Annotated in this window: 44 protein-coding genes and 2 riboswitches (2 of these 46 cut by a window edge); of the genes, 27 read left to right on the top strand and 17 right to left on the bottom strand. The window is 73.9% G+C overall.

Annotated features, from left to right (window positions below):
• On the top strand, positions 1 to 966 hold the 3' portion of the coding sequence (locus tag ACZ4W5_RS01890) for an APC family permease (RefSeq protein WP_465652099.1). 708 nt of this gene lie to the left of the window's left edge; only the last 966 of its 1674 coding nucleotides appear in the window; its start codon lies beyond the left edge, outside the window; it ends in the stop codon at positions 964 to 966.
• Positions 967 to 1073: 107 nt separating this feature from the next.
• Here ACZ4W5_RS01890 and ACZ4W5_RS01885 read toward each other — a convergent pair whose 3' ends face one another.
• Positions 1074 to 2057 carry a class I SAM-dependent methyltransferase gene (locus ACZ4W5_RS01885; protein ID WP_465652097.1) on the bottom strand — a complete coding sequence of 328 codons (984 nt, stop codon included), beginning with the start codon at positions 2055 to 2057 and terminating at the stop codon, positions 1074 to 1076.
• A gap of 414 nt (positions 2058 to 2471) precedes the next feature.
• Between ACZ4W5_RS01885 and ACZ4W5_RS01880 the strand changes: the two genes are divergently transcribed.
• Positions 2472 to 3002, top strand: coding sequence for a DUF6624 domain-containing protein (locus ACZ4W5_RS01880; RefSeq protein WP_465652095.1), 531 nt, complete (start codon positions 2472 to 2474; stop codon positions 3000 to 3002).
• Positions 3003 to 3117: 115 nt separating this feature from the next.
• Positions 3118 to 4548, top strand: coding sequence for an aldehyde dehydrogenase family protein (locus tag ACZ4W5_RS01875; RefSeq protein ID WP_465652094.1), 1431 nt, complete (start codon positions 3118 to 3120; stop codon positions 4546 to 4548).
• 70 nt (positions 4549 to 4618) lie between these two features.
• Here ACZ4W5_RS01875 and ACZ4W5_RS01870 read toward each other — a convergent pair whose 3' ends face one another.
• Positions 4619 to 6130, bottom strand: a complete 1512-nt coding sequence (locus ACZ4W5_RS01870; protein ID WP_465652092.1) for a glycine hydroxymethyltransferase — start codon at positions 6128 to 6130, stop codon at positions 4619 to 4621.
• Between the two features lie 20 nt (positions 6131 to 6150).
• A riboswitch (ZMP/ZTP riboswitch) is annotated at positions 6151 to 6245 on the bottom strand.
• Between the two features lie 306 nt (positions 6246 to 6551).
• Here ACZ4W5_RS01870 and ACZ4W5_RS01865 point away from each other — a divergent pair.
• The 5 genes from ACZ4W5_RS01865 (at position 6552) to ACZ4W5_RS01845 (ending at position 13109) form a co-directional block, all read left to right on the top strand.
• Positions 6552 to 7523: an ABC transporter permease gene (locus tag ACZ4W5_RS01865; protein WP_465652090.1), complete on the top strand. Its 972-nt coding sequence runs from the start codon at positions 6552 to 6554 to the stop codon at positions 7521 to 7523.
• A 113-nt stretch (positions 7524 to 7636) separates the two neighbouring features.
• The gene (locus ACZ4W5_RS01860) at positions 7637 to 9391 is read left to right on the top strand and encodes an ABC transporter substrate-binding protein (RefSeq protein ID WP_465652088.1); all 1755 of its coding nucleotides are present in this window, start codon (positions 7637 to 7639) and stop codon (positions 9389 to 9391) included.
• Positions 9392 to 9532: 141 nt separating this feature from the next.
• On the top strand, positions 9533 to 10525 hold the full coding sequence (locus tag ACZ4W5_RS01855) for an ABC transporter permease (protein ID WP_465652086.1): 993 nt from the start codon (positions 9533 to 9535) through the stop codon (positions 10523 to 10525).
• Positions 10526 to 10572: 47 nt separating this feature from the next.
• Entirely contained in the window at positions 10573 to 12306 is a 1734-nt protein-coding gene (locus ACZ4W5_RS01850) for a dipeptide ABC transporter ATP-binding protein (RefSeq protein WP_465652084.1), read from the top strand.
• A 239-nt stretch (positions 12307 to 12545) separates the two neighbouring features.
• A complete protein-coding gene (locus tag ACZ4W5_RS01845) occupies positions 12546 to 13109 on the top strand; it encodes an EF-hand domain-containing protein (protein ID WP_360238831.1) in 564 nt (187 codons plus the stop codon).
• Positions 13110 to 13302: 193 nt separating this feature from the next.
• Here the strand turns inward: ACZ4W5_RS01845 and ACZ4W5_RS01840 are convergent, their stop codons facing one another.
• Complete coding sequence (locus ACZ4W5_RS01840; RefSeq protein ID WP_465652081.1) at positions 13303 to 14361, bottom strand: EamA family transporter; 1059 nt, start codon at positions 14359 to 14361, stop codon at positions 13303 to 13305.
• A 135-nt stretch (positions 14362 to 14496) separates the two neighbouring features.
• Between ACZ4W5_RS01840 and ACZ4W5_RS01835 the strand changes: the two genes are divergently transcribed.
• The 6 genes from ACZ4W5_RS01835 to ACZ4W5_RS01810 all read left to right on the top strand — a co-directional run bounded on the left by ACZ4W5_RS01835 (position 14497) and on the right by ACZ4W5_RS01810 (position 19074).
• Positions 14497 to 14940 carry a gamma-glutamylcyclotransferase family protein gene (locus ACZ4W5_RS01835; protein WP_465652079.1) on the top strand — a complete coding sequence of 148 codons (444 nt, stop codon included), beginning with the start codon at positions 14497 to 14499 and terminating at the stop codon, positions 14938 to 14940.
• Positions 14941 to 15140: 200 nt separating this feature from the next.
• Positions 15141 to 16382 (top strand): precorrin-6y C5,15-methyltransferase (decarboxylating) subunit CbiE, encoded by a 1242-nt coding sequence (gene cbiE, locus ACZ4W5_RS01830; RefSeq protein WP_465652077.1) that lies wholly within the window; start codon positions 15141 to 15143, stop codon positions 16380 to 16382.
• Entirely contained in the window at positions 16379 to 17140 is a 762-nt protein-coding gene (gene cobM, locus ACZ4W5_RS01825; RefSeq protein WP_465652075.1) for a precorrin-4 C(11)-methyltransferase, read from the top strand. The genes cbiE and cobM overlap by 4 nt, the downstream gene beginning before the upstream one ends.
• Positions 17137 to 17916, top strand: coding sequence for a cobalt-precorrin-6A reductase (locus ACZ4W5_RS01820; RefSeq protein ID WP_465652073.1), 780 nt, complete (start codon positions 17137 to 17139; stop codon positions 17914 to 17916). The genes cobM and ACZ4W5_RS01820 overlap by 4 nt, the downstream gene beginning before the upstream one ends.
• Positions 17917 to 17973: 57 nt before the next feature.
• Positions 17974 to 18477: a DinB family protein gene (locus tag ACZ4W5_RS01815; RefSeq protein ID WP_465652071.1), complete on the top strand. Its 504-nt coding sequence runs from the start codon at positions 17974 to 17976 to the stop codon at positions 18475 to 18477.
• A gap of 90 nt (positions 18478 to 18567) precedes the next feature.
• Positions 18568 to 19074, top strand: a complete 507-nt coding sequence (locus ACZ4W5_RS01810; protein WP_465652069.1) for a protein-tyrosine phosphatase family protein — start codon at positions 18568 to 18570, stop codon at positions 19072 to 19074.
• A 25-nt stretch (positions 19075 to 19099) separates the two neighbouring features.
• Here the strand turns inward: ACZ4W5_RS01810 and ACZ4W5_RS01805 are convergent, their stop codons facing one another.
• Positions 19100 to 20629, bottom strand: coding sequence for a UDP-N-acetylglucosamine 1-carboxyvinyltransferase (locus ACZ4W5_RS01805; RefSeq protein WP_360238844.1), 1530 nt, complete (start codon positions 20627 to 20629; stop codon positions 19100 to 19102).
• Between the two features lie 193 nt (positions 20630 to 20822).
• Positions 20823 to 22055, bottom strand: coding sequence for a cobalt-precorrin-5B (C(1))-methyltransferase (locus ACZ4W5_RS01800; RefSeq protein WP_465652068.1), 1233 nt, complete (start codon positions 22053 to 22055; stop codon positions 20823 to 20825).
• 302 nt (positions 22056 to 22357) lie between these two features.
• Between ACZ4W5_RS01800 and ACZ4W5_RS01795 the strand changes: the two genes are divergently transcribed.
• The gene (locus ACZ4W5_RS01795) at positions 22358 to 24097 is read left to right on the top strand and encodes a TIGR03767 family metallophosphoesterase (RefSeq protein ID WP_465652067.1); all 1740 of its coding nucleotides are present in this window, start codon (positions 22358 to 22360) and stop codon (positions 24095 to 24097) included.
• A 158-nt stretch (positions 24098 to 24255) separates the two neighbouring features.
• On the opposite strand, the gene ACZ4W5_RS01790 is transcribed toward ACZ4W5_RS01795, so the two are convergent.
• From ACZ4W5_RS01790 to ACZ4W5_RS01780, 3 genes are read right to left on the bottom strand one after another with little or no spacing between them, the layout of a single operon-like run.
• Positions 24256 to 25794, bottom strand: a complete 1539-nt coding sequence (locus tag ACZ4W5_RS01790) for a precorrin-2 C(20)-methyltransferase (RefSeq protein WP_360238850.1) — start codon at positions 25792 to 25794, stop codon at positions 24256 to 24258.
• Positions 25791 to 26417, bottom strand: a complete 627-nt coding sequence (locus ACZ4W5_RS01785; protein WP_360238852.1) for a precorrin-8X methylmutase — start codon at positions 26415 to 26417, stop codon at positions 25791 to 25793. Before ACZ4W5_RS01785 ends, ACZ4W5_RS01790 begins: the two co-directional genes overlap by 4 nt.
• Positions 26414 to 27715 carry a hypothetical protein gene (locus ACZ4W5_RS01780; protein ID WP_465652065.1) on the bottom strand — a complete coding sequence of 434 codons (1302 nt, stop codon included), beginning with the start codon at positions 27713 to 27715 and terminating at the stop codon, positions 26414 to 26416. Before ACZ4W5_RS01780 ends, ACZ4W5_RS01785 begins: the two co-directional genes overlap by 4 nt.
• Before the next feature lie 259 nt (positions 27716 to 27974).
• A riboswitch (cobalamin riboswitch) is annotated at positions 27975 to 28060 on the top strand.
• Between the two features lie 157 nt (positions 28061 to 28217).
• Here ACZ4W5_RS01780 and cobN point away from each other — a divergent pair.
• The gene (cobN, locus tag ACZ4W5_RS01775; RefSeq protein ID WP_465652064.1) at positions 28218 to 31856 is read left to right on the top strand and encodes a cobaltochelatase subunit CobN; all 3639 of its coding nucleotides are present in this window, start codon (positions 28218 to 28220) and stop codon (positions 31854 to 31856) included.
• 228 nt (positions 31857 to 32084) lie between these two features.
• Entirely contained in the window at positions 32085 to 33686 is a 1602-nt protein-coding gene (gene lnt / locus ACZ4W5_RS01770) for an apolipoprotein N-acyltransferase (protein ID WP_465652063.1), read from the top strand.
• Here lnt and ACZ4W5_RS01765 read toward each other — a convergent pair.
• From ACZ4W5_RS01765 to gdhA, 4 genes are all read right to left on the bottom strand, one after another.
• Complete coding sequence (locus ACZ4W5_RS01765) at positions 33662 to 34423, bottom strand: VOC family protein (RefSeq protein ID WP_360229525.1); 762 nt, start codon at positions 34421 to 34423, stop codon at positions 33662 to 33664. The two genes, lnt and ACZ4W5_RS01765, sit on opposite strands and share 25 nt — an antisense overlap.
• Before the next feature lie 140 nt (positions 34424 to 34563).
• Positions 34564 to 35472, bottom strand: a complete 909-nt coding sequence (locus ACZ4W5_RS01760) for an NADP-dependent oxidoreductase (RefSeq protein ID WP_465652062.1) — start codon at positions 35470 to 35472, stop codon at positions 34564 to 34566.
• 216 nt (positions 35473 to 35688) lie between these two features.
• Positions 35689 to 36570 carry an AraC family transcriptional regulator gene (locus tag ACZ4W5_RS01755; protein WP_465652060.1) on the bottom strand — a complete coding sequence of 294 codons (882 nt, stop codon included), beginning with the start codon at positions 36568 to 36570 and terminating at the stop codon, positions 35689 to 35691.
• Positions 36571 to 36748: 178 nt separating this feature from the next.
• Entirely contained in the window at positions 36749 to 38155 is a 1407-nt protein-coding gene (gene gdhA / locus ACZ4W5_RS01750; RefSeq protein WP_465652058.1) for an NADP-specific glutamate dehydrogenase, read from the bottom strand.
• Positions 38156 to 38455: 300 nt separating this feature from the next.
• Between gdhA and ACZ4W5_RS01745 the strand changes: the two genes are divergently transcribed.
• Complete coding sequence (locus ACZ4W5_RS01745) at positions 38456 to 39085, top strand: GTP cyclohydrolase II (protein ID WP_465652057.1); 630 nt, start codon at positions 38456 to 38458, stop codon at positions 39083 to 39085.
• Positions 39086 to 39169: 84 nt separating this feature from the next.
• On the opposite strand, the gene ACZ4W5_RS01740 is transcribed toward ACZ4W5_RS01745, so the two are convergent.
• The 4 genes from ACZ4W5_RS01740 to ACZ4W5_RS01725 all read right to left on the bottom strand — a co-directional run bounded on the left by ACZ4W5_RS01740 (position 39170) and on the right by ACZ4W5_RS01725 (position 45862).
• Entirely contained in the window at positions 39170 to 42379 is a 3210-nt protein-coding gene (locus ACZ4W5_RS01740) for a protein kinase domain-containing protein (RefSeq protein WP_465652055.1), read from the bottom strand.
• Between the two features lie 377 nt (positions 42380 to 42756).
• On the bottom strand, positions 42757 to 44877 hold the full coding sequence (locus tag ACZ4W5_RS01735; RefSeq protein WP_465652053.1) for a putative bifunctional diguanylate cyclase/phosphodiesterase: 2121 nt from the start codon (positions 44875 to 44877) through the stop codon (positions 42757 to 42759).
• A complete protein-coding gene (locus ACZ4W5_RS01730; RefSeq protein WP_465652051.1) occupies positions 44874 to 45059 on the bottom strand; it encodes a hypothetical protein in 186 nt (61 codons plus the stop codon). The genes ACZ4W5_RS01735 and ACZ4W5_RS01730 overlap by 4 nt, the downstream gene beginning before the upstream one ends.
• Positions 45056 to 45862 carry an SAM-dependent methyltransferase gene (locus ACZ4W5_RS01725; protein WP_360229539.1) on the bottom strand — a complete coding sequence of 269 codons (807 nt, stop codon included), beginning with the start codon at positions 45860 to 45862 and terminating at the stop codon, positions 45056 to 45058. The genes ACZ4W5_RS01730 and ACZ4W5_RS01725 overlap by 4 nt, the downstream gene beginning before the upstream one ends.
• Before the next feature lie 158 nt (positions 45863 to 46020).
• Here ACZ4W5_RS01725 and ACZ4W5_RS01720 point away from each other — a divergent pair, with 158 nt between their 5' ends.
• The 8 genes from ACZ4W5_RS01720 to ACZ4W5_RS01685 all read left to right on the top strand — a co-directional run bounded on the left by ACZ4W5_RS01720 (position 46021) and on the right by ACZ4W5_RS01685 (position 55657).
• On the top strand, positions 46021 to 46518 hold the full coding sequence (locus ACZ4W5_RS01720; protein ID WP_465652048.1) for an SRPBCC family protein: 498 nt from the start codon (positions 46021 to 46023) through the stop codon (positions 46516 to 46518).
• A complete protein-coding gene (locus ACZ4W5_RS01715; RefSeq protein ID WP_465652047.1) occupies positions 46515 to 47777 on the top strand; it encodes an aminotransferase class I/II-fold pyridoxal phosphate-dependent enzyme in 1263 nt (420 codons plus the stop codon). Before ACZ4W5_RS01720 ends, ACZ4W5_RS01715 begins: the two co-directional genes overlap by 4 nt.
• Before the next feature lie 253 nt (positions 47778 to 48030).
• Positions 48031 to 49335: an ergothioneine biosynthesis glutamate--cysteine ligase EgtA gene (gene egtA / locus ACZ4W5_RS01710; protein ID WP_465652045.1), complete on the top strand. Its 1305-nt coding sequence runs from the start codon at positions 48031 to 48033 to the stop codon at positions 49333 to 49335.
• Entirely contained in the window at positions 49332 to 50816 is a 1485-nt protein-coding gene (gene egtB, locus ACZ4W5_RS01705; RefSeq protein WP_465652043.1) for an ergothioneine biosynthesis protein EgtB, read from the top strand. Before egtA ends, egtB begins: the two co-directional genes overlap by 4 nt.
• Positions 50816 to 51565, top strand: a complete 750-nt coding sequence (gene egtC / locus ACZ4W5_RS01700; RefSeq protein WP_465652041.1) for an ergothioneine biosynthesis protein EgtC — start codon at positions 50816 to 50818, stop codon at positions 51563 to 51565. Before egtB ends, egtC begins: the two co-directional genes overlap by 1 nt.
• Positions 51566 to 51611: 46 nt before the next feature.
• Complete coding sequence (egtD, locus tag ACZ4W5_RS01695; RefSeq protein ID WP_402488353.1) at positions 51612 to 52583, top strand: L-histidine N(alpha)-methyltransferase; 972 nt, start codon at positions 51612 to 51614, stop codon at positions 52581 to 52583.
• A 147-nt stretch (positions 52584 to 52730) separates the two neighbouring features.
• A complete protein-coding gene (locus tag ACZ4W5_RS01690; RefSeq protein WP_360229553.1) occupies positions 52731 to 54155 on the top strand; it encodes a sugar porter family MFS transporter in 1425 nt (474 codons plus the stop codon).
• A 371-nt stretch (positions 54156 to 54526) separates the two neighbouring features.
• Positions 54527 to 55657, top strand: a complete 1131-nt coding sequence (locus ACZ4W5_RS01685; protein WP_465652208.1) for a nitric oxide synthase oxygenase — start codon at positions 54527 to 54529, stop codon at positions 55655 to 55657.
• 127 nt (positions 55658 to 55784) lie between these two features.
• On the opposite strand, the gene ACZ4W5_RS01680 is transcribed toward ACZ4W5_RS01685, so the two are convergent.
• On the bottom strand, positions 55785 to 56435 hold the full coding sequence (locus tag ACZ4W5_RS01680; RefSeq protein ID WP_465652039.1) for a TetR/AcrR family transcriptional regulator: 651 nt from the start codon (positions 56433 to 56435) through the stop codon (positions 55785 to 55787).
• Between the two features lie 129 nt (positions 56436 to 56564).
• Here ACZ4W5_RS01680 and ACZ4W5_RS01675 point away from each other — a divergent pair, with 129 nt between their 5' ends.
• Positions 56565 to 57671: the 5' portion of an acyl-CoA dehydrogenase family protein gene (locus ACZ4W5_RS01675; protein ID WP_465652206.1), read on the top strand. 57 nt of this gene lie beyond the right edge of the window; 1107 of the gene's 1164 nt are visible here — the first part of the coding sequence; its start codon is at positions 56565 to 56567; its stop codon lies beyond the right edge, outside the window.

The raw sequence follows: 57671 nt of genomic DNA, 5'->3' as shown, positions 1-57671 counted from the left end.
CGCAACCCCGGCAAGTCGCTGCCCAAGGCCGTCATCGGCTCGATCCTGATCGCCCTGGTGATCTACGTCGCGCTGCAGGTGGCGTTCATCGGCGCCATCCCGGCCGCGGACCTGTCGAACGGCTGGAGCAGCCTCTCCTACACCTCGCCGCTCGCGGACCTCGCGATCGCCTGGGGCATCAACTGGCTCGCACTGCTGCTGTACGCGGACGCCTTCGTCTCGCCGTCCGGCACCGGCATGATCTACGCCGCCACCACCTCGCGCATGATCCACGGCGTGCAGGAGAACGGCCACCTGCCGAAGCTCTTCGGCAAGGTCGACGCCAAGACCGGCATCCCGCGCCCGGCGCTGCTGCTGAACCTGGTGGTCGCCTTCCTGTTCCTCGCGGTCTTCCGCGGCTGGGGCTCGCTGGCCGAGATCGTCTCCGTCGCCACCGTGATCTCGTACATCACCGGCCCGGTCGCCGTGATGGCGCTGCGCCGGCTCGCGCCGGACCTCCAGCGCCCGGTGAAGCTCAAGGCCATGCCGGTGATCGCGCCGATCGCGATGGTCTTCGGCTCGCTGGTGCTCTACTGGGCCCGCTGGCCGCTCACCGGCAAGGTCATCCTGCTGATGGCCGCCGGTCTGCCGATCTGGGCCTGGTACGAGCTGCGCAAGCCCTTCGAGCAGTTGAAGCCGCACCTCAAGGCGGGCGCCTGGATGGTCGCCTACCTGTTCGTGATGGCCGGGGTCTCCTGGGCCGGCAGCTCCGACTTCGGCGGGCACGGCTACCTGCCGGAGGGCTGGGACCTGCTGATCGTGGCCGCGATCGGCCTGGCGTTCTACTACTGGGGCGTTGCGAGCGCCTGGGCCAACCCCTCGCTGGCCGAGGTGCGCCGCGAGCTGGCGGCCGAGGCTGAGGCGGAGGCTGAGGCGTCCGCCGGGGCTGCGGGCAACGCCGGGGACGCGGAGCCTTCGCGGGTCTGAGCGGGTACACAGCTGGGAAGGGCCGGTCGGGTTTCCGACCGGCCCTTCGGCGTCTCCGGGGTGGGGGTGCTGCGGCCAGTGGTGGCGGGGGGCCGGAGCGACTCCGGTCAGCGGCTCCGCGCACGGCTCCGGGCGCGGCGGATCGCCGAGGTGACCAGCGGGGGCAGCAGGTCCTTGGCGGCGCGCTTGGCGACGTTGACCGGGCGGCGCGCCTCGGCGGCGCGGGCGCGGCGGGCGGCGAGCTCCAGCGCGGCCTCGTCCCGGGCCGTCCGGTCCGCGTCCCCGGGCACCGGCGCCCCGATCCCCGGGGGCCGGTGCCGGGAGGGGCGGAACGGCTGGATGCCCTCCGAGCTGCCGGTCATCCGCAGCACCTGCCGGTGGTTGAGGGTCTCGGTGCTGAGCTCGCAGCCGACCGCGAGGCCGACCCGGTCGAGCAGGTCGCGCTGGAACGGCTCCGGGTCGCCCCAGGTGCCGTAGAACTTGCACTCGGTGAGCAGGATCGGCCGGAGTCCGTGGTTGAACACGGCCTCCCAGGTCGCCGCCGCGACGCCGGGGGTGTGCTGGGCCCGGTAGTCGTCCAGGGCCACGACGCCCTCGTCCCGCAGCGCGGTCCGGGCCACCTGGAGGTCGCCCACCACGTGCTCGTACAGGTGCGAGGCGTCGATGTGGACGAAGCGGTAGGCCCCCGCCGGGACCCGTCCGCCCGCGAGCGCCGAGGTCGGGGCCTGGACGATGTCCGGCAGCCGGTCGTGGAAGGACAGGTAGTTGGCCTCGAAGGCCGACCGGGTCAGCGTCTTCCGGTAGGAGTGTTCCATCTCGCCGGAGTTCTCCTCGTCCGGCGCGTCCGAGTCGAACAGGTCACAGACAGTGAACGTCTCGCCGGGTCGGAGGTGCTCCCCGATCACGATCGCGCTGCGGCCGAGGTAGGCGCCCATCTCCATGAGGTCGCCGGTGACGCCCAGCCGCGCCTGGCGCCCGAGGAACCACTCGAAGGAGTGCCGGTCGTGGTCCCAGAACCATCCCGGAACGTCGTCCAGCACGGCCGGTCCGCCGGGCTGCTGCGGTTCGCCCTTCAACGCGGTGTCGGTCACGGGATGCTCCTTAGCAGTACGGATGACCTGCGGGTCCTGAGCCGGCACCTCGGCGCGGTGACGGCCGGCCCGGCCCCGGGCCCGAACCGGACCACCGCTCGTGCGCGGGGCGCTCCCCATCGACAGTAGGCCCCCGCCGCGGAGTCCGCCGCAAACCGGAAGCGGGGGCTCCGTCCGGGTGCTCCGTCCGGGGCGTCCACCCGCTCACCCGTCCGCTCATCCGTCCCGCTCACCCATCTGCTCGGCCGTCCCGCGGCCGGAGCTGAACACGGCCCGGCGGGTGGCGTACGTCCATTCTGTCCCGAACGGCCACCCCGTGTCACCGGCCCTGCGGATGATCTTCGTCGCATCTGCCGCGCCTACCGTGGAGCGGGCGGCCCGGACGGCGGGCCCGGACGCGGGGAGCGGATCGGTATGACGACGGAACAGCAGGACCTGACTTGTACTCAGAACTCTTCCATCGCCGCCGAGTTGGTGGCGATGATGGCCGAGGACAACGCGGCCGCGCGGCTGGCGCACAGCCCCGACCTGGCCGAACAGGCCCTCTGGCGGCGGCTCACCGCCCGGCACGGGGACCGGCTCTCGGAGATCGTGGCGGAGCACGGCTGGCCCACCGAACGGGCCGTCGGCGCCGAGGCCGCCCGGGCCGCCTGGCTGCTCGCCCAGCACGCGGACCGCCAACTGGACGTCCAGCGGCGGGCGGTGGAGCTGATGGCCGAGGCGGTCGCGGAGGGCGCCGCAAGCGCCCGTGACCTGGCCTTCCTCCAGGACCGACTGGCCGTCAACGAGGGCCGGGAGCAGCGGTACGGGACCCAGATCGGTGCGGTGGTGGACGGCCGGCAGGTGCCCTGGCCGTGCGAGGACCCGGAGCGGCTGGACGAACGCCGGGCGCAGGTCGGGATCGAGGCGTTCGACGAGTACACCGCACGGTTCGCCCCCGAGTGACCGGCCGGTCAGCTCGGCGGGATTGGCTCTTGCGCGCGGCTGTCCGGCCGCCTTGACTGACCTTCCGACTCGCACAGTCGGCCGAAGAGCGGCTGACCAGCTGAAAGGATGATCCGTGCAGCAGGAGTACGCGGAGTACGGCGACCAGTACATCGACGGCGCCTGGCGGCCCTCCCGGGACTCCGGCACGATCCCCGTGCTCAACCCAGCCACCGAGCAGGTGCTCGCCACCGTGCCGGCCGGCGCTGCGGCCGACGTTGACGCCGCAGTTACCGCGGCCCGCCGGGCGGCCCGGGGCTGGGCCGCCACCACCCGCGAGGAGCGGCTGGCGCTGCTCACCCGGCTGCGGGACGGACTGGCCGACGCCCAGGCGGAGATCACCTCGACCGTGGTCGCCGAACTGGGCGCCCCGGTCGGCTTCGCGGGAGCCGTGCACGCCGGGCTGCCGCTGACCGTGGCGACCTCCTACCTGAGCCTGCTGGCCGGGTACTCCTTCGAGGAGCGGATCGGCAACTCGGTGGTGTTCGCCGAGCCGGCCGGGGTGGTCGCGGCGATCACGCCGTGGAACTACCCGCTGCACCAGATCGTCGCCAAGGTCGTCCCGGCGCTGGCGGCCGGCTGCCCGGTGGTCCTCAAGCCGGCCGAGGACACCCCGCTGGTGGCCCGGGTGTTCGCCCGGCTGGTGGACGAAGCCGGCTTCCCGGCCGGGGTGTTCAACCTGGTGACCGGCACCGGGGCGGTCGCGGGCGCGGCGCTCGCCGCCCATCCGGAGGTGGACGTGGTGTCCTTCACCGGCTCCACCGCCGTCGGCCGGCAGGTCGCCGAGGCGGCCGGGCGCGGGCTCAAGCGGGTCGCCCTGGAGCTGGGCGGCAAGTCCGCCAACGTGGTGCTGCCGGGCGCCGACCTGGCCCGGGCGGTGAACGTGAACGTCGCCAACGTCTTCGCCAACTCCGGCCAGACGTGCAGCGCCTGGACCCGGCTGCTGGTGCACGTGGACCAGTACGAGGAGGCGCTCGCGCTCGCCGCCAAGGCCGCCGAGAAGTACGTCCCGGGCGACCCGGCCGACCCGCGGACCCGGATCGGCCCGCTGGTCAACGCCCGGCAGCTGGAGCGGGTGCGCGGCTACCTGGAGGGCGCGCTCGCCCAGGGCGCCCGGCTGGTGGCCGGCGGCCCGGAGCCGCTGGCCGAACTCCCCACCGGCCACTACGTCCGGCCGACCGTCCTCGCCGACGTCACCCCGGAGATGACGGTGGCCCAGGAGGAGGTCTTCGGGCCCGTCCTGGCGGTCCTCCCCTACCGCGACGAGGACCACGCGGTCGAGATCGCCAACGGCACGGCCTACGGGCTGGCCGGCGGCGTCTGGGCGGCGAACACCGACACCGCCGCCGCCTTCGCCCGCCGCCTGGACACCGGACAGGTGGACCTCAACGGCGGCCGGTTCAACCCGCTGGCGCCGTTCGGCGGCTACAAGGACTCCGGGCTCGGCCGCGAGCTGGGTCGGCACGGGCTGGAGGAGTTCCTGCAGTACAAGTCGCTCCAGTACTAGGGGGTTTGACCGCCGGGCCGCCGAACTTCCCTTCGGCGGCCCGGAGTCACGACCGGCGCTGCCGGTCCGGTCAGACCAGGTCGACGCCCGGGTAGAGGGGGAACGGGGCCAGCAGGTCGGCGGCGCGCTTGGCGACACCGTCGCGGAGGGCCTCGTCGAGCGCGTAGTTCGCCTTGGACGGGGCGCCGTTGGCCGCGGTGGTGGGGGTGGTGCCGCGCAGGACGGTGTCGATCAGGGCCGCGATCTCGTCCATCTCGGCGGCGCCCAGGCCGCGGGTGGTCAGCGCCGGGGTGCCCAGCCGCACGCCCGAGGTGTACCAGGCGCCGTTCGGGTCCTGCGGGACGGAGTTGCGGTTGGTGACGATGCCCGAGTCCAGCAGCGCCGCCTCGGCCTGACGGCCCGTCAGGCCGTAGCCGGAGACGTCGGCGAGCACCAGGTGGTTGTCGGTGCCGCCGGTGACCAGCTTGCCGCCGCGGCGCAGCAGGCCCTCGGCGAGCGCCCGGGCGTTGTCGACCACGGCCTGGGCGTAGGACCGGAACTCGGGGCGGCGGGCCTCGGCGAGGGCGACGGCCTTGGCGGCCATCACGTGCGAGAGCGGGCCGCCGAGCACCAGCGGGCAGCCGCGGTCGACGTGTTCGGCCAGCTCGGCGGTGCTGAGCACCATGCCGCCGCGCGGGCCGCGCAGGGACTTGTGGGTGGTCGTGGTGACGATGTGGGCGTGCGGCACCGGGTCGTGGTCGCCGGTCAGCACCTTGCCCGCGACCAGGCCGGCGAAGTGCGCCATGTCGACCATGAGGGTCGCGCCGACCTCGTCCGCGATCTCGCGCATCCGGCGGAAGTCCACCAGGCGCGGGTAGGCGGAGTAGCCGGCCACCAGGATCAGCGGGCGGAACTCGCGGGCGGTCTCGCGCAGCGCGTCGTAGTCGATCAGGCCGGTGACCGGGTCGGTCCCGTAGCTGCGCTGCTCGAACATCTTGCCGGAGATGTTGGGCCGGAAGCCGTGGGTGAGGTGGCCGCCGGTGTCCAGCGACATGCCGAGCATCCGCTGGTTGCCGAGCTCCTGGCGCAGCTCGGCCCAGTCCTGCTCGGTGAGGTCGTTGACGTTGCGTACCTTGGCCCGCTCCAGGGCCGGGCTCTCGACCCGCTGGGAGAGCACCGCCCAGAAGGCGGTGAGGTTGGCGTCGATGCCCGAGTGCGGCTGGACGTAGGCGTGTTCGGCGCCGAACAGCTCGCGGGCGTGCTCGGCGGCGATCGCCTCGACGGTGTCGACGTTGCGGCAGCCGGCGTAGAAGCGGCGGCCGACGGTGCCCTCGGCGTACTTGTCGCTGAGCCAGTTGCCCATGGCGAGCAGGACGGCCGGGGAGGCGTAGTTCTCGCTGGCGATCAGCTTGAGCGAGGCGCGCTGGTCCTCCAGCTCCCGGCCGATGGCGGCGGCGATCCGGGGCTCCACGCCGGCCACCACGTCCAGGGCGCTGCGGAAGGAGGTGTCGGCGGCGGGGCTCGCGGTGGTGTGCGGCTGGGCGGGGGTCGGCTGGGGCTGCGACTGCGCGGGGGTCCGGTCGGACTCGGGGTGCTGGGCCATGGCGGTCTCCTGGTGGGGATGCGGGCGGCCCAGGCGCTCGGCAACGACGTGAGGATCCACGGGACCGCTTCCCGATGGTCGATTCCATCCCTACGCGCCAGTCGCGGTCCTCCGGGATCGTACCAATACCCCGGGGACTGTGGCGGAGGTCTCAGAATGCGGAACGGGCGGTCCGCTTCGATGCGGTATGTCCGTTCTCCCGCAACGGCCGTGTTGCGGGGAAATGAAGCCGCCACAATTCCCGAAACAGTCCGGAAGGAATTGCCGCGACGTGCCTTCCGGTGATTTGCGGAAGGCCGGACGCATCCGATCTGATGTCGCTCGAACGGCCGCCGGGAAACCCCCGGGAGCCGGTTCGGAAATGCCCACCAGCGCACCCTCACCCATGGGGCGGCGGAGAAATTCGGGGAGTACGCCTCTCATGGCAGCGGTCGAGAAAGTCGCAGTTACCGGCCCGACCCCCGGGCCCGCCGCACCGAGCCTGCTGCGCCGGGTGCTGCGCGACCGGGTCGGCGCCGCCGCCTGCGCCGTCGTCCTGTTGTTCCTGCTGCTCGCCCTGGCCGCGCCGCTGGTCGCCGCCCTGTACGGGAAGAACCCGGTCGAGCACTACGGCCAGAACACTCCGGGCCTGCTCAGCGACGGCGGCCTGCCCGTACTGCCGAACGGCGGGATATCCGGCGAGTTCTGGTTCGGCCTGGAGCCCGGCCTCGGCCGGGACGTGCTGACCCAGCTGCTGTACGGCATCCGCACCTCGCTGCTGATCGCCTTCGCCGCGGCCGCCGTGACCACCACGCTCGGCGTGCTGGCCGGGGTCGCGGTCGGCTACCTCGGCGGGATCGCGGACCGGCTGTTCGGGTTCCTCGCCAATGTGCTGCTGGCCTTTCCGACCCTGCTCCTGCTGCTCGCGCTCAGCCCGGTGATCCAGTCCCGACTGGTCGATCCGGGCGCCGCGGAACCGGAGTGGATGCAGTTCCTGGTGCTGATCCTGGTCTTCTCCGCGTTCGGCTGGATTCCGCTCGCACTTTCCCTCCGGGCCACCGTCCGCTCGCTCCGGGAAAGGGATTTCGTGCAGTCCGCCCGGGCGCAGGGTGCGAGCCGCTTCCACATCGTCGTCCACGAACTGCTGCCGAACGTCCGCTCCCAGCTGATCGTGCACGCCACCATGGCCGTACCGACCTTCGTCGCCTCCGAGGCCGCGCTGTCCTTCCTCGGCGTCGGCGTCACCGAGCCCGTCCCCGACTGGGGGCGGATGATCTCGCGCGGCTCGGAGGTCTTCCAGGCCGACCCGACGTACCTGGTCTTCCCGGGCGCGGCCCTGCTGGTGTTCGTGCTCGCCTTCAACCTGCTCGGCGACGCCGTCCGGGACGCCCTGGACCCGCGCCGCGCCCGCTGAGCCCCTCCGCTTCCCCCGCTCCTTCCGCTTCCCCCTTCCTTGCGTCCCCCTCCCCTGATCAACCATCCGAGCCCGCCCCGATCCGAACGAGTCGGGGCAAGGAGAGATTCGTCATGCGCTGGACCAAACCGTCGCTCGCCGTCATCGCCACCGCCCTGCTGGCGACCTCCTGCTCGGCCGGCGCGGGCAGCACCGGCTCCGCCGCAGGCGGGGCCCCGGCCAAGGAGACCTCGCCACTGACCGCCGCGCTCGGTACCGAGAAGGACAGCGCGGGCCCCGCCCCGGCCGTCCCCGGCGCCCGCCCGGGCGGCACGGTCAACGTGTACAACAGCGTCGAGTTCCGCCACCTGGACCCGCAGAAGGTCTACGCGGGCGCCGGGTACAACGCCTCGCTGCTCTGGGGCCGCCAGCTGACGCAGTACCAGGTCGTCGACGGCAAGGCCAAGCTGGTCGGCGACCTGGCCACCGACACCGGCACCCCGACCGACGGCGGGCGCACCTGGACGTACCGGCTCAAGGAGGGCGTGGCCTGGGAGGACGGCAAGCCGATCACCGCCCAGGACGTCAAGTACGGGATCGAGCGCACCTTCGGCAAGGGCTACGAGGTCGGCCCGCCGTACTGGCCGCAGTGGCTCACCGGCGAGGCCAGCTACGAAGCCGCGCGCGCCAAGTACGCCGGACCGCAGGCCGGCGACCTGGACGCGATCCAGACCCCGGACGAGCGCACCCTGGTCCTCCACTTCCCGCAGCCGCAGGCCGACGTGCCGTACATGGCCGCGCAGTCCTCCTCCTCGCCGGTGCGCCGGGACAAGGACACCGGGACGGACTACGACCGGCTGCCGTTCGCCACCGGCCCGTACCGGATCGTCGAGCACGTCCAGAACACCCGCATGGTGCTGGAGCGCAACCCGGCCTGGAAGGCGGACACCGACCCGATCCGCAACCAGTACCCGGACAGGTTCGTGTTCACGTACGGCAAGGAGGCGCTCAACGGCAACCAGCAGATCCTCTCCGGGCGGGACGGCGGCGCCAACGCCACCACCGCCTCCGACGAGCTCTCCCCCGAGCTGTACCAGACCACCGACACCGACCCCAAGGCCAAGGACCTGGTCGTCTCCGGCCGCCGGGGCGCCTTCGTCACCCAGCTGGTGATCAACAACGAGCGGGTGCCGGACATCGAGGTGCGCAGGGCGCTCAACCTCGCCTACCCGCGCCAGCAGGCCCGGCAGATACAGGGCGGCTCCCGGACCGGCGAGCTGGCCACCACGCTCAGCTCGCCCGCGCTGATCGACTGGCAGAAGTACGACCTCGACCCGGCCCGGCCCGCGGGCGACCCGGAGGCCGCCAAGGCCGCGCTCGCCAAGGCCGGGCAGGCACCGACGAGCCTGACCTACGCGTACAAGAACACCCCGGACGGGCAGCGCGTCGCCCAGGTGCTGGTGGACGGCTTCGGCAAGGCGGGCATCACCGTGGTGCCCAAGCCGATCGACCCCAAGGCCTTCCTGGACGAGGTGCACCGGGCGGACTCCCCGTACGACCTGTTCGAGGAGACCAGCTCCGTCGACTGGCCCACCCCGTCCACGCTGATCCCGTTCTCCTTCGACGGCCGGGCCGGCAGCGACATCAACTCCGCGCGCTACCGCAACCCTGCGGTCGACAAGGAGATCGACCGGATCAACCAGATCGGCGAGCCGCGCGCCAAGGCCAAGGAGCTGTACGCGCTGGAGCAGACCGTGATGAAGGACCTGCCGGTGCTGCCGCTCACCTACCCGACGGTCAACCAGCTGCGCGGCAGCAACGTCGGCGGGGCGGTCATCCACCCGATCTACGGGGCGGTCGGGCTGACTTGGCTGTACCTGAAGTCCTGAGGGGCTGAGGACTGAGGGCCTGAGGTCCGTTCCCGCTGCCCGCTGCCCGCTGCCCGCTGCCCGCTGCCCGCGGGAACGGACCTCCCCGCCCTGCACGTCCCGCTCCCGTCCTGCTCCCGTCCCGTCGACCCCGGATCGGCCATGCTCTCCTTCGCCCTGCGGCGGACCCTCCAGGCGCTCGGCGTCCTGCTCGCGGTCTCCGCCGCCGCCTTCGCCCTCTTCTACGCCGCGCCCGCCGACCCCGCCCGGGCCGCCTGCGGCCCGCGCTGCGACAGCGGACAGATCGCGGCGGTGCGCCAGAGCATGGGCCTGGACCAGCCGCTGCTCGCCCAGTACACCGACTACCTGGTCGGTGTGGTCGCCGGGCGGGACGTCAACGACGTGGACGGCTCGGTCATCCAGTGTGCGGCCCCCTGCCTCGGCTACTCCTACCGGCTGCACCAGCCCGTCTCCGAGGCGCTGGCCGAGCACCTGCCGGTCACCTTCTCGCTGACCGCCGGGGCGCTCGCCGTCCTGCTGGTCCTCGGCCTCGGCACCGGGTTCGTCTCCGCGCTGCGGCACGGCCGCCGCACCGACCGGCTGCTGTCCGGCTTCACCCTGGTCGGCGCGAGCGTGCAGATCTACTTCCTCGGCTACCTCGCGCAGTGGGCGCTGGTGTACTCGACGGGCCTGCTGCCGCTGCCCTCCTACACCCCGCCGGGCGAGGACCCGGCGGCCTGGGCGGGCGGGATGCTGCTCCCCTGGCTCGTCCTCGGCTTCGTCAACTCGGCCGTGTTCGCCCGGCTCTCGCGCTCCCAGCTGCTGGAGACCATGAACGAGGAGTACGTCCGCACCGCCCGCGGCAAGGGGCTGGGGCGGCTGCGCGCCCACCTCAAGTACACCTCGCGCGGGGCCGCCGGGCCGCTGGTGCAGTTGCTCGGACTGGAGGCCGGGGTGCTGCTCGGCGGGGCGGTGATCACCGAGACGGTGTTCGGGCTGAACGGGGTCGGCCGGTTCGCCGCCCAGGCGGTGTCCGGGCAGGACCTGCCGGCCGTGGTCGGCGCGGTGCTGCTGGCCGCCTGCTTCGTGGTGCTGTTCGTCGCGCTGGCGGACCTGGCGGTGGCCTGGCTCGACCCGCGCATCCGGCTGGGCTGAGAGGAACCGCAACGATGAAGTCTCCCGAATCCCAAGGTGGTCATGCGGTGAACGCCGAACCGGTGCTCAGTGTGCGGGACTTGACGGTCGAGTTCGCCGATCCGCGCGGCGGCGCCCCGGTGACCGCCGTCCGGGGCCTGTCCTTCGACCTCGCGGCGGGTGAAGTCCTCGGCCTGGTCGGCGAGTCGGGCTCCGGGAAGTCCACCGTCGGACTGGCCCTGCTCGGCCTGCACGACCCGCGGACCACCACCGTCACCGGCTCGATCCGGCTGGACGGAACGGAGTTGGTGGGCGCCGGGGAGTCCGTACTGCGCGGCGTCCGGGGCGGCCGGGCCGCACTGGTCTTCCAGGACGCGCTCACCTCGCTCAGCCCCTTCCACGGCGTCGGCGCCCAACTCGCCGAGAGGTACCGGCTGCACCACCCGGAGGCCGGGCGGACCGAGGCCCGCCGACAGGCCGCCGCGATGCTCGAGCGGGTCGGCATCCCCGCCGCCCGGCTGCGCGACTATCCGCACCAGTTCTCCGGCGGGATGCGGCAGCGGGTGATGATCGCGATGGCGCTGATGAACGACCCCAAGCTGCTGGTCGCGGACGAGCCCACCACCGCACTGGACGCCCGGGTCCAGCGCCAGGTCCTCGACCTGCTGGGCGAATTGCAGCGCGAGCACGGCACGGCGGTGCTGCTGGTCAGCCACGACCTCGGCGTGGTCGCCGGGACGACGGACCGCACCCTGGTGCTGCGCGACGGCGCCGAGGTCGAGTCCGCGCCGACCGACGAGCTGCTCGCCGCGCCGCGCCGCCCGTACACCCGCGCCCTGGTGGGTGCGGCGTTGCGGCTGGACTCGGTACCGGGCAGCGCGCTTCCGACGGTCGACGATCCGTCGCCCACACGGAAGTTCGCGCCCAGGCCGACGGCGGCCGGGCGCCCTGGGCATCCTGAGCGCCTCGGGCGCACCGGGCGCACCGGGCGCACCGGGCGCACCGGGCGCACCGAGCGCCCTGGGCGGTGGTTGGTGGAGGTGGAGGAGCTCTCCGTGCACTTCCCCGGGCGGCGGCGCCTGCCCTCGCTCCGGGCCGAGCCGGTCCGGGCGGTGGAGGGGGTGAGCCTGCGGATCGCACCGGGCGAGACGCTCGGGCTGGTCGGCGAGTCCGGCTCCGGCAAGTCCACCACCTCCCGGGTGCTGGCCGGGCTGCAACGCCCCACCGGCGGACGGGTCCGCTACGACGGCCAGGACGTCACCCGACCGGACCGGGAGCTGCGCCGCCGGCTCAGCCGGGAGATCCAGCTGGTCTTCCAGGACCCGTACGCCTCGCTCAACCCGCGCCGCACCGTCGCCCAGACCCTCGACACCCCGCTGCGGCTGCACACCCCGCTGGACCCGGCGCAGCGGCGCGAGCGCGCGGCCGAGCTGCTGGAGCAGGTCGGGCTGCCCGCCGGGCACCTGGACCGCTACCCGCACGAGTTCTCCGGCGGGCAGCGGCAGCGGATCGGCATCGCCCGGGCCCTGGCGCCCGAACCGCGGCTGATCATCGCGGACGAGCCGGTCTCGGCGCTCGACGTGTCGGTGCAGGCGCAGGTGCTCAACCTGCTGATGGAGCTGCGGGAGCGGCTCGGCGTCGCCTTCCTGTTCGTCTCGCACGACCTCGCGGTGGTGCGGCACTTCTGCGACCGGGTGGCGGTGATGCACCGGGGGCGGCTGGTGGAGTCGACCGACCGGGAGCGGCTGTTCGAGGCGCCGCACACCGAGTACACCCGGGAGTTGCTGGCGGCGGCGCACTGAGCGGCGCGGCGGGTGCGGGGGTGGCGGGGCAGGGGTGGCGGCGCGGCGGCCGGAGTCGTACGTCTGGGCCGACCACCAGGGGGCTGAGCGCCGGAGGGCTGAGCAGCCGCCCGGGCGCCGTCGTTCGAGTTTCGTTCTGCTGCGCGAGCGCGGCTCCAGGCGTTAGCGTGCTGGCGACGTGACGTCGCTCAACGCGCCGCGGACGTGGAGCCGCAGCGCCGGCCACCGAAGGGGGCACATTGTCGGACGACCTGCTCATCGCGAAGATCAATCACGGTTTCGACCACCTCGACGCCGACGGGGACGGTCTGCTCACCGAGCGGGACCACGTGCTGATGGGCCACTCGGTGGCCCGCTCGCTCGGCCACCAGGAGGGTTCGGAGGCGGAGGCCGTGATCGTCCGCGCCTACCTGACGGTCTGGCACGACCTGCACCTCGTCGGAAAGCCCGCCGGCACGGAGGCCATCACCCGCGAGCAGTTCGTCGCCTCGACCGGCGCACTCGCCGACGACCCGCAGGCCGCCCGGGAGATCCTCGGCGCCCTGGCCGAGGCCTTCCTCACCGTCGCCGACGCCGACCGCAGCGGCACCGTGGACGCCGGCGAGTTCTTCGTGTTCCAGCGCGGCCACTTCGCCGGGCTCTGCCGTGACGACGCGGACGAGGCCTTCCGCCACCTCGACCTCGACGGGGACGGGACGCTGTCGGCCGCCGAGTTCACCAGCGCGATCGTCGAGTACTGGACCAGCCGCGACCCGGAGGCACCGGGCAACTGGTGGACGGGGAAGCCGCCCGCCGCGCTCTGACCGCGCGGGCGCGGCACCGGCCTGTACGGGATGCGGGCGCGGGCACCGGCCTGTACGGGATGCGGGCGCGGGCACCGGCCTGTACGGGATGCGGGCGCGGGCACCGGCCTGTACGGGATGCGGGCGCGGGCGCGGATACGGGCGGATCGTCCGGGTCAGCCGGTCGGGACGATCTGCCCGGCCACGGTGCCGATCAGCGCCGACCGGCCTTCGACGGACCCCGGCTGACGCTCACCACCAGACAGACCCCGGCCACCACGATCGCCCCGCCCACCAGGGTCGGCGCGGTCAGCGGCTCGGCCAGAATCAGCCAGCCCAGCAGCACCGCGACCACCGGGTTCACGTACGCGTAGGTGCCCACCAGGGTCAGCGGGGCCGAGCGCAGCAGCCAGGCGTACGCGGTGAAGGCGAGCAGCGAGCCGAACAGCACCAGGTAGGCGAGGGCCAGCCAGGACCGGCCGGAGACGGCCCCCGGGTCGAACCCGTGCTGCTCGCCGCGGGCCAGCCCGACCAGCAGGTCGCAGAGGCCGCCGGCCAGCATCTGGTAGGCGCTCGCCGCGAGCACGTTGCCCGGCATCGAGATCTTCTTGCTCGCGAAGGAGCCGGCTGCCCAGCACAGCGTGGCGCTGATGATCAGTACCACACCCAGCGGTTCGATCGAGCCGCCGATCGCGGGGGCGGACAGCACGCCGAGGCCCACCAGGCCGAGCAGCACGCCGGCCAGCTCGGCGCGCTTCGGGCGCTCCCCGCCGCCGAAGGCCGTCAGCACGACCATCCAGAGCGGCACCGCGGCCACCAGCAGGGCGGTCAGTCCGGAGGGGACGGAGGTCTCGCCGAGCACCACCAGGCCGTTGCCGCCGGTCAGCAGCAGCAGGCCGACCAGGGCCGCGGAGGCCAGCTGGCGACGGCTCACCCGCAGGCCGGCCGGGCCCTGGCGGATCAGCAGGAAGCCGACCAGCAGCAGTCCGGCGGTGAGGAAGCGGGCAGCGGCCGAGAAGAAGGAGGGCATCGTCTCGACCACGATCCGGATCCCGAGGTAGGTCGAGCCCCAGACCACGTAGACCACGGCGAGGGCCGCCCAGACCGCGCCGGAGAGCCGGGCGGCGGGCGCGGGGGCGGGGGCTGCGGCGGTGGCGGCGGCAGGCACAGCGGCAGGCGCGGTGACGGGGGCGGCGGCGGGCACGGCGGCGGTGGGACCGGGCGGGGTGCTGCCGGGGGTCGCTGCCGGTGACGGGGAGGCGGGCGATGTCATGTGTGTCCCCCTAGGACGGTGCTGGCCGAATATCCGATATGACAGCGCATCGGCGGCCCGGAGCGCCAGTGGGTTCCACGGATCGGTCGGCTGCACGTACCGTGGGCGCTCCCCCCAGCGAGGAGGTCGAACCCCGTGTCCGCGCCCGAGCAGGCCCCACCGGCGGAAGCGGCCCTGCCGTTCTTCGTGTACGGCACCCTGCGCAGCGGCGGCCGCAACCACGCCGTCCACCTGGCCGGACGCTGCGCCGCGATCCGCCCGGCGGTACTGGAGGGCGCCGCCCTGCACGAGGGCCCGGGGTTCCCGTACGCGGTGCCGGACCCGGCGCCCGGGCGCCGGGTCGTCGGCGAACTGGTCACCGTACGCCCTGGCGCTTACCCCGGGGCGCTCGCGGCCCTGGACCGACTGGAGGAGTGCCGGGCGGACGGTACGGGGCTGTACGTACGGCGCCGGCTGGTGGTCCGGACGGCGGCGGGCGAACCGTGCGAGGCCTGGGTGTACCTCGCCGGACCGGCGGCCGAGGCACGGTTGCGGGCCCGGCCCGCCCTGATCCCCTCGGGGGACTGGGCCGACCGGTGAGAGCCGGCAGGTGACAGGTAACAGGTGACAGCGTTCAACTTTCAGATTTCAGATTTCAGATGTTGAAATCTGAAATCTGAAATCTGAAATCTGAAAGTTGAACGCTGAAAGTTGAAACCTGTCAGCCCACCGGGCTGCCGCCCGCAGAGCGCCAGGTAGGCTGCCCCGGCCAGCAGGAACGAACCACGAGGAGCCACCCGGTGCCCGAGCTGCCCCCTCCGATCACCGTCGTCGGGATCGGGGCCGACGGCTGGCCCGGCCTCGCCGCCGGATCCCGGGCCGCCCTGCAGTCCGCCGAGGTGGTCATCGGCGGCACCCGGCAGCTGGAACTGCTCCCCCGCGACGCCGTCCCCGCCGAGCGCCTCGCCTGGCCGTCCCCGCTGCGCCCGGCCGTCCCGGGGCTGCTCGCCGAGCACGCCGGGCGCCGCATCGCCGTACTGGCCAGCGGCGACCCGATGTTTTTCGGGATCGGCCGCACCCTCGCCGAGACCGTCGGAGCCGAGCGGCTGCGCGTCCTGCCGCACCCCTCCTCCGTCTCCTACGCCTGCGCCCGGCTCGGCTGGCCGCTGGAGGCGACCGAGGTGGTCAGCCTGGTCGGCCGGCCGTCGGCCACCCTCGCCCTCGCCCTCCACCCCGGCCGCCGGCTGCTGGTGCTCAGCGCCGACGCCGGCACCCCCGCCTCCGTCGCCGCCCTGCTCACCGAGCACGGCTTCGGCACCGCCCGGCTGCGCGTGCTGGAGCAACTCGGCGACGACGCCCGCGAGCGGGAGCTCGACGGTCGCGCCGACGACTGGCCGCACCCGCCCGGCGACCCGCTGAACCTGATCGCCGTCGAACTCGGCGAGGGCCCGCGCAGGTCGCTCGTCCCCGGTCTGCCCGACGAGGCGTACGAGAGCGACGGCCAGCTCACCAAGCGGCACGTCCGCGCCGCCACCCTGGCCACCCTCGCCCCCTCCCCCGGCGAACTGCTCTGGGACGTCGGCGGCGGCTCCGGCTCGATCGCCGTCGAGTGGCTGCGCGCCCACCGGGACTGCCAGGCCGTCAGCATCGAGCGCGACCCCGTCCGGGCCGAACGGATCGCCCGCAACGCCGCCGCGCTGGGCGTGCCCCGGCTCCGGGTGGTGACCGGCCGCGCCCCCGATGCACTCGTCGAACTCCCCGCCCCCGACGCCGTGTTCATCGGCGGCGGCCTCACCGCCCCCGGTCTGCTGGACAGTTGCTGGGCCGCACTGCGCCCCGGCGGACGGCTGGTCGCCAACACCGTGACGCTGGAGTCCGAGGCACTGCTCACCGAGTGGTACCGGCGCCACGGCGGAGAGTTGGTCAAACTGGCCGTCGCCCACGCCGTCCCGGTCGGCGGTTTCACCGGGTGGCGGCAGGCCATGCCGGTCACCCAGTGGTCCGCCGTCAAGCCCAACACCCCCCAGGAGGACGCCTCGTGACCGTCTACTTCATCGGAGCCGGCCCGGGCGCCGCCGACCTGGTCACCCTGCGCGGCCAGCGCCTCCTGGCCCGCGCCGAGGTCTGCCTCTACGCCGGCAGCCTCGTCCCGCGCGAGCTGCTGGACGAGTGCCCGCCCGGCGCCCGGCTGGTCGACACCGCCCAGCTCAACCTGGACCAGATCGTCGCCGAGCTGGTCGCCGCGCACGAGGCCGGCCGGGACGTGGCCCGGCTGCACTCCGGAGACCCCTCCGTCTTCTCCGCCGTCGCCGAGCAGATGCGCCGGCTGGACGCGGCCGGGGTGCCCTACGAGGTGGTCCCCGGCGTTCCCGCCTTCGCCGCCGCCGCGGCCGCGTTGAAGCGGGAGTTGACGGTGCCGACCGTCGGCCAGACCGTCATCCTCACCCGGATCGCCAAGCGCGCCACCCCGATGCCGGAGGGTGAGGACCTCGCCACCCTCGGCCGCAGCGGCGCCCTGCTGGTGCTGCACCTGGCCGCCGGCTACGTGGACGACGTGGTCGAGCAGTTGCTCCCGCACTACGGCGCCGACTGCCCGGCCGCCGTGGTCGCGATGGCCAGCCGCCCCGACGAGCTGGTGCTGCGCGGCACGCTGGCCGACATCGCCGGGCAGGTCAAGGCGGCGGGCGTGGTGCGCACCGCCGTCATCCTGGTCGGCCGCACCCTCGCCGCCGAGCAGTTCCGCGACAGCCACCTCTACTCGGCGGACCGCGAGCGGCCGCACGAGCCCTGCGGCGCATGAGTCGACCGGACCGGGCGTCCGCGCCCCTCCACCGACCGACCCACGTACTGGTCCTCGGCGGGACGACGGAGGGGCGGGCGCTGGCCGCCGCACTGGACGGCCGGCCGGGCCTGCGGGTCACCAGTTCGCTGGCCGGGCGGGTCGCCCGACCCCGGCTGCCCGTCGGCGAGGTGCGGATCGGCGGCTTCGGCGGACCGGACGGGCTGGCCGACTGGCTGCGGACCGAGGCGGTGGACGCCGTGGTCGACGCCACCCACCCGTTCGCCGCCGGGATGTCGCACAACGCCGCGCTCGCGGCCGCCGCCACCGGCGTCCCGCTGCTGGTGCTGCGCCGCCCCGGTTTCGCGCCCGTCGCCGGGGACCGCTGGCACCTCGTCCCCTCCCTCACGGCCGCCGCCGCGCTGCTGCCCGGCCTCGGCCGCCGGGTCTTCCTCAGCTCCGGCCGCCAGGGCATCGCCGCCTTCGCCCACCTGGACGGGCTGCACTTCCTGGCCCGCTCGGTGGACCCGCCGGAGCCGCCGCTGCCGCCCTCGCTCGAAGTCCTGCTGGACCGCGGCCCGTTCACCCTCGACGGCGAGCGGGCGCTGCTGCGCGAGCACCGGATCGACGTGGTGGTCACCAAGGACAGCGGCGGCGCCGCGACCGCGCCCAAGCTGACCGCCGCCCGTGAACTCGGGCTGCCCGTGGTCGTGGTGGAACGCCCGCCGGTTCCGGCGGGCCTGCCGGTGGCACCGGACGTGGCGGGCGCGGTGCGCTGGCTGGAGCGGTCGGCCTGACACGTCCACCCAGTGGAATGGTCAGCGGCGCCGCCGACCGCCCGGCACGATGGCGCGATGGCCGATGATCAGCGCACCACCACCCTGCGGACCGCCGACGAGCGGGCCACCCTGGCGAGCTTCCTCGACCACCAGCGCGACACCCTGGCGATGAAGTGCGCCGGGCTGAGCCCCGAACAACTCCGCACCCGGGTACTGGAACCCTCCGGGCTCTCCCTCCTCGGCCTGGTCCGCCACCTCGCCGAGGTGGAGCGCAGTTGGTTCCGCAACGTCCTCGCCGACGAGGCCGTTCCGGGCTTCTGGAAGAACCCCGACGGCAGCTTCGCCGAGTGGGAAACCGAGACCGCCGACCCGGAGGAGGCCTTCGCGATCTGGCGCCGCGAGTGCGCGCACGCGCGGGAACTCGTCGCCGCCGCGGAGTCGTTGGACGTCCAGGGCCGCTACGGCGAGGAGGTGTTCTCGCTGCGCTGGATCCTCACCCACATGATCGAGGAGTACGCCCGCCACAACGGCCACGCCGACCTCCTGCGCGAGCACCTCGACGGCAGCACGGGCGAGTAGCCGCACGGGCGAGGAGGCACGCGGGCGAGGAGGCACGCGGGCGAGGAGACGTAATGGGGCCGACGCGTCGCCGGGCCGGAAGGAGCAGGAATGCGGACCCGCCAGAAGGACCGCGACGTCCACGGGCCGCAGGAGCCCTGGAACGAGATCGTCCCCGGGCTCTGGATGGGCGGACACTACTGCACCCCGCCCGGCGGTGAGCTCCAACCCGTCGTCGCCGGACGGCAGTTCGACCTGGTCGTCAGCCTCTTCACGCTCCCCGGCCACGGCCCGGCCCCGGGGGTCGAGCACGTCGTCCGGGAGGTGCCCGACCGGCCGCTCTCCCCCGGTCAGCTGCTCGCCGTCCAGGAGGCCGCGGAACTCACCGCCGCCGCCGTACGCGGGGGCCGCCGGACGCTGGTGCGCTGCCACTCGGGCTACAACCGCTCGGGCCTGGTGGTCGCCCAGGCGATGGTCGGCCTCGGGCACGAGCCGGACGGTGCGGTCCGGCTGATCCGGGAGCGGCGCTCGCCCTGGGCGCTGAACAACCAGGTGTTCGTGGAGTACCTGAACACCGGGTTGGACGTGGCAATCCTGCTGGCCGGCCTCAGCAGCTGAGGCTGGCCAGGGAGATGACGGTCCGTCAGATGTCGCGGAAGGTCTCGATCTGGGCGCCGATGGAGTTGAGGCGCTCGGCGAGGTCCTCGTAACCGCGGTTGATGACGTAGACGTTGCGCAGCACCGAGGTGCCCTGCGCGGCGAGCATCGCGAGCAGGATGACCACGGCCGGGCGCAGTGCGGGCGGGCACATCATCTCGGCGGCGCGCCAGCGGGTCGGGCCCTGGACCAGGACGCGGTGCGGGTCGAGCAGCTTGACGTCCGCGCCGAGCCGGGTCAGCTCGGTGAGGTAGATCGCGCGGTTGTCGTAGACCCAGTCGTGGATCATCGTGGTGCCGTGCGCGGCCGCGGCGATGGCGGCGAAGAACGGCACGTTGTCGATGTTGATGCCGGGGAACGGCATCGGGTGGATGGTGTCGATCGGCGCGGTCAGCTTGGAGGGGCGCACGGTGAGGTCGACGAGCCGGGTGTGGCCGTTGTGGGCCCGGTACTCCGGGGTCCGGTCGTAGTCGAGGCCCATGCCCTCCAGCACCGCGAGCTCGATCTCCAGGAACTCGATCGGCACCCGGCGGATCGTCAGCTCGGAGGAGGTGACGACGGCGGCGGCGAGCAGGCTCATCGCCTCCACCGGGTCCTCGGCCGGGGTGTAGTCGACGTCACAGCTGATCTCGGGGACGCCGTGGACGGTGAGGGTGGTGGTACCGATGCCCTCGATCTTCACGCCCAGCTTCTCCAGGAAGAAGCAGAGGTCCTGGACCATGTAGTTGGGCGAGGCGTTGCGGATGACGCTCACGCCGTCGTGCCGCGCGGCGGCCAGCAGGGCGTTCTCGGTGACGGTGTCCCCGCGCTCGGTCAGCACGATCGGGCGGTCCAGCGGGGTACCCGGCTCGACCGAGGCGTGGTAGGCGCCACCGGTGGTGGCGACCTCCAGGCCGAAGCGCCGCAGCGCCGTCAGGTGCGGCTGGACGGTGCGGGTGCCGAGGTCGCAGCCGCCCGCGTACGGGATGGCGAAGCGCTGGGCGCGGTGCATCAGCGGGCCGAGGAACATCAGCACGCTGCGGGTGCGGCGGGCCGCCTCGACGTCCATCGCGGCGAGGTCGAGCTCGGCCGGCGGGGTGAGTTCGAGGTCGCGGCCGTCGTTCAGCCAGCGGCTCTTGACGCCGATGCTGGTGAGCACCTCGAGGATGCGGTAGACCTCCTCGATCCGGGCGACGCTGCGGATCGTGGTGCGGCCGGTGGTCAGCAGCGAGGCGCAGAGGATCGCGACGCAGGCGTTCTTGCTGCTACGGACCTCGATCGCGCCGGAGAGGCGGGTGCCGCCGGTGACCCGCAGGTGCATCGGGCCGGAGTAGCCGAGGGAGACGATCTCGCTGTTGAGGGCATCGCCGATGCGCGCGATCATCTCAAGGCTGACGTTCTGCTTGCCCTGTTCGATGCGGTTGACCGCGCTCTGGCTGGTGCCGAGTGCCTCGCCGAGCTGCGCCTGGGACCAGCCGCGATGCTGGCGCGCGGTACGGATGAGGGTGCCGATACGGGTGAGGTAGTCGCCTGTCACTCGGCAGACCATATCTCATGGTTGAGATGGCACCAGAATCAAGAGTGGGCGCGGCGCCACTTTTGTCCGTTTCTCACCCCGTATGACTCCTGGATCTTCACATCACCACACGATAGTTCTGAGCTTCCGCTGTACGGGTGAGGCGGCCAACTGGGCGCCGTTCAGGGGCCAACCGCTGTGGACCAGGCGCCGTTCAGGGGCCGAGCGGCTCCGCCCGGCCGACGACGGCGCCGGCGCGGTCGATGCAGATGACGTCCACCGCGACCGGTGAGCCGCGCAGCACCCCGAGGGCCGTCGCCCGGGCCGCCTCGGCGACCAGGTCCCCCAGCGGCACCCCGGCCGCCCGGCACAACTGCACCGCCTCCAGGCCGGTGTTGGCCGCCGCCACCGCCGCGGCCAGGTCCTCGTCCGCCCCGCCCTGCCGGGCCAGTTCGGCCAGGTAGCCCTTGTCCACCTGGGAGCGCGCCGAGTGCAGGTCGAGGTGCCCGTGGGCGAGCTTGGACAGCTTGGCGAAGCCGCCCGCGATGGTCAGCCGCGGCACCGGGTGGCGCTTGAGGTACTTGAGGACGGCCCCGGCGAAGTCGCCCATGTCCAGCAGGGCGTCCTCGGGCAGTCCGTGCACCGCGACCGCGACCTTCTCCGAGGTCGAACCGGTGCAGCCCGCCACGTGGGTGCGCCCGGCCGCCCGGGCCACGTCCACGCCGCGACGGATCGAGTCGATCCAGGCCGAGCAGGAGTAGGGGACGACGATCCCGGTGGTGCCGAGGATGGACAGCCCGCCGAGGATGCCGAGCCGGGGATTCCAGGTCGAGCGGGCGATCTCCTCGCCGTGGTCGACGGAGATCTCCACCACCACGTCCCCGCCACCGCCGTGCGCCGCCGCCACCTCGGCCACCGCCTCGCGGATCATCTGCCGGGGCACCGGGTTGATCGCGGGCTCACCGACCGCCAGCGGCAGGCCGGCCTTGGTGACGGTGCCGACCCCGGGGCCGGCCCGGAACACCACGCCGGCGCCCGGCTCGCCGAACCTTACGGTCGCGCGGATCAGGGCGCCGTGGGTCACGTCGGGGTCGTCGCCGGCGTCCTTGACCACTCCGGCCGTGGCGGCAACCGTCCGCTGGGGGGCCACGGTCGGGCGGTCGGCGGAGGTCGGGCCGGCGTCGGACGGGTCGACGGCGGAGGTCGGGCCGGCGTCGGCGGGCCGCTCGGCGGGGAGGACAAGCTCCTCGACCGCGAGGGCGAAGGCCGGCTGCTGGCCCTTGGGGAGGGTGATGGTCACCGGGTCCGGGAACTCGCCGGTGAGCAGCGCCGTGTACGCGGCCTTGGTGGCGGCGGTGGCGCAGGCACCCGTCGTCCAGCCGTGCCGCAGACCGCTGCTCCTCAGCTGGCCGGCTCGGCCTCCCGCCTCGGCTCCCGCTGCGGCCACCTGCGCCTCGCTTCCGTGTTCCGTTCACGCCCGCCCCGACCACCTCGGTCGCACCCGCCGATTCTCCCCCATCCGAACCACCACACGGAGCCCGGGGCCGGGGCGTCCGGCCGAGGACGGCGCCCGGCCCGGGGCCGGAGCGGGGAGCCCCCGCCGTTCTCGAACTGTTCTTCGCACGGGTCTCGCTCCGTGCAACTACCAGCGAGTAATCTGTCGCTCCGTTATTTAGCGGGTTCATGACGTGGTCCGGCGACTGGGGCACCCGGCCGGGCCGCCAGTATGTGGGGGTTTCTGTGGCAGGCATGAGACGTCGTACGTTCCTGACCGGCACCTCGGTGGCCGCCGCCTGGTCGGCCCTGTCGCTGGGCGGCGCCCAGCTCGCCACGGCCGCGGGCCGGGACCGGGCGCTGGCGACCACGGCCGCGCGGGCCGTCAACGTCACCGGAACCACCCTGGAGCAGGTGGCCACCCCGACCGGGGCCGGCTCCTACAAGCGACTGGCGGCCGGACCGGGTTGGCCGCTGGTGGTGCGCGGGGAGCTCGCGGCCCCCGGCGGCGGGCGGGACGACCGCCGCACCGGGCTGGCCAGCTTCGTCCAGTTCAGCGACCTGCACCTGGTGGACACCGAGTCCCCGGTGCGCTTCGAGTTCCTGGCCAAGTTCAACGACAGCGCCTACCGGCCGCAGGAGGCCCTGAACGCCCGTGGCGTCTCGGCCCTGGTCGAGCGGGTCAACTCGCTGGCCGGCGGCCCCTACACCGGAATGCCGTTCAGCCTGGTGATGGCCACCGGTGACAACACCGACAACCACGAGTTGGCCGAGCTGGACTGGTACCTCACGGTCATGGGCGGCGGGCGGATGGCCCAGAACACCGGCGACCCGACCCGCTACGAGGGCGTGCAGAACTCCGGCAACTCGGCCTTCTGGAACCCCGAACTCTCCTACGCCGACGTCTACAAGGCGAAGGGCTTCCCGCAGGTGCCCGGCTTCCTGTCCGCCGCCGGCCGGCCCTTCGACGCGCCGGGCCTCAAGACCCCCTGGTACACCACCGTCGGCAACCACGACGACAGCATCGAGGGCTCGCTGCCCGACTTCGGGCTGCTGAACGACCTCTACACGGGCGGGCTCAAGCTCGAGGGCTGCGACGACGCGACCGCCGCCCAGCTGATGGACTCGCTGCGGCGCGACCCGGCGGGCGCCGTCCTGCTGCTCGGCAAGCTGCTCGCGAACGGCGAGGCGGTGCGCCGCATCACCCCGGACGAGCGCCGCCACCCGTTCACCCTCAAGCAGTTCGCCAAGGCCCACCTCGACCCGGCCGTCACCGGCGCCGGACCGTACGGGCACGGCTTCACCTCGGACATGGTGAGCAGCGGCAAGCTCTACTACACCTTCCGGATCTCGGAGAAGGTCCTCGGCATCAGCCTGGACACCACCAACCAGGCCGGATTCGCCGACGGTTCGCTCGGCACCGCTCAACTGCGCTGGCTGGAGCAGCAGTTGAAGAACCACAGCGGGCACTGGTACGACACCAACGGGAACCGGGTGAACGGTGGCAGCACCGACGACGTGATCCTGGTGTTCAGCCACCACACCAGCGGCTCGATGGGCAACCTGCTGCCCGACCCGCGCAACATCTTCGAGAAGCGGCACGACGGCAACGAGTTGGTCGCCCTGCTGCAGCGCTACCCGAACGTGGTCGCCTGGGTGAACGGGCACACCCACATGAACAAGATCACCGCGCACGGCCACGCGGTGCCGGAGCGGGCGTTCTGGGAGATCAACACCGCCTCGCACATCGACTACCCGCAGCACGGGCGGATCATCGAGATCGCGGACAACGGCGACGGCACCCTGTCGCTGTTCACCACGCTGATCGAGTCCTCCGCGCCGTACGCGACGGACTTCGGCAGCACCTCGGACACCAACCTGGCCGCGCTGTACCGGGAGCTCTCGTACAACGACCCCAACGGCCGGGTCTCCGCGCTGCTGGGCGCCGGGGAGGACCACAACACCGAGCTGCTGATCACCAAGCCGACCCGGTGACGGCCGCGGCGGGAACAAGGCCGACGGCTCACGAGCAACGACAAACGCTGACGACCAACGGCTGACGACCAACGGCTGACGACTGACGGCTGACAGAAAACAGGGAACAGATAACAGCTGACAGATTTCATTATCTGTCAGCTGTTATCTGTCATCCGTTACACGTCCTCCGGGTACCGCCGGGGCGTCCAGACGACCTCGACCCCGCCACCCCGCTCGACCGCCCGGGTCTGCGAGGAGCCGATCAGCAGGATGGTCCGCATGTCGACCAGCGCCGGGTCCAGCTCGCCCAGCCGGACGATCCGGATCCGCTCGGTCGGCCCGCCGACGTCGCGGGCCATCACCACCGGGGTCTCCGGCGCGCGGTACTCCAGCAGCAGGTCCCGGGTCAGGCCGACCTGGGTGGTGCGGGACTTCGAGCCCGGGTTGTACAGCGCCAGCACCAGGTCCGCCTCGGCGGCGGCGCGCAGCCGCTTGGCCACCACGTCCCAGGGCTTGAGCCGGTCCGAGAGCGACACCACCGCGTAGTCGTGCCCGAGCGGGGCGCCCGCCCGGGAGGCGGCCGCGTGGGCGGCGGTCATCCCGGGGACGATCCGCACCGGTACGTCCCGGTAGTCCGCCTCGCAGGCGACCTCCAGCACGGCGGTGGCCATCGCGAACACCCCCGGGTCGCCCGAGGACACCACGCAGACCCGGTGCCCGCGCCGGGCGAGGTCCAGGGCGAACTCGGCGCGCTCCGACTCGACCTTGTTGTCCGAACCGTGCCGCCGCTGCCCCGGCCGCTCGGGCACCCGGTCCAGGTAGGTGGTGTAGCCGACCAGGTCGGTGGCCTCGGCCAGCGCACCGCGCGCCTCGGCGGTGAGCCAGAGCGGCCCGGCCGGCCCGGTGCCGACCACGGTCACGCTGCCGACGCCCTCCGCGAGCCGGACGACCGGCTCCAGCGGCGCGACCTTGCTCGGCAGCACCGCCACCGAGAAGTAGGGGACGCTCTCCCCCTCGACCTCGGCGAGCGGGGCGATCCGCTCCCCGTCCATGAAGGCGCGCTCCACGTACTGGGCGTCCTCCAGCCGGCCGGCCCGCTCCAGCGCCCGCCGGACGGCCGGGAAGGTGCGGCCCAGCTTCATGATCACCGCGGAGTCGGCGGCGGCGATCCGCGCCGTGAGCTCCTCCTCGGGCAGCGTGCCGGGGATGACGGTGAGGGTCTCCTCGGCCTCGGTCAGCGGCTGCCCGAGCCGGGCGGCGGCCGCGCTGACCGAGGTCACGCCGGGCACCACCTCGGTCGGGTAGCGGTGCGCGAGGCGCTTGTGCATGTGCTGGTAGGAGCCGTAGAACAGCGGGTCGCCCTCGGCGAGGACGACGACGTCGCGCCCGGCGTCCAGGTGGGCGGCCAGCCGGGCGGCGGCCTCCTCGTAGAACTCGTCCAACGCGCCCCGGTAGCCGCCGGGGTGGTCGGTGGTCTCCACGGTGAGCGGGTAGACCAGCTTCTCCTCGATCTGACCACCCGTCAGATAGCGCTCGGCGATCGAGCGCGCGATGGAGCGGCCGTGCCGGGCGCTGTGGTACGCCACCACGTCGGCCTTGCCGATGAGTTCGGCCGCGCGGACGGTCACCAGCGAGGGATCGCCCGGGCCGAGCCCGACGCCGTACAGTCGACCGGTGCCCTCGGGCCCGGCGGTGGCGATCTGACGGTCCGTCACTCTTCTTCGCTCGCAATCGCGTTGATGGCGGCTGCGGCGATCGCGCTGCCGCCGCGTCGGCCGCGCACCACCAAGTGCTCCAGGCCGGAGTGGTGTTCGGCCAGCGCCTGCTTGGACTCGGCGGCGCCGATGAAGCCGACCGGCACGCCGATCACCGCGGCCGGGCGCGGTGCGCCGGCCTCGATCATCTCCAGCAGCCGGAACAGCGAGGTCGGCGCATTGCCCACGGCGACCACCGCGCCCTCCAGCCGGGGCAGCCACAGCTCCATGGCCGCCGCGCTGCGGGTGTTGCCCATGGCGCGGGCCAGTTCGGGCACCGAGGGGTCGGTGAGGGTGCAGATCACCTCGTTGTCGGCGGGCAGCCGCTTACGGGTCACCCCGCTCGCCACCATGTTGACGTCGCACAGGATCGGCGCACCGGCGTGCAGCGCCGCGCGCGCCGAGGCGACCACGCCGGGCGAGTACACCAGGTCCTCGACCAGGTCGGTCATCCCGCAGGCGTGGATCATCCGCACCGCGACCTGGGAGACGTCCGCCGGGAGGGCGGCCAGATCGGCCTCCGCACGGATGGTGGCAAAGGACTGGCGGTAGATGGACGCGCCGTCCTTCTCGTACTCGATCACTTCGTGGTCCTCCTGGCCTCGGCGACCGCCTCGGCCATCTCCTCGTTCGTCACGTCCACCGGAACGCCCGCGGGGGTGCCCGCGGTCGTGGCCGGCCCGTTCACCGTCACCCGGTAGCCGTGCCCCGTGGCGAGCACGTCCACCCACTGCCCGGCCGGGTGGCCGCAGCGCCGCTCGCAGCCCGACCAGTGGACGGGCAGTGCGCCGCCCCCGGCCTCCGACGCTCCGGCCTCCGACGCCGCGCGCTCCAACGCCCGGGCCGCGTCGGCCCGTACGTCGGCCAGCGACTTGGCGCAGCCCGGCAACCCGGTGCAGGCGGTGGCCCGCTCCCAGGCCGAGCCGGGCTCGGTCCGCAACCCCGCGGCCGCCAGTGCGGGCAGCCGGTCGGCGGGTGCGCCGGGCAGCACTGCGCCCCGCCAGGGGGTCAGCCGCAGTTCGCCGGTCGAGGCGGCGACCAGCGCCCGCCACTGGCCGGCGTCGGCCCGCCCGAAGCGCATGCCGACCGAGAGCCCGCCGGGCAGCGCACCGACCGCGGGCAACACACCGACCGCGGGCAACACACCGACCGGGACGGCGGCGGCCCCGGCGAACGCGGGCAGCGGCACCGTGCCGGGCGGCAGCAGTTCGGGCACCTCGCGCAGGTGCCAGGCCTTGCGGCCGCCGCTGCGCAGCGCGTCCAGGAAGGCACGGGCCGCGTCCAGCACGGCCGTCACCTCCCGCCCGGCCTCGACCGGCCGCCCGTGGGAGGCCCGCCCGAGCCGCAGCAGCGCCGGGCCGTCCGGGGCTGCGATCAATGTCACATCGGCGTCGAGCGCGGCGACGTCGCCCCGCCCGTCGTCCAGCGCGAACAAGAACTTGCCGGAGAGCCCGGCCGCCCAGTCGCTCGCGCACAGCCGCGCGTCCAGCTCCCGCACCCAGGCCTGCACATCGGCGTTCCCGGCCGCGTCCAGCCCGGCCAGCGGCGAGGCGACGATGTTGCGCACCCGCTCGTGGGTGTCCGAGGGCAGCAGTCCGACGGCGCGCAGCCGGTCGGCGAGTTCGGCCCCGCAGTCCGCGGCCAGGCCGCGGAGTTGGACGTTGCCGCGCGAGGTGGTCTCCAACTCCCCGTCGCCCAGGGCCTCCGCGGCCTCGACCAGGGCCAGCGCCTGACGGTCCGTCAGCAGTCCGCCGGGCAGTCGGACCCGGGCGAGGCCGCCGTCGTCGGCGGTGTGCAGGCGAAGGGCCCCGGGGCAGGCGTCGGCGCGCCCCCGGTCGGGCACGGCGGCGCCCGGCGCGGTGGCGTCGGGTGTCGGTGGCATGGCGGCGAGCATACAGATGATCCGATCGCTTGCCTCCGTCCGCTGCGTCACACCGGCGGCTCACCGGGCGGCACGGCCGAAGCACACCGAACCGGCCGCCCGGCGCCGGTGAGCGCCGTGCGCCCGTCCGTGCGCCGGGCGGCGGACAGCCCGTGCCCCGGGCCCGGCGAAGCCGCCCCTCCCCCCAGGTCAGCCGCACCCCGTACGATGCTGGCGGGCGGTCCCCAGCGGGCCGCCCGACGCCAGCGACGGCGCAGGGGAGGAAACCGGTGCAAGCCCGGTGCGGTCCCGCCACTGTGACCGCGGTTCACCGGGAGACCGGTCGGCCGCGGGAGCCAGGAACTCCCGCCGTCCTCCACCGGCCCGGGGCGCGGACCCCGAGGAAGGCAGAAATGCACCAGCGCTGTCGCATGCCCGCGCCCGTTCCACCGGCCACCACCGCGGCCGACCCGGCCACCACCGAGGCCATCCTGGCCACCGAAGAGGCCGGGAGGGCCTTCGCATGATCCTGCTGCTGTCGACGTCCGACACCGACCTGCTCAGCGCCCGGGCCGCGACCGGACCGGTCCCGTACCGGCTCGGCAACCCGGCCCGGCTGACGCCCGAGGACCTGCCCGCACTGCTGGAGGGCACCGACCTGGTCGTGGTCCGCCTGCTCGGCGGTCGCCGCGCCTGGCAGGAGGGCCTGGACGCGCTGCTGGCCGGCCCCCGCCCGGTGGTCGTGCTGACCGGTGAACAGGCCCCCGACGCCCAGCTGATGGAGCTCTCCACCGTCCCGGCCGGCATCGCCGCCGAGGCGCACGCCTACCTGGCCCACGGCGGCGCGGCCAACCTGGCCGAGCTCGGCGCCTTCCTCTCCGACACCGTGCTGCTCACCGGCCACGGCTTCGCCCCGCCCGCCTCCGCCCCGGCCTGGGGCCCGCTGGAGCGCGAAGCCCGTACGGAGAACGGCCCGACCGTCGCGGTGCTCTACTACCGCGCCCACCACATGAGCGGCAACACCGCCTTCGTGGAGACCCTCTGCCGGGCGATCGAGGACCAGGGCGCCCGGGCGAGGGCCTACTACTGCGCCTCGCTGCGCGGCGCCGAGCCCGAGCTGCTGGCCGCGCTCGGCGAGGCCGACGCGATCGTCACCACCGTGCTCGCCGCCGGCGGCACCCGCCCGGCCGACGCCCAGGCCGGCGGGGACGAGGAGGCCTGGGACGCCGGAGCGCTGGCCGCCCTCGACCGCCCGATCCTCCAGGCGCTCTGCCTCACCTGGTCGCGCGCCCAGTGGGAGGCCAGCGACGACGGCCTGTCCCCGCTGGACACCGCCACCCAGATCGCCGTGCCCGAGTTCGACGGCCGGCTGATCAGCGTCCCGTTCTCCTTCAAGGAGCTGGACGAGGACGGCCTGACGGTCTACGCCGCCGACCCGGAGCGTGCCGCCCGCGTCGCCGGCACCGCCGTCAAGCACGCCCGGCTGCGGCACGTCCCGGCCGCCGAGCGCCGCCTCGCGCTGGTGCTGTCCGCCTACCCGACCAAGCACTCCCGGGTCGGCAACGCCGTCGGCCTGGACACCCCGGCCAGCGCGATGCGCCTGCTGGAGCGGCTGCGCGCGGACGGCATGGACCTCGGCTCCGCCCTGCCCGGCTTCAACGCCCCCACCGACGGCGGCGAGGAGGACGGCCACGAGGGCGACGCCCTGATCCACGCCCTGATCGCGGCCGGCGGCTACGACCAGGACTGGCTCACCGAGGACCAGCTGGCCCGCAACCCCGTCCGCATCCCGGCCGCCGACTACCGCCGCTGGTACGCCACCCTCCCCGGCGCCCTGCGCGAGCAGGTCGAGCAGCACTGGGGCCCGGCCCCCGGCGAGCTGTACGTGGACCGCTCGCAGAACCCGGACGGCGACATCGTGCTCGCCGCGATCCGCTCCGGGAACCTGCTGGTGCTCATCCAGCCGCCGCGCGGCTTCGGCGAGAACCCGGTCGCGATCTACCACGACCCGGACCTCCCGCCGAGCCACCACTACCTGGCCGCCTACCGCTGGATCGAGGCCGCCCAGGAGGACGGCGGCTTCGGCGCCCACGCCGTCATCCACCTCGGCAAGCACGGCAACCTGGAGTGGCTGCCCGGCAAGACCGCCGCGCTGTCCGCCGAATGCGGCCCGGACGCCGTCCTCGGCGACCTCCCGCTGATCTACCCCTTCCTGGTCAACGACCCGGGCGAGGGCACCCAGGCCAAGCGCCGCGCCCACGCCACCCTGGTCGACCACCTCGTCCCGCCGATGGCCCGCGCCGACTCCTACGGCGACATCGCGCGGCTGGAGCAGCTGCTCGACGAGCACTCCAACATCGCCGCGATGGACCCGGCCAAGCTGCCCGCGATCCGCGCCCAGATCTGGACCCTGATCCAGGCCGCCAAGCTGGACCACGACCTCGGCCTGGACGAGCGCCCCGAGGACGACGGCTTCGACGACTTCCTGCTGCACGTCGACGGCTGGCTGTGCGAGATCAAGGACGCCCAGATCCGCGACGGCCTGCACGTCCTCGGCCAGGCCCCGGCCGGCACCGACCGGGTCAACATCGTGCTCGCCATCCTGCGCGCCCGGCAGATCTGGGGCGGCGTCAGCGCGCTGCCCGGCCTGCGCGAGGCGCTCGGCCTGGACGAGGCGGCCCTCACCCTCGGCGCCACCGACGCGGCCGAGGCACAGGCCCGCGCCCTGGTCGAGGCGATGGAGGCCGAGGACTGGGCACCCGAGGCGGTGGAGAAGGTCGCCGCAGAACTGCCGGAGGCCGTCCGCGCGGCCGTCGGCGAGGTGCTGACCTTCGCCGCCACCCAGGTGGTGCCGCGCCTGTCCGCCACCACCGACGAACTGGACGCCGTGCTGCACGCGCTCCACGGCGGCTTCGTCCCGGCCGGCCCCTCCGGCTCGCCGCTGCGCGGCCTGGTCAACGTGCTGCCGACCGGCCGCAACTTCTACTCCGTCGACCCGAAGGCCGTCCCCAGCAAGCTCGCCTGGGAGACCGGCCAGGCGCTCGCCGCCTCGCTGGTCGAGCGGTACACCGCCGACAACGACGGCGCCTACCCGCCCTCGGTCGGGCTCTCGCTCTGGGGCACCAGCGCGATGCGCACCGCCGGCGACGACATCGCCGAGGCCTTCGCCCTGCTCGGCGTCCGCCCGGTCTGGGACGACGCCTCGCGCCGGGTCACCGGCCTGGAGCCGATCTCGCTCGCCGAACTCGGCCGCCCGCGCATCGACGTCACGCTGCGCATCTCCGGCTTCTTCCGGGACGCCTTCCCGCACGTGGTCGCCCTGCTGGACGACGCGGTGCGCCTGGCCGCCGCCCAGGAGGAGCCGGCGGCCGACAACTTCGTCCGCGCCCACGTCCAGGCCGACCTCGCCGTGCACGGCGACGAGCGCAAGGCCACCGTCCGCGTCTTCGGCTCCCGCCCGGGCACCTACGGCGCGGGCCTGCTCCAGCTCATCGACAGCCGCGACTGGCGCACCGACGCCGACCTCGCCGAGGTCTACACCGTCTGGGGCGGCTACGCGTACGGCCGCGGCCTGGACGGGCGCCCGGCGCGCGAGGAGATGGAGACCGCGTACAAGCGGATCACCGTCGCCGCGAAGAACACCGACACCCGCGAGCACGACATCGCCGACTCGGACGACTACTTCCAGTACCACGGCGGCATGGTGGCCACCGTGCGCGCCCTCACCGGCAAGGCCCCGACCGCCTACATCGGCGACTCGACCCGCCCGGAGACGGTCCGCACCCGCACCCTGACCGAGGAGGCCGCCCGCGTCTTCCGCGCCCGGGTGGTCAACCCGCGCTGGATCGAGGCGATGCGGCGCCACGGCTACAAGGGCGCCTTCGAGATGGCCGCGACGGTCGACTACCTGTTCGGCTACGACGCCACCACGGGCGTGGTCGCGGACTGGATGTACGAGAAGCTCACCCAGGAGTACGTCCTCGACCCGGTCAACCGCGAGTTCCTGGCGGGCGCCAACCCGTGGGCGCTGCACGGCATCAGCGAGCGCCTGCTGGAGGCGGCGAGCCGCGGGCTGTGGGAGCAGCCGGACCCGCAGCTGATCGAGCAGCTGCAGGCCGCGTTCCTGGAGACCGAGGGCGACCTGGAGGGCGACGAGGGCTGACGCCCTCCGACCGTACGGCGACGACAATACGGCGACGACAGTACGGCGGCCGGCCGCGCTCCCTCGGGTGGGAGGGCGGCCGGCCGTCGTCTCGGGGGGCGTGACGGGCCGCAGTTGGGTACGGGATTGGTCCGCTTGTTCCAATGACCTGCACCGCTCCGAGGACCGGCGTCAACTACGCGTACCGCCATCTGGCACCAGCCGTCACCCGAGCGGACAATACGGGGCATGTCGCGCCGCACCGGCACCGCCGGCCCAGTCCCGAGCACGGCCCCGACGGACGCCCGGGAGCCGCACGCACCGCACCGCTACCGGGCGCGGCTCGCCGCGCTGGCGGCCGGAGCCGTACCGGTGGTCGCGTTCCCGGCGCCCGGGCAGGCCTGGCTCGCCTGGGTCGCGCTCGTCCCCGGGCTGCTGCTCGCTAAGCGGGCACCGTCGGGGCGGGAGGCGGCGGTGCGCGCGTGGTGGTTCGGGGCGGGGTTCATCCTCACCGCGATGTACTGGCTGGTCCCCTCCGTCGGACCGGCGCTGCCCGTACTCGCCGTGCTGTTCGGGGCCCTGCAGGCGCCGGTCGGGTACACGGTGCACCGCCTGCTGGGCCCGCCGGTCACCACCCGCCGGGCCCTGCTCGCCCTGCTGGTCGTCCCCGCGGTCTGGGTGGGCACCGAGTACGCGCGGTCCTGGCACGCGCTCGGCGGACCGTGGGCCCTGCTCGGCGCCACCCAGTGGCAGCATCCGGCCGTCCTCGGGCTGGCCGCGGCGGGCGGGATCTGGCTGGTCAGCGCCGCGGTGGCGGCCGTCAACACCGGAGTGCTGATCATCCTGACGGCGGTGCCCGCGCGGCCCCGGGCGGTCGCGGCCCTGGCCACCGTCCTGGTGCTGGCCGCCGGACCACTGCTGTTCGCGCTGCGCCCGGCGCCGGTCGGGGCCGGGGCGGTCACCGTGGCGCTCGTCCAGCCCGGCGTCGTCGAGGACCCGCAGGCCCGCTTCGACGCGAGCGTCCGGACCACCGCCGACCTGGTCGGACAGCCGGTCGACCTGGTGGTGTGGGGCGAGAGCAGCACCACCGCCGACCTCGACCGCGACCCGGCCGCCCTGGACGCGCTGCGCCGGCTCGCCGTCACCACCGGCGCCGAGGTGATGGCCGGGGAGGACGCCCGCAAGGCGGACGGGCGGATCTCCAAGGACGCGGTGCTGGTCTCCCCCGCCGGGGTGGTCGACCGCTACCGGAAGATCCGGCTGGTGCCCTTCGGCGAGTACATTCCGCTGCGGCCCGTCCTCGGCTGGATCGCCGGGGTCAGCCGGGCCGCGGGCGAGAACCGGGCCCCCGGCAGCGCCTTCCACGTGCTGCCCGCCACCGACCGCTCGGGGCGGCCGCTGCCGGTCGGCGCGCTGATCTGCTTCGAGTCGGCCTTCCCGGACATGGCGCGCACCGCCGCCCGGGACGGCGCCCGGGTGCTGGTGTACCAGTCCTCCACCTCGACCTTCCAGCACACCTGGGCACCCGAACAGCACGTCTCACTGGCCGCGATCCGGGCCGCCGAGACCGGGCGCCCGGCCGTCCAGGCCTCGCTGACCGGCGTCTCGGCCGCCTTCGACGCCCAGGGCCGGCAGCTCGCCCGGCTCGGCACCGACGGCACCGGCGCGCTGACCGTACGGCTGCCGCTCACCGAACCGGGCACGCTGACCTGGTACGACCGGATCGGCGACGTGGTGCCGCTGGGCGCGCTGCTGGTCACGGCGGGCGCGGGAGCGGCCGACCTGCGCTCGCGCTCGGCCCGTCGGCGCGCGGGCGGACCGGTCGCTCAGGCCTCCCCGCCGTCGGTGTAGACGCCGAACGGGGCGCCCTGGGCGTCGCGCAGGACGGCGATCCGCCGCCCCGGCATGGAGTAGGCGGGCATCAGCACGTCCGCGCCCATGGCGACCGCCCGGCCAACGGTGTTGTCCACGTCGGCGACCGAGAAGTACGGCAGCCAGTGCGGCGCCACCTGCGGCGGGAAGCCGTCGTCCATCACCACCATGCCGCCGAAGTCCTGACCGTCCAGGCCCCACTGGGTGTAGTGCTCGGACTGCGCGACGGACCAGCCGAAGACCGCCGGGTAGAAGGCCCGTGCCCCGGCCGCGTCCCGGGTCGCCAGTTCCACCCAGCCCAGCGAGCCCGGTTCGTTGAACACCCCGGCGCCCGCGAAGGCCCGGGCCTGCCAGAGGATGAGGACGGCGCCGGACGGATCGGCGACCACCGAGAAGCGGCCCAGGTCCGACACGTCGGTGGGCTCCTTGCGGACCTTGCCGCCGGCCGCCTCGGCCCTCGCCGCGGTGGCGTCGGCGTCCGCGACCGCGATGGCGACCGTCCAGGCCGTCGGCTGCTGCGGGGCGTAGCGCGGGGTGACGGCGGCGGCCGCGGCCTCGCCGAGGAACATCTGGGTGTAGCCGCCGTCCTCGGGGCGGACACCGCTCTCGGGGCGCCAGCCGAACAGTTCGGCGTAGAAGTCCCGGGCGGCGGCCGGGTCGTCGGTACCCAGCTCGACCCAGCAGGGGGCATTGGTGGTGACGGAGGTCTGCTTCATGGCTCTCGGCTCTTGACTCTCGGTTGGTGACACTCGGGGGCACTCGGCTCTCGGGTCTCGGCTCTCGGCTCTCGGCTCTCAGGGACTCGCGGGCCGCACTGCGGCACCCGTCCCTGATGGTTCGTCAAAGCTGTTCTTTCTCAAGAGACTTCGAGGACCACCTTGCCGCGCGCATGCCCGGACTCGACCTCGGCGAGCGCCTCGCCGGCACGGCCGAGCGGGTAGCGGCCGGTGACCTGGGGGTCGAGGTCGCCGGCGGCGACCAGGGCGGCGAGGGCGGCCAGGGTCTCGGAGCTGGTCGAGCGGGTGACGTACGCGCCGCCGAGCTCGGCGGCGGTGGCCGGGTCGGCGGTGCTGACCAGCTCGGTCCGGTCGGCCCGGAGACCGGCCACCGCGCGCAGGGCGTCACCGCCAACCAGGTCGAGGATGCCGTCGATGCCGTCGGGGGCGGCCTCGGCGATCCGCTCGGCGACGCCGTCGCCGTAGCGGATCTGCGTCGCACCGAGGGACTCCACGTACGACCGGTTGGCGTCGCTCGCGGTGCCGAGCACGATCTGGCCCTGGCTGCGGGCGAGCTGGGCGGCGGCACTGCCGACACCGCCGGCGATCCCGAGGATCAGCAGCGTACGCCCTGCGCCGAGGGCGAGTTGGCGCAGTGCGTCGTCGGCGGTGGCGACCGAGACGCTGAGCGTGGCGGCCAGGTCGAAGCCGATGCCCTCGGGCTTGACGGCGCTCAACTCGGCGCGCAGCAGGGTCTGTTCGGCGAAGGCACCGGCGGCGACGAGGCCGAACACCTCGTCGCCCGGGGTGAAGCCGGTGACCCCGGGGCCGATCCGCTGTACCACTCCGGAGGCCTCCTGGCCCATGACGGCGGGGAGTTGGCGCTCGCGGCCGAGGAAGCCCCGGCGGATCTTCCAGTCCACCGGGTTCACCCCGGCGGCCCGGACGGTGATCGCCAGTTGCCCCGGGCCGGGGTCGAGCACCGGGCGGTCGAGGAACTCCTGCATCTCCGGTCCGCCGTAATCGATGAAGCCGAACGCCTTGGCCATCGGTGATCCCACTCCTCGGATAGCGCCCTGCGGCACCTGCTCCCCCGCCCCAGCATGCGGGGCGCGGCGGGACTGGGCGGGCGCTGGTGGGCCGAACGGGGGCGGGCGAACAAAAGACAGCTGACGGATAACAGATTTCGAAATCTGTTATCCGTCAGCTGTTATCTGTTTTCTGTCATCTGTTAGCTGTTAGCCGTTAGCTGTCACCCGCCAGCGTCAGCCGTCAGCTCGCACGGCCCGCGACACCGGGAGCCAGAGCTCCGCCTCCGCGTCGCCCGTCCCCGAGACGAAGCTGGTCCGGAGGATCTCCGGGCCCGGCCGGGTCTCGTACGGGTTGGAGGGGAACCACTGGCTGTAGGTCTCCCCCCACATCTCCTGGAGGGCCTGCGGGTACGGCCCACGGTTGGTGAACACCGCCCAGGTCCCGGCCGGGACGTGCAGGACGTCCAGGTCGTCCGGGACGACGGCGTCCTCGCGCGCCACCACCGCATGCCAGTAGTCGAGTTCGGACCCCTCCTCGCGGTTGGGCGAGAAGTCGTCCGTCACCGACACGATGCCGAGCGGGTCCTTCGCCGTCAGCGCGGTGATCCGCTCGACGGTCTCCGTGCCCAGTCCCCGGATGAACTCGGCGATGTGCGGGTTGACCCCCAGGTAGATCAGGGGAACCCGGGCCTTCTTCCCGATGATCCGGAACTCCGGCTTCTCCACGATCCGGTACTCCATGCTGCTGCTTCCCTCCACGATGAGTCGGAAGGACATCCGGGGCTGGGAGATGAGCGCCGCACCCTCGCGCCGGGCCTCGCCGGGCCCGACCCCGTGCATCGCCCGGAACGCCCGGGCGAACGCCTCCCCCGAGGTGTAGCCGTAGCTGACCGCGATGTCGAGCAGCGTCCGTCCGCCGTCGAGGACCTCGGCCCCGGCGACGGTCAGCCGCCGGCGCCGTACGTAGTCCGACAGCGGCATCCCGGCGAGCGTCGAGAACAGCCGCCGGAAGTGGTACTCCGACGTCATCGCGATCCGCGCCAGTTCGGCCACGTCGATCTCCTGGTCCAGGCGCCGTTCGATGTGATCCATCGCCCGGTTCAGATGCTCCAGCACCGCCACCCCGTCCTTCCCTTGCTGATCACCACCGTAGGAAGGACCCACCTTGCCGTACCCGACGATCGGTGCCCGCTCCGGTCGGGTACCGATCGCCGGACGACCGGCCGGGGCCGGCCGTGACCACGGCTCAGCGCAGTGCTCGGCACAGGGCTGGGCGCACGGCTCGGCGCAGGGCTCAGACCAGGCCCTGGGCCAGCATCGCGTCCGCGACCAGTTCGAAGCCCGCGATGTTCGCGCCCACCACGTAGTCGCCCGGGTGTCCGTAGCGCTCGGCGGTGGTGTGGCAGGAGTCGTGGATGTGCTTCATGATCCCGGCGAGCCGCTGCTCGGTGCGCTCGAAGGTCCAGGAGTCGCGGGAGGCGTTCTGCTGCATCTCCAGTGCGCTGGTCGCCACGCCGCCCGCGTTGGCCGCCTTGCCCGGCCCGAAGGCCACCCCGGCCTCCTGGAGGACCCGCACCGCCTCGGGCGTGGTGGGCATGTTGGCGCCCTCGGCGACGGCCAGCACCCCGTTGCGGACCAGGGCGAGCGCGTCGGCCTCGGTCAGCTCGTTCTGGGTGGCGCAGGGCAGCGCCACGTCGCCGGGCACGCTCCACACGCCCGGGCCCTCGACGAACCGCACGTGGCTGCCGCGCAGTTCGGCGTACTCGGAGATCCGGCCGCGCCGGACCTCCTTGACCTCCTTGAGCAGGTCGAGGTCGATGCCCTTCTCGTCCACCACGTAGCCGGAGGAGTCGGAGCAGGTCAGCACCGTCGCGCCGAGCTGCTGGGCCTTCTCGATCGCGTACACGGCCACGTTGCCGGAGCCGGAGACGAGCACCCGGCGCCCGTCCAGGCCGTCGCCGCGGCTGGCCAGCATCTCGGCGGTGAACAGGACGCAGCCGTAGCCGGTGGCCTCGGTGCGGACCTGCGCGCCGCCCCAGCCGAGGCCCTTGCCGGTCAGCACGCCGGCCTCGTAGCGGTTGGTGATCCGCTTGTACTGGCCGAACAGGTAGCCGATCTCCCGGCCGCCGACGCCGATGTCACCGGCCGGCACGTCGGTGTGCTCGCCGAGGTGGCGGTGCAGCTCGGTCATGAAGGACTGGCAGAACCGCATGATCTCGGCGTCCGACCGGCCCTTGGGGTCGAAGTCGGAGCCGCCCTTGCCGCCGCCGATCGCCAGCCCGGTGAGCGCGTTCTTGAAGATCTGCTCGAAGCCGAGGAACTTGACGATCCCGAGGTTCACCGAGGGGTGGAACCGCAGACCGCCCTTGTAGGGGCCGAGGGCGCTGCTGAACTCGACCCGGAAGCCGCGGTTGACGTGGATGTCGCCGGAGTCGTCCGTCCACGGCACCCGGAACATCAGCTGGCGCTCGGGTTCGCAGATCCGCTCGATGATCCGGGCGTCGCGGAGCTCGGGGCGGTGGGCGAGCACCGGGGCGAGGGTCTCCAGCACCTCGTGGACGGCCTGGTGGAACTCGGTCTCGCCCTTGTTGCGGCGGACCACGTCCGCGTAGAGCGACTCGATCGCGCGCTGCTCGGCGTCGAAGCGGGGCCGGTCGGCGGCGGAGACGGAGGAGGGAGTGGTGGCGCGGCTCGTGGGCATCTGATCAGGACCTTCCGTGGTCGTCGGTGGTCGTGCGCGGAGCGTTCCCGTGCCCAGGAAACGGGACGAAGTGTCGCAGTGTCCACGCCTCGGGTCCCGTCCCTTCCACATGCTGGACCGCCGTACGGGAACAGCGGGGGCGGGTGGGGTGTTGTTCGCCTCCGCAGTCACCGTGGTCACCGGCGGTAAGCAGTTGTTCAAATTGGAACAACCGAGTACGGTCGACATCCGACCCGACCGGACCCGTCCGGATCCGGAGCGGTTCACCCCGGTCCACCCCCGATCGTCGGAGGCCCAACCATGCCTCAGCCCGGCTCCGCCACGGTGCGCTCTCACGTGCGCATCCCGCTGACCTTCCCGGACGGCTACCGCGCCGACGCGGAGGTCTCCACCTTCCACGGCCTCGCCGACGGCGCCGAACACCTCGCGCTCGCCCTCGGCACCGTCCCGGACGGCGGAACCCCGCTGGTACGGCTGCACTCCGAGTGCCTGACCGGCGACGTCTTTGGTTCGGACCGCTGCGACTGCGGCCCGCAGCTGCGCGAATCGGTGGAGCGGATCAGCGAGGCCGGCGGCTACCTGCTCTACCTCCGCCAGGAGGGCCGGGGCATCGGCCTCTACAACAAGCTGGACGCCTACGCCCTCCAGGACTCCGGCCTGGACACCTACGACGCCAACACCGCGCTGGGCCTGCCCGAGGACGGCCGGGACTACACGGCGGCCGCCCAGATGCTCACCGCGCTCGGCGTCGACGGCGTCGACCTGCTGAGCAACAACCCGGACAAGGCCGCCCAGTTGGCCGGGCTCGGGATCACCGTCCACCGTCGGGTGCCGACCGGCGTCCACCTGTCCGCGAGCAACGTCCGCTACCTGACCGCGAAGGTGGAGCGGACCGGGCACTCGATCGAGCTCTCTCGACTGGTCGGCTGACCCCCGCGATCGGCGCGAGCCGGCCGGTGCGGGCCAGTCGGTACAGGCCACAGTCGGCGCGGGCCGGGGCCGGACGGCGCGCCGTCAGCCGACGCCGCCCCGCTCCCGCCCACGGACCGCCCGCAGCACCCCGTACGCCGCCAGCGGCAGCGCCACCAGCAGCGCGGCCCAGAAGGCGCCGTGCCCCCACCAGCCCGCGACCGCGCCGAACAACCCCTCGAACACCGGGATCCGCAGTGCCTCCACCGGCCCCAGCGCGCCGGGCCAGGCGCCCAGGAACAGGGTGCCGAGGATCCAACCGACCAGCAGCACCCGGGCGGTGACCAGCGTCCCCAGGGTGCTCAGCAACGACACCACGGCCAGCAGGACGACGAACCCCGCCTGGTAGGCCGCACCGGTCTGCCCCGTCCCCCAGGACTCCGGCGTGCGGTGCGGCCCGGTGGCCGCGAGCCGCACCTCGACCGCGGCCCACAGCAGCAGGACCAGCACCCCGGTAGCGGTGAGCGCGAACCGCAGCCGGTCCCGGGTGCCGGCCGGGCCCGCCCGCCACGCCCCGGCAGCCTCCGCCCCCGCACCAGTACCGGAGCCCGCGCCAGTACCCGAGCCCGAGCCCGAGCCCGAGCCCACACCCGCCCCCGTACCCGAGCCCGCACCCGTACCGGAGCCCGCAACCCGGGCGGCCCGGGCGGCCCGCCGGTCGAGGTCCCGCCAGGCCTCCCGCACCTGCCGCCGGGCCCGCTGGGCGGGCCTCAGCAGCCGGTTGGCCCCCCGCTCGATCAGCACCACGGCTACCACGACCGCCACCACCGCCGCGATCCCGGCCCAACTCCCCATCCCGCCCTCGAACATGACCACCCGGTCGGCCACCGGCTGCGGCGCCTCCACGGCCGTCATCGGCGGTCCGAGCCGCAGGTAGCCGATCGTGAGCGCGCCCACCCCGGCCAGCAGCGCCGTACCGAGGCCGACCGCGGCCGGGAAGAAGGCGAGCACGGCGGCCGCCACGAAGGCCGCCCCCAGCTTCCCGACCACCTGCTCGGCCGCCCGCCGCCCGGCGAGGTGCAGCGGCCCGCCGAACAGGTCCGGCGAGAGGTCGAGCCCGTGCCCGGCCTCGACCGGGTAGCGCAGCACCGCTCCCGCCCACAGCAGCAGCCCGAGGCCCACCACCAGCAGGGCCACCGCCGCGACCCGGCGCGGCAGCATGGTGCGGGCGTACGGCCACCAGAGCCGCAGCCGGGCCGCCCGGTCCACCGGCGGCCGGCGGCGCCGCGCCGCCCACAGCCGGGCCACCCGCCCGGGCCGCGCAGCACCCTCCCGCAGCACCCCCGGTTCCGCCTCGGGGCGCTCCGCCCGGCCCCGGCCGCGCCGCCGCACCGCCTCCGCGGCGACCAGCGCCGCCCGCCCCGCGACCTGGTCCGGGTCGGCGCCCACCGCCCGCCGCCGCAGCGCCGACCAGCGCCGCCGCACCACGTCCCGCGGGGTGGCCGCCGCCGGGTCGGGGGCCGGCCGCCGGGCCGCCGAGCGCACCGCCGTACGGGCCCCGGCGCCGACCGTCAGCACCCCGTCCACCACCGCCGACGCGACCAGCGCGGCCAGCTCCGACACCCGTACCGGCAGCGGCAACCGGTGCAGCGCGGCAGGCAGTGGGGAGAGCCGGCCGAGCAGCCGGTGGCGCTCCTCCGGGCGGATGCTCAGCCAGACCGCCAGCCGGTGCGCCTCCTCCCGCTCCTCCGGGCTCAGGCCACCGTCACCGCGCCGCCCGCCGCCGACCGTCCGGGCCGTACGCTCCACCTCGGCGAGCACCTCCGGGAGCGCGGCGAGGGCGAGCAGCCTGGAGCAGTGCTCACCGGAGCACTCGGGGTGGAAGCAGTGGTAGCGCGCGGCGACGGCCGGGGCACCGCCGCGGACCAGTTCGTCGATGAACGCGGCGCCGTCCGACTCGGTGGCGACGCGTTCCAGCCCGGCCGGGTCGACCGGCCGGTCACGGTAATGCGGGACGGCCCCCGGCGCGAAGGCCGCGCCGAGGGCGAGCACCGCGACGCCCGCCACCGCCTCGCGCCGGGAGCCGGGGGCGCGGACCACGTCGGTGAGGTAGTGGAGGTCGAACACGGAGTCCTTGACCTCGTCGCGCAGCCAGTCGCGCAGCCGCTCCGCCCCGACCGCCGCGAGCCAGCGCGCCGCCGCGCCGGAGTTGCGCAGCAGCACCTCGGTGAGCCGCACCGGGTCGGTGAACGGGTCGCCCAGGAAGGTGATCGGACGCAGGGCCTGCGGGCGGCGCCGGATCACCGCCGGGCTGCCGCCGGCCAGCCAGCTGCGGACCTCCGGAGCCGTCCAGCGGTCCTCCGGCTTCTTGGTGAACAGGCCCTGGAGCAGGAGCAGTTGACGCCGGTCGGTGACGGCGGAGAGGTCCACCTCCTCGCCCATGACGAGTTCCAGCTCCAGGTCGTGGTCGGCCGCCCGCTCGCCGTCCGCCGCGACGAACCGGGGCCGGCCGACGAACAGTTCGTACAGCACGTTGCCGAGCCCCCACCAGGGCCCGGCCTCGTGGTTCTTGCCGGCCAGTTGCTCCGGGGCCATGTAGGCGACGGTGACCATCATCGTGGAGGTGAACCGGCGGCTGTCGGTGAGCCGGTCGACACCGCCGAAGTCGGCGATCACGAACTCCCCGGGGCCACGGCCGGGGCGCACCAGGATGTTGGCCGGCTTGAAGTCCAGCGGGTTGCGCTGGATCCGCCGCTGCCAGAACTCCAGCAGCGAGACCAGCTCGTAGACGATCTGCTCGATGGTCCGCGGGTCGGCGTGGGCGCCGCTGCGGCGCAGCGCGGCGACGTGCGCGGAGAGGGTGACGGGCAGGTACTCCATCGCCACCCAGTCGACCGGCACGCCGTGGTGGCGGACCCGCCCGTAGTCGATCAGGTGCGGGACGTGCCGGCGGAAGCCGTCGTTGCGCAGGTGGGCGAGCAGGTCGTGGTCCATCCGCTGGCCGCCGACGGCCACCTTGACCGCGGCGTCGGCGCCGCCGTCGGCGCGCCGGACGTACCAGACGGTGCCCTCCGCGCCGGCGCCCGCCCTGCCCAGCGGGGTGAAGCGGTCGAGCAGGGCGGCGGGGAAGTCGTCCTCGAAGGGGCCGCCGTGGGTGCCGAGACCGCCGCCGGGCGCGGGTCCGCCCGCGGGCGCATGTCCGCCGCCCGGCGTGGGCCCCGGGCCGATGTTGTCCTGCCAGGACGGGCCGTCGGCCGCGGAGCGCGGTCGGCGCACCTCGGTGGCGGCCTCGGGGTCGTGGCGGGGCCCGGGCATCCGCCGGGTGGCGGCCTCGGGGTCGTGGCGGGCCTCCTCCCCGGGCCGCTCCCGGGCTCCGCCCCGCCCGCGCCGCGGGTCCCACGACCCCCGGAACCGGGTGCCCCGCTCTCGGGAACCCCAGTCGATCCTGGTCCGCGGTGACTCCCCGGGCCGCCCCCGGCGTCCGTCCTCCTCGCCGGGACCCCCCGGACCGGAGCCTTCCGTTGCGCCCATCGCGGCGTCCCCCTCCCCCGCTCCCCGGGGCCGGTGCGAAGGCGTTGACCACGGGCGCACCGGTGCCGGGTGGTGATTTTGACGCGCCATCATCCCGCATACCGGGCAGTACCGCAGGGCGCTTTCCGGAACGGTCCCGGAACCCGTGTCCCGGGCCGGGGTCAGCCCTCCTCGACCGGGCGCCCCGCCGGCTCCTCGACGATCCGGCGGGCGATCTCCTCGGGCCGCACCGGGCGGCCGAAGTGCCACCCCTGTGCCCAGTCGCAGCCCATCCCGCGCAGCCGCTCGGCGTCCTTGCGGGTCTCCACGCCCTCGGCGGTGACGGTCAGGCCCAGCGTGTGCGCCATCGACACCAGGCCGCTGACGATCCGCCACCCGGTGGCGCCGTCCTTCGCCGGGTCGTGCAGGTCACCGACGAAGGAACCGGCGATCTTGAGCCCGGAGACCGGCAGGTCACGCAGGTAGGCGAGGTTGGACCAGCCGGTGCCGAAGTCGTCCACCGCCAGCGACACACCGAGGTCGACCAGCCCGTGCAGGGTGCGCAGCGCCTCGTCCTCGGGGCCGACCACGGTCGACTCGGTGATCTCCAGCTGCAGCCGGGCCGGATCGAGTCCGGTGCTGTCCAGGATCCGGCCGAGGTCGGTGACCAGCGCGGCGCTGCGCGCCTGCCGCACCGCCAGGTTGACGTTCAACTGCGGCGCGGCGTCGCCGTAGCGCTTGATCCAGTCCGCGGCCTGGCCGCAGGCCTGCTCCAGCACCCAGCGGCCGAGCGGCATGATCAGCCCGGTCTCCTCGGCGGTGGTGACGAACTCGTCCGGGCCGAGCACCCCGAGCTGCGGGTGGCGCCAGCGCACCAGCGCCTCCACGGCGGCCATCCGGCCGTCGGCGAGGCGGTAGAGCGGCTGGTAGTCGATGAAGAACTCGCCGCGGTCGAGGGCGGCCGGCATCCGTACCGAGACCGCGTAGCGGCTGACCGCGCGGGCGTTCTCCTTGGGGTCGAACAGCGTCCAGCGGCCGCGGCCGGCCTCCTTGGCGCGGTACAGCGTCAGGTCGGCGGCCCGGACGGCGGCGCCGGGGGTGGTGGTGGAGACCCGCCGCTCCAGCACGCCGACGCTGGCGCCGACGGCGAGCTTGTGGTCGCCGATCAGCACCGGCCCGGCCAGGGCCTTGAGCACGGTCTTGGCGGCGGCCACCGCCTCCTGCTCGCCACGGCAGTTCTCCAGCAGCACCACGAACTCGTCGCCGCCGAGCCGGGCGACCAGGTGGCCGAGCGGGGTGAGGGCGGCCTTGAGCCGGGCGGCGACGGCGGACAGCAGCTGGTCGCCCATGTCGTGGCCGAGGCTGTCGTTGACCACCTTGAAGCCGTCGAGGTCGACGTAGCAGAGGCCGAAGCGGGCGCCCGGCTCCGGCTCGTCGAAGACCTTCTCCAGCCGCTCGAAGAAGGCGGCGCGGTTGGGCAGGCCGGTGAGCGGGTCGTGGGTGGCCTGGTGGCGCAGCCGTTCATGGAGCCGGTAGCGGTCGGTGACGTCCTCCAGCATCGCGACCTGGTACTGCGGGGCGCCGTCGTCGTCGCGGATCAGCGAGACGGTCAGGTGGGTCCAGATCACCTCGCCGTCCTGCCGGTAGTACGGCTTGTCGAACTGGAAGTACTCCCGCTTGCCGCTGATCAGCTCCTCGTACGCCTCCCAGACGCCCGGGGTGTCCTCGGGGTGGACGAGGTCGTCGACCCGGCGCCCGACCATGTCCCCCGGCCCGGCGCCGAACAGCTCCTGCACGGCCTTGTTGACCGCCAGGATGGTGCCGTCGGTGTCACCGATCGCGATGCCGATCGCGGCGCTCTCGAACAGCGCGCGGAACCGAGCCTCGGAGGCGCGCAGCGCGCGTTCGGCCTCCTTGCGGGCGGCGTCGGCGGCGGTGCGGATGGCCTCCTGCTCGCGCAGCGTGCGCTCGCGCAGGGCGTTCGCCCAGCCGGCCGCGAAGGCGCCGGTGAGGGCGGGGCCGCGGTCGTCGTGGAGCGGCTGGGACTGGAGCAGTTCGACAGCGCGGGCGAGCAGCACCGGGTCGGTGAAGTGCCCGTCGACCAGCTCGGCGGCGGCCCGCGAGGCCAGCCCGGGCTCGAAGGGGTCGTTCTGCTGGGCGCGGTGCAGCAGCGCGGCGGTGCGCGCGACCAGCCGGCCGAGCAGGCCGGGGTGGACGGCGATGCCGTGGTCGGCGGAGAGCAGCCGGGACCAGTCCTCGTGGAACCGCTCCGCGTCGCCGTCCGGCGGGGTCGCGCCGCTCATCGGAGCGTCCCGGCGGTGGGCACGGTGGCGCTGCTCACGATGCTGCTGCTCATGGCGGCACTGTTGCCGGCGGCGCTGCTCACGGCGGCACTGTTGCCGACGGCGCCGGGCAGGGCCGGGCGACCGGCGGCCGCCGCACGGGGCGCGCGGGCGTCGGCTGCTCTCCCGGCGCGACCGCTCAAGGGCGGAACCCCACGCCCGCCACCCCGGCGATCCGCTCGGGGTGCTCGCCGACCGTGCCCGGCTGGTCGGGACGCCACTGCGGCAGGTGCACCACGCCCGGTTCGACCAGCTCGAAGCCGTCGAACATCGCGGTGACCTGGTCACGGGTGCGCATGGTCAGCGGGGTCGGGGTCATCCGGTAGAGCTTCTGGTGGTCCTCGGCCTGGTCCGGGCGGGCCTCCAGGGAGGCGTGCGAGAGGACCAGGGCGCTGCCGGCGGGGAGGCGGTCGCGGACCGCGGCGATCAGCTTCCAGGGGTCCTCGTCGTCGCTCACGAAGTGGGCGACGGCCACCAGCAGCACGCCAACCGGCTCGTCGCCCGCCAGCAGGGCGGACACCTCGGGGCGGTCCAGCAGGTCCTCGATGTCGCGCAGGTCGGCCTGGACGACGGCGCTGTGCGGGTCCTCCTCCAGCAGCAGACGGCTGTGGGCGACGGCGACCGGGTCGCGGTCGACGTAGACCACCTCGGCCCCGGGGCGGATCGCCCGGGCGATCTCGTGCACGGCGCCGAAGGTCGGGATGCCGGAGCCGATGTCCAGGAAGCGGCTGACGCCCTGTTCGGCGAGGAAGGTCACGGCGCGGCGCAGGAAGGCCCGGTTGGAGCGCATGATCTGGGGCAGTTCGGGCCACATGGCCAGCGCCCTGCGGGCCATCTCCCGATCGACCTCGAAGTTGTGGGAGCCCCCGAGGTAGTAGTCGTAGACGCGTGCGGCGTTCGGTTTGTCCAGGTCCGTACCCTCCGGTACCCAGCTCGGTCGCCGCATGCCTGTGACTCCTTCACTCCGGTTCCGGGGGCGCAGCGCCTGGGGGTGCTGCCGTGACTGATGAGACTACAAGCACGCAAGATCCTCCCTTGCACCCCGAACGGGTGCAAGCGGAGTGCACACTTCCTCGCGGATGCCCCTCTCTCTAGGGTGGACCCGTGGATCCCAACCACTACCGCTTCCGGGGCGTGTGGCGGCTCGCGGCACCCGCCCCGGCGGTGTACGCGGCGCTGGAGGACGTCCGGAGCTACCCGCTGTGGTGGCCGGAGGTCCGCGAGGCCCGGGAGACCGGTGCGGGGTCGGGGTCCGGCGAGGTGGTGGTCCGGGGGCTGCTGCCGTACCGGCTGGTGATCGGGCTGGAGACCCGTCGGCGTGACCCGGCGGCCGGGGTGCTGGAGGCGGCGATGCGGGGTGACCTGGTCGGGTGGTCACGGTTCACCGTGACGGCGGACGGGCCGGGCGGCACGCGGTGCCGGGTGCTCTTCGAGGAGGACACCCGCCCCGCCAAGGCCCTGCTGCGGCGGCTGGCCCTGCCGTTGCACCCGCTGTTCCGGGCCAACCACGCGGTGATGATGCACCGGGGAGGCCGCGGACTGGCGGCGTACCTGACGGGCCTGGCGGGTGGCGGCGGCGGACGAAGGACGGCGAACAGATGACAGATGACAGATTTCAGCGAACAGATTTCAACTTTCGAAATCTGTCAGCTGTCAGTTGTTCGCCGAAACCGGGCCCCGACCCCGACCGCGACCCCGACCCCGGCCCCACCCCCGCCCCCGAGTTCGGCTTCGACGCCCCCTTCGACCGCACCGGTACCGGCAGCAGCAAGTGGGCCCGGGCCGACGCCCCCGGCGTGATCCCGATGGGCCTGGCGGACATGGACCTCCCCGGCCCGCCCGCCGTCGCCGAGGCCCTGGCCCGGCGCGCCCGCCACCCCGCGTACGGGTACACCGTCTGCGACCCGGCCGGGCGGACCCTGGTCGCCGACTGGTACCGCACCCGGCACGGCGTCGAGGTCGACCCGGACTGGGTGCTGCTGCTCCCCTGCGGCCCGCGCACCACACTGCGCCTGCTCCTGGAGACCGTACGGACGGAGGCCGCAGACCCGCGGGCCCCCGTCCTCTTCCCCACCCCCGAGTGGGGCGGTTTCGCCCAACTCTGCCGCGCCGCCCGGGCCGAGTACCGCGAACTGCCGCTGCCCGCCGGCCCGGACGGCTACCTGCTCCCCGACGCCCCGCTCCCCCGCCCCGCCACCGCCCTCCTGCTGAGCAGCCCGCACAACCCCTCGGCCCGGGTCTGGCCCGCCGCCCGACTGCGCGCCCTGGCCGAACGGGCCGCCGAGGCCGGCGCGCTGCTGGTCTCGGACGAGGTGCACGGCGACCTCACCCACCCCGGCCGGGCCCACCCCGTCGCCGTCGCCGTCGTCGACCCCGCCCTGCGGCACCGCACCGTCACCCTCAACTCGGTCGGCAAGACCTTCAACTGCTCAGGCATTCCCAGCAGTTGGGCACTCGTCCCGGACCCGGCGCTGCGCGCCCGGCTGACCGACACCCTGGCCGGTTACGGCCTCTGGGAGGGCGGCCTGCTGGAGCAGACCGTACAGCGGGCCGCGCTCGGCGAGGGCGGCCCGTGGCTGGACGCGCTGCTGGCACACCTCGCCGCCGCCCGCACCCGGCTCACCGAGCGGCTCGGTCCCGCCGTCCGCTCCGCCCCGCAGGCCTCGTACCTGCTCTGGCTGGACGCCGCCGCCCTCGGCCTGCCGCCCACGGACGCCCGCGCCGCGCTGCTGGAGCGCTGCGGCCTGGAGGCCTCCGACGGCGCCGAGTTCGGCCCGGGCGGCGCGGGTTCGCTGCGCCTCAACTACGCCCTGCCGGGCCCGGTGCTGGACACCGTCCTGGAGCGCCTGGACCGCCTGTGACCGGGGCACGTGCCCGGCCCGGGAGGCGCTTCCCGGCGCCCTCGAGAGCCCCGTATTCACCCGATCGCCATGCCTCTGACCTGCGCAAACGAACATTCACGCGATATTTGCGAGGCGCCCCCGCATGCTCCGTAGCAGACTGGGCAAAGTAGACCGGGCCGCAATCGTGATCCCGAGGATGGTGAGTCCGGTGATACCGACATCCCGCACCACTCCGCCCGACCGGCAGAGCGCAGCACCGCCCCCGTCAGGGGTGACCCCGTTGACCGAATCGGGGGCGCGCAGCCACGTGTCGGGCGTCTGTTTCAAGATCGGACCGCCCCGCCTGGTGGGGGTCGAGGTCGAGTGGTTCGTCCATGACGACCGATGTCCCGGCCGGCCGGTTCCTCCCGAACTGCTCCACGCCGCGCTGGAATCGCTGCCCCTGGGCGGCCCGGACGGCACCTCGCTCCCCTCCGGTTCGCGCCTCACGCTCGAACCCGGCGGACAGGTCGAGCTCAGCTCCCCGCCCGCCACCGGCCTGCTGGCCTGCGTCGACGACACCCGACGCGATCTGACCGCCCTGCGGTCCGCCTTCGCGGCGCAGGGCCTGCGCCTCACCGGCACCGGGACGGACCCGCTCGCCCGCCCCCGACGGATGGTGCTGGACCACCCCCGCTACCTCGCGATGGAGCGCTTCTTCGACTCGGCCGGGCCGTGGGGCCGGGTCATGATGACCGGTACCGCATCCGTGCAGGTGTGCCTGGACGCCGGTGACGCGGACGGCCCGCACGCGGTCGAGCGGCGCTGGCAGCTGGTCCACCGGCTCGGCCCGGTGCTGGTCGCCGCCTTCGCCAACTCCCCGCTCCTGGACGGGAAGCCGACCGGTCACCGGTCCACCCGGCAGACCGTCTGGTCCCGGATGGACCCGACCCGCACCCTCGCCCCCGAGCCGGACCACGGTGACCCGCGCGAGGCCTGGGCGCAGTACGTGCTGGACGCCGAAGTCCTGTGCGTGCGAAGGCCGGAGGGGCTGCCCTGGACCGCCCCGCCCGGCCTGACCTTCCGCGACTGGACCCGCGGCGCGGGCGAACGACCGGCCACACTGGCCGACTTGGAGTACCACTGCACCACCCTGTTCCCCCCGGTGCGCCCCCGCGGCCACCTGGAGCTACGGATGATCGACGCCCAGCCCGGTGACGGCTGGGTGGTGCCCGCCGCCCTGGTCACCGCGCTGCTGGACGACCCGGTGGCCGCCGACACCGCACTCGCCGCGCTGGAGCCGCTCGACGCCGCCGACCGACGGGACGGCGCCACCAGTCCGCGCCCACCGCGCAGCGGGGTCTGGCGCCGCGCCGCCACCCTGGGCGTCGCCGATCCCGAGCTGCGCCGCGCCGCCCTCACCTGCTTCGCCGTCGCCGACGCCGCGCTGGGCCGCCTGCCCGGCGCCGGGCGGCTGCGCGCCACCGTCGCCGAGTTCGCCGAGCGCTACCCCGCGCGCGGCCGCTGCCCGGCCGACGACCAGCTGGACGCCCTGCGCTCCGGCACCCGACGCACTCCCCCGGAGGAGGCATCATGACCGACGTCCGACCGCCCGCACCCGCCGGAACAGGCGCCGCCGGCCCCGGAACGGGCAGCGCCGACCCGGGCGCGCCGACCGCCGGTCCCACCGGTCCCACCGCCACCCACGAGGCCGGCACCGCGGCCGGGATCGAGGCCGGCACCGAGGCCCTGCGCGAGAGCATCGCCGCCGAACTGCTGGCCGCCCGCGCCCGGACCGCCGCGCTGACCGACTGCGTCGAGGACGCCGACCTCACCGCCCAGCACTCGCCGCTGATGTCGCCGCTGGTCTGGGACCTCGCGCACATCGGCAACCAGGAGGAGCTGTGGCTGCTGCGCAACGTCGGTGGCCGGGACCCGATGCACCCCGAGATCGACCCGCTGTACGACGCGTTCCAGCACCCCCGGGCCGAGCGCCCCAGTCTGCCGCTGCTGCCGCCGGCCGAGGCCCGCGCGTACGCCCACGAGGTGCGCGGCCGGGTGCTGGACCTGCTGGCCGCCAGCCCCCTGGAGGGTGCACCGCTGCTGGACGCCGGGTTCGCCTTCGGGATGATCGCCCAGCACGAGCAGCAGCACGACGAGACGATGCTGATCACCCACCAGCTCCGCCGGGGCGAACCCGCCCTGGCCGCTCCCCCGCCGCCGCCCGCGCCCGCCGACGCGGCCACCCTGCCCGCCGAGGTCCTGATCCCCGCGGGCCCCTTCACCATGGGCACGGACATCGAGCCGTGGGCCCTGGACAACGAGCGCCCGGCCCACCGGGTCGACCTGCCGGCCTACTTCCTGGACACCACCCCGGTCACCAACGCCGCCTACCAGCGCTTCATCGCCGACGGCGGCTACCACGACCCGCGCTGGTGGACCGCGGAGGGCTGGCAGCACCGGCTCCGGGCCGACCTGACCGCCCCGCTGTTCTGGCAGCAGCAGGACGGCCAGTGGCTGCGCCGCCGGTTCGGCACCGTCGAACCGGTGCCACCTAACGAGCCGGTGCTGCACGTCAGTTGGTACGAGGCGGACGCGTACGCCCGCTGGGCCGGGCGGCGGCTGCCGACCGAGGCCGAGTGGGAGAAGGCGGCCCGGCACGACCCGGCCACCGACCGCTCGCGGCGCTACCCCTGGGGTGACGGCCCGCCCGGCCCCGAGCACGCCAACCTCGGCCAGCGGCACCTGCGCCCGGCCGCCGCCGGCAGCTATCCGGCGGGAGAATCCCCTTACGGGGTAAGGCAGTTGATGGGCGATGTGTGGGAGTGGACGGCCAGCGACTTCCACCCCTACCCGGGGTTCCGGGCCTGGCCGTACCAGGAGTACTCGGAGGTCTTCTTCGGGCCCGAGTACAAGGTGCTGCGCGGCGGTTGCTTCGCGGTGGCGCCGGTCGCCTGCCGGGGCACCTTCCGCAACTGGGACTACCCCGTCCGGCGGCAGATCTTCTCCGGCTTCCGCACCGCCCGCAGTGCGGAGCACGACGCCCGCGGCCCGCAGCACCACCGGGAGGGCTTCTGATGTGTCGTCACCTCGCCTACCTGGGTGAGCCGGTGGCGCTGCAGGAGCTGCTGGTGCAGCCGCCGTACGCGCTGCACCGGCAGTCCTGGGCGCCGCGCACCCAGCAGTACGGGACGGTCAACGTGGACGGCTTCGGCCTCGGCTGGTACGCGGACGGCGACGAGGTGCCCGCCCGCTACCGCCGGGCCGGGCCGATCTGGGCGGACGCCGGCTTCGCCGACCTCGCCCGGGTGATCCGCACCCGGGCACTGCTGGCGGCCGTCCGCTCCGCCACCGACGGCTGCGCGGCGGGCGAGGCCGCGGCCGCGCCGTTCGCCGCCGGACGCTGGCTGTTCAGCCACAACGGGGCGGTGGCCGGCTGGCCCGGCAAGCTGGACGCGCTCGCCGCCCTGCTGCCGCCCGCCGAACTGCTGGAGCTGGAGGCCCGGACCGACTCGGCCCTGCTGTGGGCCCTGGCCCTGCACCGGCTGCGCCGGGGCGAGAGCCTCGGCGCGGCGCTCGCGGGCACGGTGGCCGACGTCACCGCGCACACCACCGGACGGCTCAACCTGTTGCTCACCGACGGCACCGCGCTCGCCGCGACCGCCTGGGGCGACACCCTGCACCACCGACGCCTGCCCGGCCTCGGCACGGTGGTGGCCTCCGAACCGTACGACGACGCCCCGGAGTGGACACCCGTCCCGGAGGGCTCCCTGCTGCTGGCCGACGCCACGGGCGTCACCGTCCGGCAGCTCCCCAGTCACTACTGACCCTCCACTCTCCCCTTCATCTTCTGAACAGAGGAACCACCCTGTCATGGACACCTTCGATCTCACCCGACTGCTGCCCGCCGACCACTTCAGCACCGCGCTGCACCACGACGTGCGGCACGGACTGACCGCCGACCCCAAGTGGCTGCCGCCGAAGTGGTTCTACGACGCCCGGGGCAGCGAGCTGTTCGAGGAGATCACCCGGCTGCCCGAGTACTACCCGACCCGCGCCGAGCGGGCCATCCTCACCGCCCGGGCCGGCGAGATCGCCGCCGCCACCCGCGCCCACACCCTGGTCGAACTGGGCTCCGGCTCCTCCGAGAAGACCCGGCTGCTGCTGGACGCGCTGCGCTCGACCGGCGACCTGGAGACCTACGTCCCGGTGGACGTCAGCGAGAGCGCCCTGGTGGCGGCCGGCACCGCACTCGCCGCCGAGTACCCCGGACTGGCCGTGCACGGCGTGCTGGCCGACTTCACCGCCCGCCTCGGCCTGCCCCCGGAGGGCGGCCCGCGCCTGGTCGCCTTCCTCGGCGGCACCCTCGGCAACCTGCTGCCCCAGGAGCGGGCCGGCTTCCTGCGCGGCCTGCGCGCCGCCCTCGACCCGGGCGACTTCCTGCTGCTCGGCACCGACCTGGTCAAGGACCCGGCGGTGCTGGTCGCCGCCTACGACGACTCCGCCGGGGTGACCGCCGAGTTCAACCGCAACGTGCTCAACGTGCTCAACCGCGAGCTGGGCGCCGACTTCGACCCGGAGGCCTTCGAGCACGTCGCGCTCTGGGACCCGGAGCAGGAGTGGATCGAGATGCGACTGCGCTCGCTGCGCTCGCAGACCGTGAAGATCCCGGCCCTGAACCTGCCGGTGCACTTCGACCGGGGCGAGGAGCTGCGCACCGAGGTGTCGGCCAAGTTCCGCCGGGAGCGGGTGGCCGGGGAGCTGGCCGCGGCCGGGCTGCGGCTGACCCACTGGTGGACGGACCCCGAGGGCCGGTTCGGACTCTCGCTCTCCGCCCCGGCCTGAGCGAAGCACCCCCGGAGGCCCAATTTGCTTGTTCACCTTACGAATTCTCAGAGCAAAACTTGAGCCTCCCCGTCTACAAGGCTTGAACGAATAGGGGTTACGATCTCGGCTACCGAGCTCAGCGTTGAGTACCCAGGAGTCAAGATCGTGAGCGTCACCCAGAAGCCCTCCGGGGCGGCCGAGGCCACTGCGCCCGGCCGCCTCGGCTTCGTCGTCTTCATCACCGCCGCCGCTGCCCTGGGCGGCTTCCTGTTCGGCTACGACAGCTCCGTGATCAACGGCGCCGTCTCCGGCATCCAGGGGAAGTTCGGAGTCGGCAGCGGCGAGACCGGCCTGATCGTCTCCTCGGCGCTGCTGGGCTCCGCGGTCGGTGCCGCGCTGGCCGGCCGGTTCGCCGACCGCTACGGCCGGATCAAGGTCATGAAGGCGGGCGCGCTGCTGTTCGCGGTCAGCGCCGTCGGCTCGATGCTGCCGTTCTCCCCCTGGGACCTCGCCCTGTGGCGCGTCCTCGGCGGCGCGGCCATCGGCATCGCCTCGGTGATCGCCCCGACCTACATCGCCGAGGTCGCGCCGACCAAGTACCGCGGCCGGCTGGCCTCCTTCCAGCAGGCCGCCATCGTGCTCGGCATCGCGATATCCCAGCTGGTCAACTGGGTGCTGGCGGACGCCGCCGGCGGTGACACCCGCGGCCGGCTGCTCGGCCTGGAGGCCTGGCAGTGGATGCTCGGCGTCTGCGTGGTGCCGGCCGCGGTCTACTTCGTGCTCTCCTCGGTGATCCCGGAGTCCCCCCGCTACCTGATCCAGGCCGAGCGCCTGGACGACGCCCGCAAGGTGCTGGCCGAGGTCGAGGGCGAGGGCATCGACACCGATGCCCGGATCGCCGAGATCCAGTCGCTGATCGCCTCCGACCACCGCCCGCGCTTCCGCGACCTGCTCGGCGGCCGCTTCGGCCTGCTCCCGATCGTCTGGGTCGGCATCGGCCTGTCGGTCTTCCAGCAGCTGGTCGGCATCAACGTGATCTTCTACTACTCGTCGATCCTGTGGCAGTCGGTCGGCATCGACCAGAGCAACTCGCTGCTGATCAGCTTCATCGGCTCGGTCATCAACATCCTCGGCACCGTGATCGCGATCCTGCTGGTCGACCGGATCGGCCGCAAGCCGCTCGCCCTGATCGGCTCGGCGGGCATGGCCGTCACCCTCGCCGCCGCGGGCTGGGCGTTCTCCTCCGCGACCGGCTCCGGCGACAACGTCACGCTGCCCGACCTCCAGGGCACCGTCGCGCTGATCTCCGCCAACGCCTTCGTGCTGTTCTTCGCGATGTCCTGGGGCGTGGTCGTCTGGGTGATGCTCGGCGAGATGTTCCCGAACCGGATCCGCGCCGCCGCGCTCTCCGTCGCCGCCTCCGCGCAGTGGATCGCCAACTGGGCCATCACCGTGTCGTTCCCGTCGCTCTCGCGCTGGAACCTCTCGGCGACCTACCTGGTGTACGCGGCCTTCGCGGCCCTGTCGATCGTCTTCGTGGCGAAGTACATGAAGGAGACCAAGGGCATCCGCCTCGAGGACATGGGCTGACCGAAGCCCCTACCTTCCGGTCGTACGATCCGACCTTCGGCCCCCGCACCCTAGCGCGCAGAGCGCGGGTGCGGGGGCCGAATCGTTCACTCCCTGCGGTGGGCCGGGCACCTCCGGTACTCCTGTTCGCCAGGAGGGATGTGTCCTTGATCTTCAACCGGCTCCGCACCCGCAGAACCGCCACCGCCCCGAGCGGCGGCTGCCCGTACGCCCACGCGCACCCCGCGACGGGCTTCGCGCCACCCGTACCGCCGACCCCCGGGCCGAGGCTGCGGCCGGACCCGCAGTCGGACCCCCACCCGGCCCCGCCGCTGACCCCGCACCCGAGCCCGCACCCGACCGCACAGCCGACCCCGCACCCGGCCCCGGAGCTGGCCGCACAGCCGGCCCCGGAGGCGCAACTGCCGTCCGCGCCACCGCCGTTCACCGACCCCGGGCAGGCCGCCGAGTTCGTCCGGCAGTTCCACCGCGAGCAGCCCGCCGCCGGGGACCCGGGGCCGAGGCTGCGCGCCGTCCGGGAGGAGATCGACCGCACCGGCAGCTACCACCACACCCCCGCCGAACTCGCCTACGGTGCCAAGCTCGCCTGGCGCAACGCCGCCCGCTGCATCGGCCGGCTGTACTGGCGCAGCCTGGTGGTCCGCGACCTGCGCCACCTGTCCGACCCCGACGACATCGCCGCCGAGTGCTTCGAGCACCTCCGGCTGGCGGGCAACGGCGGCCGGATCCGCCCGGTGGTCTCGGTGTTCGCCCCCGACCGCCCGGGCCGCCCGGCCCCGCGGATCCTCAACCAGCAGTTGGTCCGCTACGCCGGGCACCGGGTCGACGGCGCCGTGGTCGGCGACCCGGCGGGCGCCGAACTCGCCGAGCTGGCCCGCGGGCTCGGCTGGAAGTGCGCCGAGGACCGCTTCGAGGTGCTGCCGCTGCTGCTCCAGGAAGGCCCGCAGGAGCGCCCGCGCTGGTACGGCCTGCCGGACGACACCACCCTGGAGGTGCCGCTGAGCCACCCCGAGCACGCCTGGTTCGCCGAACTCGGGCTGCGCTGGTACGCGGTGCCCGCGATCAGCGACATGACGCTGGAGATCGGCGGCGTCCGCTACCCCACCGCGCCGTTCAACGGCTGGTACATGGGCACCGAGATCGGCGCCCGCAACCTGGCCGACGCCGACCGCTACGACATGCTCGGCACGGTCGCCGAAGGGCTGGGCCTGGACACCTCCAGCGAGCGCACGCTCTGGCGCGACCGCGCCCTGGTCGAGCTCAACCTCGCGGTGCTGCACTCCTTCCAGGAGGCCGGGGTGACGATCGCGGACCACCACACCGAGTCGGCGCGCTTCCTCAAGCACGTCGCCCAGGAGCAGCGCCTCGGCCGCCCGACCCCGGCGGACTGGAGCTGGATCGTGCCCCCGGTCTCCGGCGGGCTGACCCCGGTCTACCACCGGTACTACGACCCGGTGGACCCGGAGCAGCGGCCGGCCTTCCTGGCCCGCGAGCCCTGGTGACCGGGGCGGGCGCCGCGGCTCCGGCGGCTCCCGTGACCCCGGCGTCCCCGGCAGCCCCGGCGCCCTCGGCAGCCCCGGCGTGCCCGGTGGGACCAGTGGGACCAGTGGGACCGCCGGTCGCCCGCGACTACGAGGGCGACCGCACCGCCAGGCGCTCGAAACGCAGCGCGAGCCCGTCCAGCAGTGCCTCCAGGCCGGTCTCGAAGGCGCCCTCGTCGACCGAACCCCGGTGCCCCGCGAGCCGGTGGGCCTCGCCGAGGTGCGGGTAGTCGGCCGCGTCGTACACCTCGGCGTCCGCCGGGAAGCCGGCCGCGAAGGAGGCCAGCGCGGAACCGGTGACGAAGTAGCGCATCAGCGCGCCGATCCGGGTGGCCTGGCCGCGCGGCCACCCGGATCCGACCAGGTGCCCGAACACGGCGTCGGCCAGCCGCAGCGCGTTGGGCCGCCGTCCCGGCCCCTGGGCGAGCACCGGGACGATGTTGGGGTGGGCGGCCAGCGCGGCGCGGTAGGAGCGCGCCCAGGCGTGCAGCGCCTCCGGCCAGGGGGTGGCCCGGTCGTCGAACATCGACAGGTCGACCTCGCCGATCACGCTGTCCACCACCGCGTCCAGCAGCTCGTCCTTGGTGGCGAAGTGGTTGTAGAGCGAGGGCCCGCTGACCGAGAGCCCGGCCGCGAGGCGGCGGGTGGAGAGCGCCTCCAGCCCCTCGTCGTCGATCAGCCGCAGGGCGGCCGTGACGATGAGCTCACGGCTGAGCAGCGGGGTGCGCGGGCGAGCCATCGGGTCGCTACCTCCGGTCGGGTGGGGTGGGGACCGATTCTGGCAGGTACCCCTTCCCAGCACGGGCGGGTCGGGTCTACAGTCCACACGTAAAACTTGCAGCGCTAGTTTAACGAGGTGGGCACCGTCGTGAACCTGGAGTTGTCCGAGGAGCAGGCCGCCGTCCGCGAGCTGGCCGCCTCGTTCACCGACCGCGAGATCGTGCCGTACGCCGCCGAGTGGGACCGCGCCGAACAGGTGGACCGCGCGATCATCGGCAAGCTCGGGAAGGTCGGCTTCCTCGGCCTGACCATCCCCGAGGAGTACGGCGGCAGCGGCGGCGACCACCTCGCCTACTGCCTGGTCCTGGAGGAACTCGGGCGCGGCGACTCGGCCGTGCGCGGGATCGTCTCGGTCTCGCTCGGCCTGGTCGGCAAGTCGATCAACGCCTTCGGCACCGAGGAGCAGAAGCGGCACTGGCTGCCCCGGCTCACCTCGGGCGAGGCCCTGGCCTGCTTCGCCCTCACCGAACCCGGCACCGGCTCGGACGCCGCCCACCTCACCACCCGGGCCGTGCGCGACGGCGACGACTGGCTGATCAGCGGCGCCAAGACCTTCATCACCAACGGCACCTGGGCCGACGTCGCCCTGGTCTTCGCCCGCACCGGCGGCGACCACCCCGAGCAGCAGGGCCACCGGGGCATCACCGCCTTCCTCGTCCCCACCGGCCTGCCCGGCTTCGGCCGCACCGAGATCCACGGCAAGCTCGGCCTGCGCGGCCAGACCACCGCCGGACTCGACCTGGACGGCGTCCGGGTGCCCGACAGCGCCCGGCTCGGCGAGGTCGGCAAGGGCTTCACGGTGGCGATGGCGGCCCTGGCCAAGGGCCGGATGTCGGTCGCGGCCGGCTGCGTCGGCATCGCCCGGGCCTGCCTGGAGGCCGCCGTCCGCTACGCCGGCGAGCGCGAGCAGTTCGGCAAGCCGATCGCCTCGCACCAGCTCGTCCAGGAACTGCTGGCCGGCATCGCGGTCGACGTCGAGGCGGCCCGGCTGCTCACCTGGAAGGTCGCCGACCACATCGAACGCGGCCTGCCGTTCGCCACCGAGTCCTCCGTCGCCAAGCTCTACGCAAGCGAGGCCGCCGTCCGGGCCGCCAACAACGCGCTCCAGGTGTTCGGCGGCTACGGCTTCATCGACGAGTACCCGGTCGGCAAGTACCTGCGCGACGCGCGGGTGATGACCCTCTACGAGGGCACC

Source organism: Kitasatospora sp. NPDC029367 (assembly GCF_055569135.1).
Note: the sequence above shows the minus strand (reverse complement) of the source record. Positions and strands in the feature narration are given on the sequence as shown.

What these genes read in the sequence shown, in the direction of transcription:
- ACZ4W5_RS01855 (WP_465652086.1), top strand. Translation starts at nt 9,533, where the DNA reads ATGCTCTCCTTCGCCCTGCGGCGGACCCTCCAGGCGCTCGGCGTCCTG.
- cobN (WP_465652064.1), top strand. Translation starts at nt 28,218, where the DNA reads ATGATCCTGCTGCTGTCGACGTCCGACACCGACCTGCTCAGCGCCCGG.
- ACZ4W5_RS01745 (WP_465652057.1), top strand. Translation starts at nt 38,456, where the DNA reads ATGCCTCAGCCCGGCTCCGCCACGGTGCGCTCTCACGTGCGCATCCCG.
- ACZ4W5_RS01870 (WP_465652092.1), bottom strand. Translation starts at nt 6,130, where the DNA reads ATGGCCCAGCACCCCGAGTCCGACCGGACCCCCGCGCAGTCGCAGCCC.
- ACZ4W5_RS01735 (WP_465652053.1), bottom strand. Translation starts at nt 44,877, where the DNA reads ATGAGCGGCGCGACCCCGCCGGACGGCGACGCGGAGCGGTTCCACGAG.
- ACZ4W5_RS01715 (WP_465652047.1), top strand. Translation starts at nt 46,515, where the DNA reads ATGACAGATGACAGATTTCAGCGAACAGATTTCAACTTTCGAAATCTG.
- ACZ4W5_RS01880 (WP_465652095.1), top strand. Translation starts at nt 2,472, where the DNA reads ATGACGACGGAACAGCAGGACCTGACTTGTACTCAGAACTCTTCCATC.
- ACZ4W5_RS01795 (WP_465652067.1), top strand. Translation starts at nt 22,358, where the DNA reads ATGAGACGTCGTACGTTCCTGACCGGCACCTCGGTGGCCGCCGCCTGG.
- ACZ4W5_RS01810 (WP_465652069.1), top strand. Translation starts at nt 18,568, where the DNA reads ATGCGGACCCGCCAGAAGGACCGCGACGTCCACGGGCCGCAGGAGCCC.
- ACZ4W5_RS01740 (WP_465652055.1), bottom strand. Translation starts at nt 42,379, where the DNA reads ATGCCCGGGCCCCGCCACGACCCCGAGGCCGCCACCGAGGTGCGCCGA.
- ACZ4W5_RS01765 (WP_360229525.1), bottom strand. Translation starts at nt 34,423, where the DNA reads ATGAAGCAGACCTCCGTCACCACCAATGCCCCCTGCTGGGTCGAGCTG.
- ACZ4W5_RS01840 (WP_465652081.1), bottom strand. Translation starts at nt 14,361, where the DNA reads ATGACATCGCCCGCCTCCCCGTCACCGGCAGCGACCCCCGGCAGCACC.
- ACZ4W5_RS01860 (WP_465652088.1), top strand. Translation starts at nt 7,637, where the DNA reads ATGCGCTGGACCAAACCGTCGCTCGCCGTCATCGCCACCGCCCTGCTG.
- ACZ4W5_RS01780 (WP_465652065.1), bottom strand. Translation starts at nt 27,715, where the DNA reads ATGCCACCGACACCCGACGCCACCGCGCCGGGCGCCGCCGTGCCCGAC.
- ACZ4W5_RS01760 (WP_465652062.1), bottom strand. Translation starts at nt 35,472, where the DNA reads ATGGCCAAGGCGTTCGGCTTCATCGATTACGGCGGACCGGAGATGCAG.
- ACZ4W5_RS01815 (WP_465652071.1), top strand. Translation starts at nt 17,974, where the DNA reads ATGGCCGATGATCAGCGCACCACCACCCTGCGGACCGCCGACGAGCGG.
- egtC (WP_465652041.1), top strand. Translation starts at nt 50,816, where the DNA reads ATGTGTCGTCACCTCGCCTACCTGGGTGAGCCGGTGGCGCTGCAGGAG.
- egtB (WP_465652043.1), top strand. Translation starts at nt 49,332, where the DNA reads ATGACCGACGTCCGACCGCCCGCACCCGCCGGAACAGGCGCCGCCGGC.
- ACZ4W5_RS01680 (WP_465652039.1), bottom strand. Translation starts at nt 56,435, where the DNA reads ATGGCTCGCCCGCGCACCCCGCTGCTCAGCCGTGAGCTCATCGTCACG.
- ACZ4W5_RS01725 (WP_360229539.1), bottom strand. Translation starts at nt 45,862, where the DNA reads ATGCGGCGACCGAGCTGGGTACCGGAGGGTACGGACCTGGACAAACCG.
- lnt (WP_465652063.1), top strand. Translation starts at nt 32,085, where the DNA reads ATGTCGCGCCGCACCGGCACCGCCGGCCCAGTCCCGAGCACGGCCCCG.
- egtD (WP_402488353.1), top strand. Translation starts at nt 51,612, where the DNA reads ATGGACACCTTCGATCTCACCCGACTGCTGCCCGCCGACCACTTCAGC.
- ACZ4W5_RS01820 (WP_465652073.1), top strand. Translation starts at nt 17,137, where the DNA reads ATGAGTCGACCGGACCGGGCGTCCGCGCCCCTCCACCGACCGACCCAC.
- gdhA (WP_465652058.1), bottom strand. Translation starts at nt 38,155, where the DNA reads ATGCCCACGAGCCGCGCCACCACTCCCTCCTCCGTCTCCGCCGCCGAC.
- ACZ4W5_RS01865 (WP_465652090.1), top strand. Translation starts at nt 6,552, where the DNA reads ATGGCAGCGGTCGAGAAAGTCGCAGTTACCGGCCCGACCCCCGGGCCC.